Origin of the sequence: Tritonibacter aquimaris (assembly GCF_009617595.1) — a bacterium.
Lineage (GTDB): Bacteria > Pseudomonadota > Alphaproteobacteria > Rhodobacterales > Rhodobacteraceae > Epibacterium > Epibacterium aquimaris.
The window spans coordinates 1-57,671 of record NZ_WIXK01000007.1 but is presented as its reverse complement, the minus strand read 5'-3'; the positions used below and the strand labels follow the sequence as shown (position 1 = coordinate 57,671).

Here is a 57,671-nt window from a genome sequence, read left to right as displayed (position 1 = left end):
TATCTGCGTTTTGGTTTCACCAGCGATGGCGCGCGGTTTTTCAAACGCGATGTGGCCTATCTGCGGCTGGAAAAACCGCTCTAGATTTCTTCACCCTTTTTCAGCAGCTCTTCAATCAACTGTTGCTGCAGATTGTTGCTGTCCCCTCCGCCGTATTGCGCACCGCCGCCAGAGTAGAGCGTCCCATAGGTGCGCGCGACGTTGACCACCTGTCCGATTCCCGAAATCAACTGGTCTTTTTCAAGGGGCGAAAGCGGATGAATAAATGCGGCCCACAGGGTGCCATTTGCCACCGCATAGCGCGCATCCAAGGCGCTATCGAAATTTGCCTGCATCATGCGCATCAACTCTTCCGCAGACAGATCCGCCGCCGGACGAATGGGCACCATTGCGCGCATACGATCAGCCGATACATCTGTCACCACAAAAAGCTCAACCTCACCAATCCGCAGACGAAACGCTGGTCCAGAAGGCTGCATCTCAGGATCGAGCGCCGCTAAGATCCGCCCCAGCCGCTCATAGGTCATTGGGGGTTCAGCAATGATCTCAGCGTCTTTTTCAGGTTGAGGTCCCGCATCCTGCGCGTTCACGAACATCGGAAAAAACAGGAGCAATAGGACGCTCATACTTCCGAGCAAGCGGTAAAACGGGACAGGAAGGGCCTTTATCATTGCGCTATCTCCTCTTGAGCCCATTCAGACTAAGAGGCAAAACAAGGTTTGACGATGCACGGATTGGTGAGCGGCTTGAAACAGCGCCGCGCCCTGTTATGACAGGCGGCGCTGCTCAATTGCGGCCAATGCCGCAGCGATTGCCTCTTCGATCCCGAGTTCGCTGGTATCGATCAAAACCGCGTCATCGGCAGGCCTGAGCGGCGCTTCTGCACGGTTCATGTCACGTTCATCACGCGCTTTCACATCCATCAGCACTTCCTCGAGTGATTCAGCGAGCCCTTTCGCCGCCAATTCCTGAAAACGGCGTTTGGCGCGCACTTCGGCGCTTGCTGTGACAAACAGTTTTGCCTCTGCGCGGGGGCAAATCACTGTCCCGATGTCGCGACCATCCAACACCGCACCACCTGCACGACGGGCAAAAGCACGTTGGAAATCAACAAGCGCTGCGCGCACTTCAGCAATAACCGCCACCTTTGATGCGGCCTGCGCCACCTCAGGGCCGCGCAACGCCGGATCTTCCAGCTCCTCGGGCAGCAAGGTTTGCGCGGCTGCAATTGGCTGGTGACCTGCCATCATTTTGGCACCAACGGCACGGTACAACAGCCCTGTATCAAGATGTGCAAAGCCAAAATGCGCTGCCACAGCCCGAGAAATTGTGCCCTTACCAGCCGCTGCTGGTCCATCAATTGCCACGCAGAACACCCTACACCCCTCACGGTTCATGAATTTCTTATGGGCTACAGCCTGATGCAGGAGAAAACAACACAGATGCTGATCTAAGCACAGCACAAAATTAAAGGGCCCACAGGCCCCTCATGTTCGAAATAATAGGGATCAGAGGATTTTACGCGCGACGTCCACGGCGGCGGTAAAGCCCAAGCCCAATCAAAGAGCCAATCAAAAGCCCGCCTGATGCCGGAAGAGGTACAGCTGCAGACGGCACTTCTGTTCCAACAACGGTGGCGAAACCGGGGCCGTTCACATCATCGGTAGAGTCGATGTAAAACCCAAAAACATCGCCTGCGGTCACGGTGAGTGTGAACTCTCCGTTTTGAAATCCTGTACCACTGCCATCAGACAGCTGCGTGTTCGTTGCGCCAACAAAATATCCAAACGGATCAGCCGCCGGGCCGAATCTATCAAAGGTAAAGAACGACCAAGCGATATCAAAACTCTGGTCACTTGCTGCGGTGGCCGTATACGTGGTGCGACCCGCCACGCCATTGGCCACAACACCGTTTGCGCCCAACAAGGTCAGCGCGAATTCAGAGGGCTGATCAACAGCCTGGCTGCCAGATCCATTGCCCCCAGCCGCATCAAAGACAAATGTAGCCGCTGGCGCAGCAGTCGCAGCAGCCATGATCAAAGTTGCTGCCAAAATTGGTTTGATCATTGTTCAACACCTACTAACGCTTGCACGGTCTATTGTGACTTACACTAAGCAACCACACGTTGATGAATCAACGCCTACCTGTCCTACGCTGGAAGAATTAAAATATTAGATCACAAAATACACTCTTTCGGCCTATCAACTCGACAGCTCACAAATGTCCAAAAATCCGCCTCATGCCTGAGCTTAAAATCGAAATCACATTCAAAAATCAAATCTAGGTTGCGCTTGAATAGTAAGTTCAGCCATAATCAACCTAAGTTTTACGCGTATAGAGTTTTTAGTTGCCCAAAAGGTTCACAAACAACCGGTTGCTTGATTTTGCACAAGCTCAAAGCGCGCAAACCGCGTCAGAAGCTGCATTTATGCTGTTGAACACCGAACTGAACGCGCTTGGGGCAAAGGGCGCGGTGTACGGCATTCTTCCAACTCCACCGTGTGATGCAAAGACCGCTCGTGTTTCTGCACAACCAAATGTCAGTGGTGCCCTGACCCAGGCTCATACGTTTTTCAGCTATCCGGAAGAATACGCGCGGGCCTATATGGAAAATGGGCTGATCAAAGATGACCCATTTGCGAGGTTTTGCGCCACCAACGAAAAAGGCCTCATGGCCTGGCATGATCCCCGAGCTGAGCTTTATGCGACACAGGGATCCGTCAATATGCTGACAATGGCGGCCGATTTCGGGTTGGAATATGGTGCTAGCATCCCCCTACGAGACGGCACTGGAATGGCAGCTGGCGGCATTGGGGTGGCGCTGGACGTCAATAGCCAGCGCGATGCAGATGAGCTCTTGAATGCGCATCGGGGCGAAATCGAGCTGTCGGCCATGTTGTTTCATGCCCGTTTTCACGATCAACTGCGCCCGGAAAGTGCTGTTCGTCTCTCTGAGCGTGAACTTGAATGTCTGAAATGGGCAGCAGTTGGTCTGCTGACAAAGGAAATAGCGTTCCGGCTGTCGCTTTCGGAAAAAACTGTTGAGTTTCACCTGCGCAACGCAGCGAACAGACTGAATGCCCGCAACCGTACCCATGCGGTTGCGCGTGCCTTGGTCTATGGGTTCATCACGCTATAGCTGCGCTTCCCCCTAGATCGCACTCTTTTTGCCGCCTGAAACGACACAACCAAAACCGTTTGGCCCACTAGGGTATTCCCTAGCTAACCTCGAAATCTGTCACATGAAATAACAGGACCAGACGGGGCGACCTGTCGTTTTCCACAGTCCTGCACCCACTCTGCGGACTTTATCGCGTGACGGTTTGGTAGTGTGAGTGTTGCCATGCCGTCACGTGTCCCACCTTCAAAAATCGCTGCGCTGTGACAATCCCAGCATAAGGACCACAAAAAAACCGGCGCCAAAAGCACCGGTCTTTAGAGATATTCAGCGGCAATTTTACCAATAGCGGATACGCGTTAGATATTCGCGCGAATAAGCTGCGCACCAAGATCGGCCATCAAACGCTCAAAGATCGGGAAAGATGTGGCAATCGGGCTGCCATCATCGATCGAAACCGGTTTCTGCGCACCCATACCAAGTATCAAGAATGACATGGCAATTCTGTGGTCGAGGAAGCTTTCGCATGTTGCGCCACCTGGCACACCATCGGGGCCCAGACCTTCAACCGACCACCAGTCATCCCCCTCATCGACAGTAATACCATTGGCGCGCAGCCCACGCGCCATTGCATCGATGCGATCACTTTCCTTGACGCGCAGCTCTTTGACGCCTGCCATCATTGTGGTGCCTTTGGCATAAGACGCGACCACAGACAGGATGGGATATTCATCGATCATGGAGGCCGCGCGTTCAGGCGGAACCTCGATCCCCTGCATATTGGGTGAAAACTTCGCCCGCAGATCGGCGACGGGTTCGCCGCCCTCCTCGCGCTCGTTCTCATATGTCAGATCAGCGCCCATGTCGCGCAAAGTGGCAAAGAGGCCCGCGCGTGTTGGGTTCAATCCAATGCCCGGCACAAGCACATCTGAACCGGGTGTTACCAATGCGGCACAAACGGGGAAAGCGGCTGATGATGGGTCACGTGGGACAGCAATTACCTGTGGTTTCAGCTCGGGCTGACCCGTCAGGGTGATCACCCGGCCTTCTTCGGTGTCCTCAACCGTGATCTCGGCGCCAAATCCCGCCAACATACGTTCGCTGTGGTCTCTGGTTGCTTCTTTTTCAATCACAACGGTTTTGCCAGGCACGTTCAAGCCAGCCAGCAACACGGCAGATTTCACCTGCGCCGAGGGCACCGGCACTTCATAGCGCACGGGCACGGGATCCGAAGATCCTTTTAGCGTCATGGGCAAACGGCCACCGCTGCGGCCCAAGGTGGTGGTCCCAAACAAAGCCAAGGGATCGGTAACCCGCGCCATAGGACGTTTGTTGAGCGAGGCATCACCAGTGTAAGTCACTGAGATTGGCTGCGTTGCAGCGGCCCCCATGATCAAACGCACGCCGGTTCCAGAGTTGCCACAATCAATCACCTGATCCGGTTCTGCAAACCCGCCGACGCCAACCCCAACAACAGTCCATTCACCGTTGCCATGATCGGTGACCTCGGCCCCAAAGGCCCGCATAGCCTTGGCAGTATCAAGCACATCTTCGCCTTCAAGCAGGCCGCTGATATGCGTTTCACCAATGGCCATCGCTCCAAGAATAAGAGAGCGGTGGGAGATCGACTTGTCACCCGGCACTTCTGCCACACCGCTAAGCGGGCCCGCACGGCGGGAGGTCATGGGAATGGGCGTACCGTGTCCGGACATTTGGTCTTCCTCGTGATCTTTGCTTGCTTCGCTGTTACCGCATGACAGCGGCCTCGTCTACGCTTTGGCAGCACCGAGGCAGCAGATCATGCGTTCAACATTGGTTGCCGAAACGACCAGATCGTCGCGGCGGCACCCCTGCTCCTTCATAAGGAGCAAATTAGCCCAACCGACGGAATGTCAGATAGTGCGGCGTGCGGCCTTCGCGAAGCGCCTTTTGTTCATACCGGGTGGAGATCCAATCGCTCCAGGGTTTGCGCCAATCCTCAGGCCCTTCGGCCAGCCACTCAAACCCTGCCTGTGGCACTTCTTCCAGGGCTTGGCGCACATAGTCTGGAATATCCGTGGCCACGCGGAAGATCGCGCCGGGTTTCAGCACTTGCGCCAAAGGCTCAAGATGTTCTTGGGTAACAAAACGACGGCGGTGATGGCGCGCTTTGGGCCAGGGATCAGGATAAAGCAGAAAGGCGCGTGAAATCGATTGCGCGGGCAATACATCCATCAAATCGCGCGCATCCCCGGGATGCACTGCCACGTTATCGGTTGCAGCAGATCTGATTTTCCCCAGCAGCATCGCCACGCCATTGATATAGGGCTCTGCGCCGATAATACCGACATCCGGGTTTGAGCGGGCCTGATGAACCATATGTTCACCTCCGCCAAATCCCACTTCCAGCCAGACGTCACGATCACCAAACAGCTGCTGCAGATCCAGAGGTGTGCGGTCCGGGTTCTCTTCCCAGCTCACAGGGCCTGGGCTCAAGCTGGCAAGATCTTCGTCCAGGTAACGTTGCTGCGCCGGTTTAAGCTGTTTGCCCTTGATGCGTCCGTAAAAATTGCGCCACGGCGCACCGCTGGCGTGTTTATCAACAGCATTGGGCTTTTGGTCATCCGTCATCGGGTCGGTATCCATCGTGGCAAAGGCTTAAGATGGACGCCCAATTGCCGCATCTGTGGTCTCGGGTCAAGCACGCGCCGCTCAAACGCATCTGCGGACTTGCAGGTTCAACCTTCATCGGGGTCATATCCAAACCTGCAGGGAAGCCCCTGTTTAGGTGTATCGAGTGCGGTCATTGATCGGTCGTAGTAGACCCAAACCGTCTGCGAATCTGCGCTGTTGAAAGGCTTTCAGCGCCAATTGGGGCCTGTGTAGGGATGCGGCGAAACCCTATGGATCCCGGATGGGACGTCTGCTCGCGCATCCAAGGGCGCAATAACACCAGGAGTTCGCGCATCGCATCAATCAAATCCCCACGCCATCCACCGGGCAAGGCAATCTCCAACAACCGCCGCTGAGAGATGATCATACACGCTAGAACCCGCGGTTCATGGCCATCATCTAGCAAAATATGAACCTCACGCGGCAGCATGATATTGTCGATCTCACACAACAAAGCTTCCAAGAGGTCATTCTGCACTGGCTCAAGCGGCGAGGCCAATTCCTCGATCCGCTGCGCCAACTGGGACGTTTCAGGATTGGCTCCCGTGCCGCACAGTGACTGATCCAGTTTACGCGAAGCCATGCAATGCGTCTCGCAGTTAGAAGCCTCGTCTGACAAAATCGAGCAAGGCCATCGGTGTCGTTTTTAGCCCCAACATGGGACTGCCGCTCATAGCGGCCTCCTTCATAGCAGCCAAAGTTCGTGGCCGCCTGATCAGATGCGTCGCATACTCGGCGTCCTTAACGCAGTGTTCCTGCCGTGCTGTCGGAGACTTCGCTCAAGATACTCGCGCGCGACGAACGCGCGGGACGTTCCGGACGTTCACTGCGCCGCTCGCGCTTTACCCGGCGCGGAACAACCCGTCCTTCCAGCAAGGCATCCGGCTGTGGAGAGGTTTCTTTGCCACGATCACGCGCGGCCTGTCGCGCCAGCTCTGCGGCCTTGCTGGTGCTGCTATCTTTTGCAGCAGTGACCTCATCCCAGCGTACAAGAAGTTCAATAAGGCGCTCCACAAACGCGTCCGCGCCGCTGGCCTCCCACAAATCCATATCATCTCCTGCCGCAAGGGCATTGGACAATGAAATCGGAAACACAGCGCCAAAACTATCGGCCGTTTCACGCACAACCCGTTTCAGAACCCGCGCCTGATCACGGTCGTTTTGCAGCTTATCAAAATGCGTGATCAAAAGAGTTGATGGGCCGGTCAGGCTATCACGGATACTTTCCCAGGCCGCGGCCTCGGACTGACGCCAGGCTTGGGTCGCATGGGTACACCAGATCACCGCATCCACCTGCGGCATCAATGCCCGCCAGACATCAGGTGACATATTTGGATCAGAAATCCCCGGCATATCAATAAGATCGCACAGTTCCAAAGCTTCGGCAGGCAACGTTAAACGGATCAATGCCGTGCGATCCAGGGGAACCGTTTCAATGTTTTGCAATGGAATAAGCGTCTCTTCCCCTTCCATGCCAACAACAGTTGCAGATGCGGGACCATGGCTGATCCAAACAGGTGGCAATCTTGTTGCGGTCACCTTTACAGGCAACGGCTCCGCCCCAACAAGAAGATGCGTCAGCGTGCTTTTGCCTGCGCTGAACTCACCCATCAGGGCGATGCGGGGCTTGCGGCCAGAGATCATGTTCGCAGACATATCTGTTCCTGTTTATTAGCGTGCCGTCATTGCGATCCGGCGCATTTCTGTAGGGTTTCCAACGCAGCGCGGGATGCGGCTTGACGCTCCTGTGTCACCTGATCGGTGAAAGTTGCATGCAAATCGCCCCCGCGTGCATCGGAAATCTCAGCCAGGATATCGCGCTGTTCGTCAAAAAATCCTTGCAGCCGGGAAATAAATTCACTTCGCATTTGAGCGACCTGCACAGATTTCAACTGCTCCATGAAATCTTCGGTTTCTCCGGCGATCAATTTACGGAATCTATCGGCAAAAGAATCATAACCACGGGTACGGCGCCACCAACGGGCCCACCAGCCGTCATTGAAATCCAGCGCGATGGTCTGGCCCAGTGAAACAGGGGGCGCAACATCCGGAACCCGAGGCACTGCAAGCTGAACCCCTTCAACTGCGGCCCCAAACCTGCGATACAAAAGCTCTGCCACGTCGCGAACCGCAGCTTCATATTGTGCCTGTGCCACAGTCTTTGCTTTTGCTGACATGACAGAATGCGCAGAGCGCAGCAGCAGACGCAGCCCTGCGGGATCATATTCCCAAACGGTGTCTTCCCCCCTGCGCTCAAGGTGCTCAACCAAGGCATGCGTTGCCCGATCGATAAACGTTGCATGCGCGCGATCCGCACGTGTTTTGAAAGCCTCCAGCACCTCATCCAAAGCCTGTTCCAGCTGGTGCATGCGGGCAGAGACGAGCTCATCAAAACCTTTTTGCGAGCTGAGCTGATCAGCAGTACCAGTTGCGGCTGGGTCCGAGGCTTGAACACGAATGTTTTGTGCAGCAGCGCGCCCGCTGGCGACGGTCAAACCGGATTGCGCAATACGGGACAGCAGCGGCTTGCCCAGTTTGGTCGCAATACGTTCCCCCAGGGCCGCGTGCAGATCAGGCAAGCCAGAAAGCTGCCACACCATATCCTGTGCAGGCCCTTTTGCCATGTGCTGACGCCCAGATCGCACGCAGGCCTCAGCCCAGTTCAACAGGGACGCAGAGCTCGCAGGTGGCAATCGATCGAGCCGCCCCATCAGCGCAGCGTTTGCCCAAAGCGCACTACCAAAGAGGATTACAGCCTCATCCGGTCCTTGATGGGATGCTAAAGTTTCACGAATAGAGGCTTCGATTTCCGGCACCTGCTCAATCGGATTGGACAATTCATCAATGCGATTGACAAAAATCACCACATCGCGCGCCTCGAGGCTGGAAATCATCCGGATCAAGCCAAGGTCGACCGAATTCAAAGCCTGCCCGGCGGATAAGGTTACCACACAGATTCGGCTGTCGCGCACAGCTTGGATGGTGATTTGTTCCCGCATCATGAAGGTGTCGTTCACCCCCGGCGTATCGCGCAGGCACAACGGGTGCGGGATGATAGCGCTGTTCAGATGTAGATCCGCAGAACGCGTAATATCCGCATAACGACCTGATTTTAGGCCGTCCTCATCCTCAAAATCATCCCCGAGGCAGATGTAGTTCTCGATGAGGTTTTTATCAAAATAGTCATAGTCATGCGCCTGCCCCATCAATTGTTCAAACGCCGCGCCAAGCCGACGACATGAGCGCTCGCGCATCATGTCGATCTGCTGGCGAATTTTCTGCAACTCACTTTCGGCTCCTGCACGCCCCGCCATCTCTCCAATGCGGCCACCTTTGGTCAGCAGGCGGTCCCACTCTGCCTCTGTCATGAATTGGAAACGTGCGCGCGTGCTTTTGGGCATTGCGCTGTCTTGAGGCGACAGATGTAGGGAAGTGACAACCGACGTCCATGGGTTGACGTCGCAGGGCAACATATCCGACCAGCCCGTCATCGCATTCACCAGAGAGGTCTTGCCGGATTTCACCTGCCCCAACACAGTGATTGCCGGTTCAAATTCGTCCAGTTCGCGCTGCAATCGGGTAAGGCTACGAGAGGCACCAGAACCCGCATCCTGCTTAAGCGTCTCCAAAGCCTCGCGCAGGCGCAGACGCTCTGTATTGAGCTGCGACAATTGCGCAAACCCCAGGCTCAGATTGCTGGGTCGGGTTGATGCACGAATGTCCGCAGGTGCTGTTTCCGAGGCCTGTACAGGGGGGGGCGGTGATGATGGCGCCATATGTGTAAGACCATCAGTTTGCTGTGGAGCGTTCATCGGAGAAGTTGCCGTCATGCACAGCCTCCTTGATTTAAGGGAGATGCCTGTGGTGGCTCAGCAAGTTCTTTTTTCAATTGAAGCAAGAGTGTCACCGCATCCACCGCCGCATCTTCATTTTGCTCCAGCTGAAGCAGCATCAGCATTTCCTCTCCCTCCTGGCTGGCCTCCTGCGCCGCCAAGAGTTGGGGATCCTGAACTGGGCTCGCCAATAGCGTTTCCGCAAGGTCACGCACCGCAACCAGACACTGATCCAGCACCGCGGTCGTTTCAGGGGTCTCCCCTGACTGTTCCAGCATTTCTTCGGCTTGTTGCTGAAGCCGCCCAAGCGCTTGCTGCAATACGGGTTGCGCCTGATTTGATCCGTTTTGTGAACGGGTTACCCCACCTTCAACAACTTGCGGTTCAGCATCTTCGCAACGCAGGGGTTTGATCGCCTGTGGCTTTGTATGTGCAGGGGTGTTTGCAAAACCAATCTGCCACAGAAACGCCTCGGCCTGATCCTGCGTGGCCCGGCGGCCTTCGGCGATACGTCGACGCAAGTCTTCGCTAAGACGTTTGCCCCCACTACTGCGCCACAAGGATTGGTTGATCTCTCGATCACGAGCCTGCAATGCCTGTTCAGCAGCCAGCGGATACAAGCCAATGAATTGTTCTGAAACGGTTGGAGCCAAGCGTTTCAGTGTCTGAGGCAAGCTGGCACGCATCACCTGCTGATCCGCTTTGGTCAGCACCAAAAAACTGCTTCCCGATTTTTGCGCCCCATGATTGGCCCAGAGCTGTTCCTCTACTGGATCAAAATCAGCGCTACACCACAAAATCACATCGGCGAACTTCACCGCATGGCGCAATATGGTGCCCTGCTGTTCGACACCGCCCGCCAGGCGCACTTCGGTAAAACTCACTTCGCGCAACAAGGGGTGTGGCAGCTGTTGTCGGCCACATATCGCACCCCGCGGCGGTGGATGATCGGAAATGTGGCCCTGTTTAGCCTTGCCAAGACCGGTTTCTGTTTCAAACGACACCAGAGGATTGGGGCCGTAGACCAATTCCACCATCGGCAAGCCAGAACATCCGCCACCAACCCGCTGGCCAAGCAAGACATCAAGCATTGCCGATTTTCCGCTGTTCTTTGCGCCAAGTACCACCACCTGAATGGGACGCGTTAACCGGGCATGCAGTCGTTTCGCCTTGGCCTTAACTTCCGCGGGAAGCTCTGCTTGTGAAAGTACAGCATAAAGCTGCGCGTCCAACGTGAGCGCATCGGGTTCTGCAAAAACAGGTTGAGAATATGTCACGCTGAACTCTTGGATAAGGATTGAAACACGAGCTGGCCGCTTTGAACATGCGCAGAAGCAACAAGCGCCACTTTGCGCCGCGCCCGTGCGCGCGGCTTGGGCGCAACTTCGACGCCATGATTGGCAGCGGCCGGTGGTATGCGGATGATTGAAAATGACAGGTTATCCTGCTGTGGATCCCCGGCATCCAGAACCGCCTGCAGCAGTTTTTGGCTAAGTCCAGCAGCAGAAGAACCGATATCTTGTCCAATCAGATCCCCAATCTGCTTCGCCTCAAGGGCTTGAATGCCATCGCTTGCAGCCAGCACAATATCACCGGGTAAAAGAGCCACAGGCTTTGCTGGAATATCGACCTGATGGATTTTGCCGCCCGCTAACACGGATGTCACACAAGCACGATCCGGATGACGGCGCGCAGTTTCCGGCAACATGCGCCCACTTCTTACAAGTTGCTCCAAACGCGCAGCCACGGAATGATTTGCGTTCAATCGCTGTAATCGTTTGTTGCGGAAAAGATAAAGCGGAGAGTCACCCACGGACGCCCAATAAAGGCGCTGCCCAAACACAACAGGAGCCAGCAGCGTTGCCCCCATACCCCGCCGCGCCGGATCCTCTTTGGCGCAACGCGCAACTGCGGCATTTGCGGCAACCAACGCGCGTTCAAGGATCTGTGTGATCCGGTTTTCCATACGCTCGATGTCTGAACCAAAACGTTTTAGAGCAGAAAAGACTTCGGTGACCACAACTCGGCTGGCAAGATCGCCACCAGAATGCCCCCCCATTCCATCTGCCAAAACAACAAACCCCATAGGCAGGCCGGTTTGAAAATCAGCCGCAACCGTGTCTTCCTGGCGTTCACGTTTTCCCAAAGCGATTGCAGTCGCGTGATCATACCTCAGTGCCTGCTCTGGGGGAGGCGACAAGGATCGTATTGGCCGTACATTAGACAAAGTCAGTGCACTCCCCGGCCCCGCGCTCCCAGGAAAAATCAGCGCCGCACAATGGCACAAATCGCAGGCTGGTCTCGCCAATGCGGATCAAATCGCCAGAGGTCAGCGGCTCGGTCACCAGTACCGGCCGCCCATTGCGGCGCACCAGATTGGCCTTGCCCCCATGTCCGATAAAAAACTCTTTTTGTTCAGGGTCATATGCAACCGCAGCATGATGACTGCGCGAGATGCTTGTATCCCCAAAATCCAGCCGAATGGTCTGATCTTCGCCGCGCCCGATCAGGCTGACACCGGAGGAAAGCGTAAACCCCGCACCGCGCCCTGGCCCTTCCACCACAACCAGCCAACCCACCGGAAACTGACTCATTCCAGATCCCTGCGGCATTGCTTCTGTGGCAAAAGGATCGTCTTCAAGCTCTTCGGCATCAAAGCCAAGCAAGCGCGTTTTCACCCGGCTCTCTGTGAGTTTCTGATCCGCCAGCATATCGCTGCCAAAATCCATCAAAATATCGTCCTGTTCTGGACTGGCGTTGGCATCAGCTATGGTATTGGGCGCGACCGCTTCCTCGATAGAAGGGTCGGGAAACGCTACACTCAGATCCTGACGCGCAGCTGGTGGTTCAGCATGGCTGCCCCGCCGTGCTTCGGTCGGAACTTGTGCATAATCTTGTGACGGCTCATCGTTCACCAAACGTGTTTTGTTGCGACGCGTAAAAATGCGGTACTGCCGTTCTGAGGTTTCATCCTCAGGAGCACCATCTTCAGCCACAGGCGTCTGAGGCAGTTTCACCTCCGTTACACTTGCTTCTGGTGCAGGTCTTTCGACTTCAGTTCTTTCAACGTTCTGCGAGGCCAGAAACGTGTTCAAAACGTCCGAGGTATCCTGTTGCGCAGGCTCAACGCGATCCGCACCCAAAAGCTGTAGCGGGCCAGATTCTGCATTTTGCGGACTGCTGGGTTCTGCAAATTGTTCACCTGCAGGAGGTGTCTCCTCCGGTGCCAGTTCTGGGCTCAATCGACGCGCCGCGAGGATCGCTGCCAGCATGTCCTGGTCGGTTCGCGCGCCATTTGTTTCCGCAGGCTGTTCTGGTTCATGATCCCAGTGCTCACGCTTTTCACCAATGATGTCTTTGATAAACTTCATGCTGTTTTTCCGTTCTTATGCATACCGCCACGGGCGTGCCCACCATTTTGCTGTTTTGCGCCGTTGCCACCCCAGATCCGTGCAATCCGCTCACCCCAGTTGTCGGTTCTGGTGTCAGCAGTTTCCGCCAGAGACGCTGAGCGCAGATTCTGCGTGGCGGGTGGTGTGATTTGGTCAGAAGGCGCTGCTACGCTGGCTTCGCGACTTTTGCGCGCAGCCCGATCCTGCGCACTGAGCCAGCCGTCGACATCTTCGATAGGCTCACCAAATAGATCTACCATTTGGCGAGGGGGCGATGATTGTACCGGTTCTTCTTTGGCCTGATGCCGTTTGCGCGGCGGTTTTAGATCCTGATTTGTGCGAGCAACCAAATCCGCAAGCGCTTCTTGAATGCTGTCCCATTGCTGTGGGTCTTGTGCAGGCATTGGCTCAGTTGTGCTTTCAGCCTCGCTCGGTTTCAGCTCTTCCGGCAGGCTATCGCGCCATTCTGCTGCATTCTGAAACCGTGCTCCGGGGAGAATAGACATCGCCTTGTCGATTGAGGCCAAAAACCCGCGATCAAACCCATCAGCTGTCTCGCTTAACAATGCACAGGGATCCTGCTCTCCCCCTGTTACAGCTTTGAGCCGCGTGGTGGCCTGCGGCGGTGGAGTACCTGACACCAGGAAGTAAAATGTTGCGCCCAGCGCATATAGATCGCTTGATGCGCGTTGGCGCATATCGGTGTGATACAGCTCATGCGGGGAATACCCATCTTTGACAGACAAGAGCGCCCCAAGGGCAGTGTCATCCTCATTGCTCAGGCTGCAGGCCGCGCCAAAATCAATCAGAGTCAGGTGGCCCTCCTGATCGAGAAGGAAGTTATCCGGCGATACATCGCGGTGCAAAATGCCCTGTTCATGCAGATAGTGAAGACCACGCAGAGCCTGATCCAAAAGCTGCGACAAGGCCAATTGATCAAAACGTTCAGGCTGCCGGGCGCGCAGGTTCACAAGATCTTCGCCCTCGATAAAATCCATCGCGATATAGGCGGTGTTGTTTTCTTTAAACACCTGATGAACGGCGACCACATTCGGGTGCGACGCCTGCGCCAGCCATTGGGCCTCACGTAGGAAATGGCGCAAAACAGTTTTGAAGCATTTGGCCTGATAGGGCTCGGGCGTTGCCACCTTATTGCCTTCACGAAAACCAAACTCAGCTGGAAAACACTCCTTGATCACCACCTGACGGTCCAGACTGTCGCGCGCAAGATAGGTCAGGCCAAACCCACCAGCCAACAATTGCCGCTCGATCTGATACTGCCCCTGCAGCAGCGTGGCACCGCGTGACAAGGCACGCGCATGATCGCTTGCTGAACAGGTCGCCTCAGCGGTTTGGGTGCAGGTCTTGTGTTGCACTGGATGAACCCTTCATAATTTCGACAGCCAAGATCAACGTCGAGTCACGCCAAACTGCGCTTGCCTGGGTTCAGATGCTGGTAAAGACCTGCGGCACAAATGTGGCACAGGTCGGCCAATTGGGGCGCTCTCGCCACATTTGCATCAATGCGTTCGGCAAAAGCGTTATTTTTAAGGCCCTTATGAAGGCTTAATTTTGTCATTCACCTTTTGGTAAAAATTTTGGAAAATCAAATCAGTAACGCGCGCATGGAGATAACAAATCATATGTTCAACTGGCCTTTTGACCTTCTGCTCAACGCGCGGGGAAACGCTGTAGCACTACGCATGACAGGCCCACAAATCAGCAAGCCCTTCTTGCACCACGCACACATAGACCCTAGGTAAAACAGCGCAATGATCGCCTGTCTCGCTCCCACCGCTCCGCCAATTGGCCCCATTCTGTTTTTGGACGATATCGTTGATGGGCAGCTGCAGCTGTCTGCTTTGTTTATCGCCCCCAAAGGCCAAGACTTGCCCCCGATTGAGCTCGAAACTGGCCCTGTTTCGCTAGAAGAGCTCGCCGATTACCCAAATCATAAAATCTGGGTCGCGCGCTTTAGACGCCCTTCCAATCAGCCAAGCAGCTATAGCTGGGGCAACAATACCTATCAGCTCGCTGCCAATTTCACCGCTGATCTGAACATCGCCTATGTCTCCTGTAATGGCGAAGAACACGGTGACCTTGAGCGCGAAGATCTTGAGCGCAACACCATGTGGAAACGTCTCGCAGACCTCCACAAAGAACACCCTGTCTCACTGCTTTTGCATGGGGGTGATCAGATCTATGCGGACGAAGCCACCGATGGTCACCCGCTGAGTGAAGACTGGCCGGATGAGTTGCCAACAGACCCATCGCGCGAAGATCTCGATGATCTTTTCCTTCATTTGCGACAGAGGTTTTTTGAACGCTACGCCTTTCTCTATAGCGCACCGGATTTCGCCTATCTGGCCGCCCGTGTACCATCTGTGATGCAATGGGACGACCATGACATCTGTGATGGCTGGGGATCGCTTAGACGATCGCGCACCTATTCACCCGTAGGGCAAACCCTGTTTACCGCTGCCCGAGAGGCCTTTTTGACGTTCCAGGCGGCCGCGCGCGAAGGACATCTGCCGTCCCGTTTTGCAGACCCTCGTGGCCATCATATGGGTTGGCACATTCAGGTAGGAGATCTGCGTATTCTGACCCCCGATTTGCGCGGTCAACGGACCCGGAGGGAGATTATGGGGCCGTCTGGCTGGGCGATGATGGAATCCGCGGCCGATGCACCTTTTCATGGCCACACATTTATGATGTCCAGCGTGCCGCTTTTGGGGCCAAGGCTCTCCATTTTGGAAGCGATTATGGTCGCGATCCCATCGATGCAGAAATACGAAGACGACCTACGCGACCAATGGCAAAGCCGCGCCCACCGCGACAGTTGGCGGCGCATGCTTAATCTGGCGCTGCGCATGTGTGAACCACCCGGTCAGGATTTGACCATTTTGTCTGGGGAAATACACTTGGCGACACGTGCAACCCTGCGATTAAGCACGTCGGCAGAGCTGCACCAGCTTGTTGCCTCAGGCATCACACACCGCCCTCCCCCTGCCGCTTGGGCGCGAATGTTGGGTGCATTATCCTGGCTCGGAGAAGACCCGCTGCCGGATCATCCTGTCCGCATTCGCAAAATACCGGGGCAACAGTTTCGCTATGTTGCTGAGCGCAATTTTCTGACGTTGCACCGTGTGCGCGGACAATGGAGCAGCCGTTGGCATTTCGAATCAACTGGGCCGTCACCTGCGCTTGCGCTGTGATACGGAGGGGGAACAGCTGCTGTGTCTTTCCCCTTTGAACGGCCCCATGCTTAACCGGTGCCAAGCATAAAGCGGGAGCAAATCACACGAAACGCCAACATAGTTAACAGTTTCTTGATATCTTAACGACCGTCATCTTCTTGTCACGGAGCACACTGCATCTGCAGCGCGATAGACATTTCCCGTTTTCCGGCAGTGGAGTACAAAAAAGATGGCGTTTGGCAGTTTCTTTGGTTTGAATTTCCTTTTCGGCGACCGTGACGGCAATATGCTGATCGGTGGCAATGGTAGAGATTATGGCTTTGGCCGTGGCGGCGATGACCGCTTTTTCGGCAGTCGTGGCAATGATGTATTCTTTGGTGGCCGCGGGTTTGACACCGCGGTCTATTCAGGAAGCATCAACGACTACTCCATCTCCCGCTTTGGTTCGCGCATCACCAAGGTGCAATCTTTGAACAACTCCGTTGCAGACAGCGGCCGCGACACGCTGTTTTCAACCGAAGCGCTCTACTTTGAAGCTGACGACTACACATTCTTCCTGAATGGCACCAACAACGCTGTATTGGCCGCAGATGATGCGGTTGCTTCAGATGAAAACGGCGTAAGCTTTGCGGCGTCTGACCTGCTCAGCAATGATCAGGAATTTGATGGTGACGCAATTGAAGTCACTGATGTTGCGGCAACCTCTGCCTCCGGTGCAGCCGTTACCCTCATTGATGGTCTTGTTTCCTACAACCCAGGCAACCAATTCGATCATCTGCAGCTGGGTGAAACGGCAACAGATACATTCACTTATACAGTTGATGATGGCAAAGGTGGCAGCGACACCGCGACCGTAACGATCACCATTCATGGTGAAAACGACGCGCCTCGCATTGAACTGCCCGCAGCGCTTGACGTGCGGGAAAACACCACTGCCGTTGCAACCGTTGCGGCCACGGATGTCGATAGCGCAGACCTGAGCTATTCAATTTCCGGTACTGATGCCGCCTTGTTCACAATTGATGAGACCACCGGCGAGCTGAATTTCATTGCCGCGCCTGACTATGAAACACCCGCAGATCAGAACGGCGACAACAGCTATGACATCACCGTAACCGTCTCGGATGAAGATGGTGGCGTAAGCAGCCAGGACGTTGTCATCAATGTTCAGGACGTTGTTGAAATTCCGCCGATCACAGCTCGGATCAACGAAATCCACTATGACAACGCTGGTGGCGATCAGGGCGAGTTTGTCGAAATTCGTGTGAACGCAGGCGACGACATCTCACAGGCCACTGTTGAGCTCTACAACGGCTCAAATGGCGACACCTATGCCACAACAGCGCTGGCAGATCTGGAGATGACCACAGACGGTGAGTTTGACTACTACGTCTGGAACCGCCCAACCAACGGCATTCAGAACGGCGCCCCAGATGGGCTGGCGCTTTCAAACGGCGGCGACGTGATCGAGTTCCTGTCTTATGAAGGTACGCTCACCGCAAACAACGGCACCGCCGCTGGCCAGACCTCGACCGATATCGGTGTTGCGGAAAATGGTGGCACCGAAGTGGGTCATTCGCTTCAGCGTGAGCTGGATGGCAGCTGGCGCGCCGAAACCGAGGCCAACACCTCCGGCGCGGCCAACATTCAAGCCCCGATCGCAATCACCGATTTGCGCATCAATGAATTCCACTATGATAATGCGGGCGGCGATCAGGGCGAATTCGTTGAAATTCGTGTAAACGCTGGTGCGGATGCCTCGGGTGTTACTTTGGAACTGCTGAACGGCAGCTCCAGCCAACGCCGCGTCTATCGCGACATGGACCTCTCAGAAGCCACCGTCACCTCTGATGGTGAATTTGACTACTATGTGGTTGCAACGCCCGGCATTCAGAACGGCGGCCCTGATGGTCTGGCGCTGGGGCTTGACGGTGAACTGGTCGAATTTCTCTCCTATGAAGGCACATTCACAGCCGTTGATGGCCTGGCCGCCGGCGAAACTTCAACTGACATCGGTGTTTTTGAACCTACCAACACCGAGGTTGGAAACTCTCTGCAACGTGGTGCGGATGATGCTTGGTTTGCACCGTTTGCCAATACCGCCGGTGAAGCCAACATCAGCGGAACCAGCGCTGTCACTGACTTGCGCATCAACGAATTCCACTATGATAACGAAGGTGGCGATACTGGTGAGTTTGTCGAAATCCGCGTCAACGCAGGGGCAGACGCCTCAGGCATTGAGCTGGAGTTTGTAAACGGCAACAATGGTTCTGTTTACAACAGCTTCACCACCGCTGAGATGAATGCCACCACCGATGGTGAGTTCGACTACTATGTCATCGAACTTCCTGCAAATGGCCTGCAAAACGGCGGCCCTGATGGCCTCGCACTTGGTCTGGATGGTGAGCTGGTTGAATTTATTTCATATGAAGGCACATTCACCGCAACCGACGGGCTGGCGACTGGCGTAACCTCCACAGACGTTGGCGTTTCTGAAAGTAATTCCACCTCAATCGGCCACTCCCTCCAGCGTGATGCAGATGGCGTGTTCCAAGCAGCCGCGGCCAATACACTTGGTGGTGAAAATGGCTCTGGTGGCTCCGGCGATGGTGGCACCGGCGGCGGTGACCAGCCCGAGATCCAACTGATCAGCACAATTCAGGGCACGGGCCGCGAAAGCACCTTTGTTGGCGCACAAACCCGCGTCTCGGCGGTTGTGACCAAAATCGAAAGCAATGGTTTCTGGCTGCAAGAAGAAGACAGCGACGCGGACGACAATGCGCTGACATCTGAAGGCATCTTTGTCTTCTCTGGTGGTGGCGTTGCTGTGGAACTTGGTAACTTGGTTGAAGTCACCGGCACCGTTGATGAATTCTTTGGTCTGACCCAGATCGACACCGTGACCAATGTCAACGTTGTCAATCCAAATGCACCAACCCCAACTGCGGCCCAGATCATCCTGGATCCGACCACCGCGCAGAACTTTGAAGCGGTTGAAGGTATGCTGGTGTCTGTCACCTCTGGCGCACCAGATCCGCTGACGGTAATCACCAACTTCAACCTCGACCGCTTTGGTCAGATCGAGATCAGCGCAGGTGTGCAGTATCAGCCAACCCAGTTGTTTGATGCCCAAACCCAAGCGGATGAGATCGCAGATCTGGCACAGGCCAACGAAAACGCGCGCCTGCTGCTGGAAGACAGCAACAACGCTCAGAACCCAAGCGAATTTGCCTATCTGCCGGGGGGCCCCGGTGACAATGGCAACGGTATTCTGGATGCGGGCGACAACTTTGGCGAAGGGGGCTCTACCCTGCGTCTGGGTGCTGAGATCACCGCACCAGTGGAAGGCGTGCTCTCCTTCTCCTTTGGGGACTATCAGCTGCGCGTGACAGAAACCCTGCAAATCGACGAAGCTACCAACTCTGGTGCCCGTCAGGATGCGCCAGCAGATGTGGGCGGTGACATTCAGGTCGCGTCCATCAACGTGCTGAACTATTTCACCACGCTTGATCAGGGCAGCAATGGTACAGGCCCCAACGGCACGCTGGACCCACGTGGTGCAGATACTGCCGAGGAGCTTGTACGTCAGACCGAAGCGTTGGTGGAAATGTTCCAAGGCACCGGCGCGGAAGCCTTTGCGATCCAAGAGATCGAAAACAACGGCTTTGGCGAGGGTAGCGCCATTGCAACCCTCGTGGATGAGCTGAACAACGCTGAAGAATCAATTGGAACCTATGGCTTTGCCAACCCGACCGAAGGTCTGGACAGCGAATTCCTGGGCACCGATGCGATCACCACCGGCATCATCTACGACACCGCCAAACTGCGCCTGGTGCACAGCGAGTTCATCGTATTCGAAGAAGCCTCTGCCGCAACAACCTTTGATCTGGCCGAACCTCTGAATGCGGTATCATCCCGTGACGTAGGTGATTTCCAGCGTAACCGCCCCTCGGTTGCTGCCACGTTTGAAGACATCGAGACCGGTGAAACCTTTACCCTCGTCTCCTCTCACTTCAAATCCAAAGGCGACAGCAACCTGCAGGATGTGGTTGATCAGGCCCAGTCAGCAGTTGATGCAGGCAGCACCGAGGTGACGCAAGCCCAGATTGATGCGCTGATTGCGGATCCAAACTTTGATCAGGGTAACGGCCAGGGTTTCTGGAACCAGGTGCGTGCAGATGCTGCGGCTGAACTCGCAGACTGGCTTGAGAACGACTACAATGGCGGTGGTACTGAGAACTACCTACTTTTGGGTGACCTCAACGCCTACGCCAAGGAAGATCCGGTTCAGGTTCTGACAGATGACAAAGGTCTGACCGATCTGATCGACACCTTCATTGGCCAGGACAATGCCTACAGCTTTGTCTTTGATGGGCAGCGCGGTGCACTTGATCACGGTCTGGCGGATGATTCACTGGCGGCATTCGTGACCGGAGCAACCGAGTGGCATATCAACGCGGATGAACCGGATCTGTTGAACTACGACAATTCGTTCAACGATGATCGCTTCATCGCAGATGGCCCATTCGCGGCCTCTGACCACGATCCGCTGATCATTGGTCTGGACCTTGACGGCCCCGACGCGATCATCTGATCAAACGGCATCTAAAACCAAAACAGCCGCGGAGATTTCCGCGGCTGTTTTTTGTTCATCAAAGTAAGAAACGACACATAGTCCCGCCCGCTTCAAACACCCGCTCACTTGGAACGTCGTCTGCGCCGCGCGCCGAGGCCAGCCAGCGCACCAAACAGCAGCACGCCAGTTGCGGGCAGCGGAACAGCTGCCGGGCTATTGTAGAACGCAACAGAACGTGGGCGACGCGGGTATTCCCCTTGATCGCTAAAGGACAGGAAAGAAACGGTTTCGCCAGTGTCGAGGAAATCTCCGTCGCCGTTCAGGTCATACAGCGCAAAGATCTGATCATCGCCGTTAAATTCGTTGCTGGGCACCAAACCGTGATCACCATCAATGGCAAAATCAAAGATCGCGCCATTGGCAAATCCAACCGAATCCCAAACCGAGAATGCCTATGTTGCAACGTCGATTTGACCATTTTGGTTCAAATCGGTGTAGCGGATCAAACCATCGGTAAAGAGATCCTGTGCGAAGAGATCCCCACCCGTGGCCGAAAGCGCCAACGCAAATGGCGCATCACCTTGTGCAACAAATTCCACAACCTCAGTGGCTTCAACAACACCATTCCCATCGCGATCTTCAGCGCGATAGATACGTGGGTTCCCGCCAGCCGTATCGGTGATAAAGGCGACTTCGCCATCAAAGGTAATTTCGAAGGGTGAAGAAGACGCATCCAAAGCCGTGAGGTCAAGCCACACGGAACTTTCGCCCGCATCATTGGCATCGCCATCGCCGTTCAAATCCTGCGTGCGATAGACAAAATCCCCTGATGGATTGCCAAGTGTATCCGCCTCGACAACATAGACCGCACCGTCACTACCAACCGCAACACCATTGGTCGTATTAAGGGTTAGCCCATTTACATTATCCGCAGAAAACCAAACCGATGCCTCACCCGCATCCTGGGCATTGTCATTCCCGTTCAGGTCCCGCAACCGGTATACCGTGTCAGTGGCACCATCGCCAATATAGACATCACCACCTTGCGATTGGGCGAGCTGATACCCATTGTTGGTTGGAGCGATCATTCCGCTCGCGTTGTGTTCGTCAAAGAACACCCGTGTTTCACCAACATCATTGGCATCGCCGTCGCCGTTTAGATCAGCCGCATAAAGCACCTGGTCAGTGGTTTGATCGGAAAAGAGTACTTGAAACGTACTTGCGGATGCTTGCGCACCCAACGAAGCCGACGCAATCGTCAGGGCAATAGAGAGTTGTCTCACCAGATGACCTCCGTGAGTTACATATTCCTAGATTTTTGGGGATTCGCTGGCACTCGCTTGCAGGGCGCAGTTAATATTAACTTAGTAAAATAGTCAATAATTCATAAAAAATTTGCTAGCGAGCCCGGCGGCCACTCCACAACAAAAACATCCCGGCGCAAACGATCAAGCCTGAGCCAAGGAACATGGGTTGGGTAAAGGCTTCTCCGAACCAAAACACACCAAGACCAATCCCAAAAAGCAAACGTGAATAGCGAAAAGGGGCAACGGCAGAGACTTCGCCAGTGCGCATCGCATTCATCAGGCTCACATAAGAAAACGCCCCCACCAAGCTTGCCAGAATAAGTGCCAACATTGTCTCCAGCGACGGGACAACAAATTGAGGTGTTTCCCAAAGCGCGTAGAGCCCCCCCGCGAATAGGAGCGCGAGATAGCCGTACACACCAAGCACGGCGGTGCTCAGCGTTTTTGGGGCTGCACGACTGGCAAGATCACGTCCAGCAAAGCCCAGCATGCCCAACACAGCCAGGATCGCGCTCCAGGTAAAGCTCTCTGCCCCGGGCTGCAACACGATCAGCACACCAATAAATCCGATTACGATTGCGAAGATGCGCAAAATGCCCACCTTCTCTCCGAATACCAGTGCCGCTCCCGCAACCACCACCAAAGGTGTCGCTTGCAAAATGACCGTTGCTGCCGAAAGTGGCGCAAGCGCAATGGCCAGAACAAAAAACAAACGGCCAAAGATTTCAAACCCCATGCGGATCTGCATGGAGCGCACCCGAGTTTCAGGAACAAACAGTTTGTCACCCTGCACCGTTGCAAACGCCACAAACAATGCCATCCCCAAACAGCCAAACAGCACCAGAACCTGTGACACGGGCAGCTGGGCTGAGGCGACTTTTAGCAGGCTGTCCTCAACCGCGAACCCTGCCATGGCAACCACCATCCAGAGGCTGCCAATGAGATTGGCGCGCGCTGAGGCCCTGTGCGCGTTATCACAAACAGAAGAAGACATGAAAAAACCCAACAGATCAAAAATGGATCATATAGCGGAGTTAACGGAAAACAGCGGCGGCGCGCAATGCCGCTTCGCCATTAAGGAAATCACGGGATTGTGATCAATCGTCGCGCTGCAAACGCATCCGATACGAGAAACGATCAACCGGATAGAAGTTGATCGAGCCAACCAGAAGATTGCCAGCGTCATCAAGACCGCAACGTGTGAAATTAACCGTCATCGCTCCAGCCTCCAGCCCAACAGCTGCGGCCGCCTCTTGCGGCACTTGTGCTACGGTAATCTCTTGCTGGATCTCATTAACCCGTTCACCAAGGGCTTCGCTCAGGGTTTGGCAGATATCCCCCCCCGGCGGCACAGATTCGATTGCCTCGCGCAACGCCATCTCGACAAACATGATTGAATGACAAAGCGTTTCGCCGGTTTTTTGATCGCAGCGCACACCGGCAACCCGCACCCATTTGCTCGCTGGAGACAGATCAATGAAAGGGCAGGAAAACTCTCGGGTGTCGACAAGCTCCACAACATTGGCAACAAAGTGCGCTTCGCTCACCTCGCGCCAAATATCCGCAAATGAGCCCACTGAATGCACATATGATGCGCTTTCGCTGCGTTCGAGCACCCGGCTCCCAGAACCCTGGCGGCGCGCAATCAAACCGGAATTGGTGAGCAGGCGAAGTGCTTCACGTACTGTATGTCGACTGGTGGTAAACTCGGCGCAAAGCTCGGCTTCGGTTGGCAGGAAACTATCAACCGGGTAGTCGCCATTCTGAACACGTTCAGTCAGAGCATCGGCAACTTTCACGTATTGTGGACGCTTACCGTGCACTTTGGCCTGGGTCTTGTTCCGCTTGATCGCCAACTGCCCACTCATATTCCAACCTCCCGTGCCGCCGTTTGCCTGGCAACGCGTTTGACATTTTTGGGTAAACTCCAAGACGTTCTCAAACCCAGGGCTGAGAACCAGATTAAAGCCACGGAGCTGCTTGTGGCCACAAATGGCACAAGCCCTTGTGCCCAATCGCCGTTGCAGGATATAATATGGAGAAGCAATGAGGGACACAAATAAAAATTATGTTTGTGCCGCGATGCGATCCAAGGCTGATGTCTCTGCAAGTTTCACACCATCCACAAAGACACCTGCCAACCACCTATCGCCCAATATAGTTCGACTTGAAAGATCCGGATCCTGATATGCAACATTTGGAAGAGCAGATCGCGCATCTGACCCGCACCATCGATGATATGAGCGATATCGTGGCCAAACAGCAGCAAGACATTGAGCTGCTCACCAAACGCGTGCAAATGCTGATAGAACGCGAAGCAAATCGTGAAGCAGAAGGTGGCGGTGGTGTAATATTCGCAGATGAGCGCCCACCACACTACTGAGCGTGACCCAGCCGCCTGAAATCGGCCCTGCCACAAAAATCTGAGAGACCCGCGGGCAACCGTTTGGCTGGCACAAATTGGCAGGCGCAAATTTGAGCCGGGTATAGGGAAACCATACGCTATTGCTCAAAGTAATGTCGCGGTGCCAGTCCGTCTCACAGCGACAGCTGCGCTGACGGGAAGCCTTACATCCAGCCCCCCCCTGTTGTAAAACTTTTTTAACCCAGGTCTTAATCATTAATTGATCGTGCCTGCATGTCCTCTATCCTGCACGGCATATTCCGCAGAAGCGGCTGATTTAGCTCTCGGAGCTGCGAGCCTGACCACGAATATTGGTGGATCGGGCCGCCGGTAGAGCCGGGCGAATTGCCACAGTTCCATCGCAAAGATGGACAAAACAGTCATAAATACACTAACAGTCCGCCTGCGCCAGCTTGGCGGAGCTGACCAGAAACTGATGATCCTTGCATCATTTGCCTGGAAACGCCTTGAAAGCCAAACTCGCTTGGCATACTATTGCATACAGCAAGCTTGTACCGGCTTCGCCAGACCCGAATCTGCGACCCGGCGTACAAGCGTAATCGAACACAAAAGCGTCGAGAACATCATGAGCTTGTACACTGACTATTTGACTGAAATAGAAAATCGGAAAAGCCAGGGTCTCCACCCCAAGCCCATCGACGATGGTGCGCTTGTTGGTGAACTGATCTCCCAAATCAAAGATGTGGAAAATGAGCACCGTGCCGACTCGCTCAACTTCTTCATCTACAACACCCTGCCCGGCACCACGAGCGCAGCAGGCGTGAAGGCCCAGTTCCTTAAGGAAATCATTCTTGGCCAGAGCGATGTGGCCGAAATCACACCGACATTCGCGTTTGAGCTGCTGTCGCACATGAAGGGTGGCCCATCCGTACGCGTTCTGCTGGATCTGGCGCTGGGTGATGATGCAACGATTGCTGCAGATGCCGCAGAAGTACTGAAAACCCAGGTTTTCTTGTACGAAGCAGACACCGATCGCCTGGACGCGGCCTACAAGGCTGGCAATGCGGTCGCCAAAGACCTGCTGGAAAGCTACGCGAAGGCAGAGTTCTTCACAAAGCTTCCTGAAGTGGAAGAAGAGATCAAGGTTGTCACCTATATCGCCGGCATCGGTGATATTTCGACTGACCTGCTGTCGCCCGGTGCAGAAGCGCACTCACGCGCTGACCGTGAATTGCACGGCAAATGCATGTGCTCCCCAGAAGATCAGGTTGCCATTCAGGAGCTGCAAAAGCAGCACCCCGATGCGCGCGTTATGCTGATCGCGGAAAAAGGCACCATGGGTGTAGGTTCTTCGCGGATGTCTGGCGTGAACAACGTGGCGCTTTGGACTGGTAAGAAGGCGTCGCCTTATGTGCCGTTCATCAACATCGCCCCCGTCGTGGCAGGCACCAACGGCATTTCGCCGATCTTCCTGACCACAGTTGGCGTGACCGGCGGCATCGGCATCGACCTTGGCAACTGGGTCAAAAAGCTTGATGCGGATGGCAATGTTGTTGAAGACGCAGATGGCGAAGCAATTCTGGAAGAGACCTATTCCGTTGCCACCGGCACCGTGCTGACCATCAACAGCAAAACCAAAACGCTGCATGATGAAGCTGGCAATGTTGTAAAAGACATTTCTGCTGCATTTACCCCGCAGAAGGTTGAATTCATGAAAGCGGGCGGCTCTTACGCCGTGGTCTTCGGCAAGAAGCTGCAGACATTTGCCGCCGCCGCTCTGGGTCAGGAATTGAAATCCGCCTATGCGCCGTCAAAAGAGGTCTCGGTCGAAGGCCAAGGTCTGACCGCCGTTGAAAAGATCTTCAACCGCAACGCTCTGGGCACCACTCCCGGCGCAACGCTGCACGCAGGCTCAGACGTACGTGTCAAAGTAAACGTGGTTGGCTCCCAAGACACCACCGGCCCGATGACCGCGCAGGAACTGGAAGCCATGGCTGCCACCGTGATCTCCCCGTCGGTTGACGTGGGCTATCAGTCGGGCTGTCACACGGCCTCGGTTTGGGATCTGAAGGCACAAGCCAACATTCCAAAGCTGATGAAGTTCATGAATGATTTCGGCCTGATCACCGCGCGTGACCCCAAGGGCGAATATCACGCGATGACCGATGTGATCCACAAGGTTCTGAACGACATCACCGTGGATGACTGGGACGTCATCATCGGCGGCGACAGCCACACCCGTATGTCCAAAGGTGTCGCCTTTGGTGCGGACTCTGGCACCGTAGCCCTGGCACTGGCGACCGGTGAAGCATCGATGCCGGTTCCAGAATCGGTAAAGGTGACCTTCAAAGGTCAGATGGCGGATCACATGGATTTCCGCGATGTAGTGCATGCCACCCAGGCGCAGATGCTGGAACAGCACGGCGACAACGTGTTCCAGGGCCGCATCATTGAGGTGCACATCGGCACGCTGCTGGCAGACCAAGCCTTTACCTTCACTGACTGGACCGCTGAGATGAAGGCAAAAGCCTCCATCTGTATTTCCAACGATGACACGCTGATTGAATCGCTGGAACTCGCCAAAGGCCGTATCCAGATCATGATCGACAAAGGCATGGAGAACCGGACCAAGACGCTGCAGGGTCTGATCGCCAAAGCCGATGCGCGCATTGCCGACATCAAATCTGGCAAGACCACGGCTCTGAAGCCCGACGACAACGCCAAGTATTTCGCCGAAGTTGTGGTAGATCTTGAGCAGATCAATGAGCCGATGATCGCTGACCCTGACGTGAACAACGCAGATGTCTCCAAGCGCTACACCCATGACACCATTCGCCCGATTTCCTACTACAAGGCGGAAAAGAAGGTGGATCTGGGCTTTGTCGGTTCCTGCATGGTGCACAAAGGCGACATTAAAATCGTCGCACAGATGCTGAAGAACCTCGAAAAAGTCTCTGGCAAGGTTGAGTTCAAGGCCCCGCTGGTGGTTGCAGCGCCGACCTACAACATCATCGATGAGATGAAAGAGGAAGGCGATTGGGAGATCCTGCAGCGTTACTCTGGCTTCGAATTCGATGACTTCATGCCAAAGCAAAAAGCACGTACCGAGTATGAGAACATTCTCTACCTCGAGCGTCCGGGCTGTAACCTCTGCATGGGTAACCAGGAAAAAGCGGCAAAAGGTGACACCGTTCTGGCAACCTCAACCCGTCTGTTCCAGGGCCGTGTTGTGGGTGACCTTCCTGAAAAGAAAGGTGAATCCCTGCTTGCCTCAACCCCGGTTGTTGTGCTGTCAGCAATCCTTGGTCGCACCCCGACCGTCGAGGAATATAAAGCTGCAGTAGAAGGCATCGACCTGACCAAATTTGCCCCGCCGGTAGAAGTACCAGCAGGCAGCAAATCGGTTCACTTCTAAGCTTCAGCGACACGTATTAAAGAAGGGCGCAGGTGTGCATCACCTGCGCCCTTCTTATGTTTAGGAAAGCGTTACTCTAACGCGCTGGATGGGGGTTATTCGAGGTGGGATTTGACCCAGCTCGCGAGCTCTTCGACATCACAGGATGCCGCCTCACCCAGACCGCCGGTGAACGCCTGAAATGCGTCTACGTTGGCGCCGTTCACCCCCAGAACCACAGGCAAGCCCTGTTCAAGCGCCTCTGCAATCACCACCCGCATGCCGCGGCCGTCAGCCTCGTGCTTGCCGAATTTATTGACCAGCAGCACCTGCGGCTTGGGTTCTTGTTGCATTGAATCCAGCACCAGTCCCACCGCCTTTTCCAGCGCCTCTGGGTTTAGCCGACAACCGGTGGAGTTCGGACCAAGCGATTGCGAAATGCGAATGGTTTCGCCACCGGGCAGCACCCGTACATCCATATCACACAGTTCACTGTCGCAGATCTCAACATTGATCTGCACAATACCAGCGGTGATAATGCCCATTTCCTGCAGGCGTGCGGCCAGCGCAGTCAACGTGCGGTCGGTCGCACCACGTTCCGGGTTTTTGATGTAGGCGAGGTGCATATTGTGTCCTTGTCTCTTCGATATCGTGTCTGGGTTGCTAGCTGCAGGCTATCAACTGATCTGCTGAGGTGCCAGAGGGCGCGGCACAGCGCGCTCATAGCCCCAACGCACGGCGGCGTTCAGCCGCAAAACCCTGCACGATACGATCCGCAACAAATGCAAGGATGGCCATAGCCGCCCCCGCTGACAATCCCAACCCGACATCAGCCTGATTAAGTGCAAGATAGATAGACTGCCCCAAACCCGTGGTGCCAATAAGCGCAGCAATCACCAACATGGCAAAGGCATAAAGAATGGTCTGATTGAGCCCCAACAGGATAGAGGGCGCCGCGTAGGGCGCGCGCACATGCCAGAGCATCTGCCAACGTGTTGCACCAGAAGCAGTTGCTGCCTCAATCATTTCTGCAGGTGTCTCAACCAGCCCTTGCCGGGTGTATCGGATCATCGGCACCACCGCATAAGCAATGATCGCCAGAAAGGCCGAAAACTCACCGATCTGAAACACCATGAGGATTGGAATGAGAAAGACAAACAGCGGGATTGTCTGCAGCATGTCGCAGACCGGCTGCACCGCGCGCCAAAGAGGTGGCCATACAGCACAGCAAAGCCCGGTAAGCCCGCCAAACAAGACACAGGCCAGCACAGACACGCCCGACAAATAGAGCGACAGCAGCGCGCGCTCCCAAAGCCCCGCAAGCAGAAGCGAGGCCAAGAGTACCGCAACCAAAATCGCGAGACGTGGACCTTTTGCGCACCATGCAAGCGCAGCCGCAGCAGCGATCAAAAAGGGCCAAGGCAATTGCGAAACACCCGTCTCTAGAACGCCAGCGGCAATCAGCAGCATCAGTGCCGCCATCCGGCGACCAACCGTCACCAGCGAGACGGCTACAATCCCAGCCGCTGCAAACAGCCACAGGCTCATGCCGGGTGTCCAAGAAAACCCCCAGGTGAACGGCAACACGGCCTGATCAAAACCAATCCGTACTGGCAGCAACACAAAATAGAGCGCGTTGTTTTTAAACGACAGCAAAGCGTCAGCGTAGGTGGTGGTGAAACTGGTAAGCCCCGCGTCCAAACCATCCGCAATCGGCGCAAGTAGGGCTGCATCTGGTGCTTGCTTGAACGGCACAGCAACTGCAAGCACTGCTCCAATGACCAAAAGGATCCAAGAAAAGCGTGCATTAAATCGCGGCGCTCGTTCTTGCGCCCATGTTGCGCTCATCCGGTCAATCAGGATGGCAAAAACAACAATCACCATGCCCGCCATCAGGCTTTGCCCAAACCAGCCTTTGCGCATGGTCAGCAAAACTTCCCAGCCGATATCGTTAAAACCACCAATCACTGCCGCGATAATCACCATGGAAAGCGCGGCCATCAGACATTGGTTCACGCCAACCATGATCTGGCTCGCGGCGGCGGGCAGCTCCACCTGAAACAGCTGCTGACGCCGGGTTGCGCCTGACATCACCGCGGCCTCTTTGACCTCAGCTGGCACCCGCTGCAGCCCAAGCAACACGTTGCGCGCCATAGGCGGGGCTGCATAAATCGCTGAGGCCACAAGACCCACAACCGGGCCGAAGCCAAACAGCACCAACAACGGCGTCAGATAGGCAAATGTGGGCACGGTCTGCATAACATCAAGCGTAGCCTCAACAGCGGCGCGCAGGCGTGGGATCTCATTGGCCAATATGCCAACCGCAGCCCCGATGACCAACGCAAGCGGTACGGAAACCGCAACCAGAGCGAGCGTATTCATCCCCTCCTGCCAGTAGCCAGAGGCCAACACAAACCCCAATCCGCCCCCCGCCAGAGCGAGCATTTTCCAGCCCCCCGTGCGCCAGCCAAGCGCCAGGACGCAGCCAAAAACAAATGGCCAAGGCGTGAGTGACAACGCCGCCTTCACCCACTCCATCGGATAAGACATCAAATCCGCAAACATACGTGCAACGGGTTTGATCAGTGCTAAAAACGCCCCTGCCCCGGTGCCAACCCAATCACTCAGCGGCAATTGCCAGGCTTTCGGATAGCTGGTCAGCCACGGCGCAGACGGTTCAAGCAATAGACATATTGCCCCTGTCAAAACGACCAGCAGCGCCGCTTTGATACCTGTTGTCAGCTGTAAATTCATGAACGATCAACCTGCAGAGCCGCCGCGAGATCTGCAGGGTTCACAACACCAATGACTTTGCCATTGTCGTCGCGAACCGGCACGGATTCATACAGATCCATACAGCGCGCCAAAGCCGCATCCAGCGTCATATCCGCGCGCAAACCCGGATCATCCGCTCCGTATACACTTGGTGCAGCCATAACCGATCCAACCTTGGCGTGACGTCCTTTGGCAACCTCTTTGGAGAACTCTCGCACGTAGTCATCAACCGGATTGAGCACAATATCAGCAGGTGTCCCGATCTGAACAATCTTACCGTCGCGCATAATGGCGATCCGGTCGGCAAGTTTCAGCGCCTCGTTGATGTCATGGGTGATAAACACAATGGTGGTTTTGAGCTTTGCCTGAATTTGCAAAAACTCATCCTGCAATTGACGGCGGATCAAAGGATCCAGTGCCGAAAACGGCTCATCCAGAAACCAGACGGAACAATCTGCCACGAGGGAACGCGCAATACCCACACGTTGACGCTGCCCACCTGACAGCTCACGCGGGAAGCGATCTTCCCGCCCGTTCAACCCAACCAGATCAATGACATCGCGCGCCTTTTCCTCACGCGCTGTGCGCCGCACGCCCTGCACTCGCAGCGGATAAGCCACATTGTCCAGCACATTCATATGCGGAAACAGGCCAAAATGCTGAAACACCATGCCCAGCTTTTCACGCCGCAATTCAATCAGCCGTTTCGCATTGGCGGCAACGATATCCTCACCATCGATCAGGATCTGACCGTGCGTGGCATCCAAAAGCCGTGAAATACAGCGCACAAGTGTCGATTTACCCGATCCAGAAAGCCCCATAATGACAAAGAGCTCTCCCTCGCGGACCTCAAAATTGACATCCTGCACCGCAGGCACCAATCCCTGATCTACCAACGCCTGCGCAGCACCGTCTGAGGTACCCTTCTGCGACAGCGCTTGTTTCAGCGCCTGATCGGCATCGGCCCCAAACACCTGCCACAAGTTGCGGCAGGTGATTGCATTTTTTGTTCTACCGGTCACTCAGACGGGCCTCAGTTTAGCGCCGCATCAACAACCGGGCGCCATTTACCTTCGTTTTCGCTCATCCATGTGGCAACCACTTCTTCGACTTTGCCGCCATCCACGTCGATGGCCCCCATCATCGGCTGCTGATCTTCCACTGCGAGCGTGTAGTTGGACAGGATTTCATAGGCTGCGGGCCAGTTGTCCTGCAGCCCAGACCACCCCGCCTTGAAAATGCGCGAAGGTGAAAAGTCACAGTCGTTTACCGCATTTGGGTTAGGGCCCCAGGACGGATCGGTGAAACAGGCGTCTTCACCGGCGGGGAGGTCGACAAACTGAACATCATATGCAGACATCGCCCAATGGGGCTGCCAGAACGTGATAAGCAGCGGGCTTTTGCGTTCGGTTGCAGCTTTGAGTTCAACAATCAGCGCAGCTTCTGAACCCGCAGGCACCGCTTTAAACGGCAGCTCCAGACCGGTCATGCGATCTGCGCCGGGCGTCCCCCAATCCGCAGGGTAATCCACCAGACGACCCGCAGGCAGGGTTTCAGCGGTCGCAAACTGTGGTGCACAGGCTTTCAAAGCTTCCCATGCAGGCAGGCCGGGGCAGATTTCAGCAACATGGGCTGGGTACGCAATGCCTTCACGCGCCGCGAGTTCCAGATTGCCCAGCTCGACAACGGTGCCCTCGTCGACTTTTACCGCGTATTCATCAGACACGTTCGACGACCAGATCTCCAATGTCGCGTGGATATCGCCATCCGCGATTGCCTGGAACTGGTTCATCATACCTGCAGCAACATACTCTACCTCATAGCCCGCAGCCTTCAGCATTTCGCCTGCAATATGGGTGGTGACATGCTGGCCGGTCCATTCATTCACCGCCAGTTTGATTGGTTGATCCACCGCACCAAGGTCCGCCGCCGAGGCTCCTCCGGCCAAGGATAGAACCGCGAGGGTCGCTGCGAAACTGTAACGTGTCATGGTGAAACTCCCTAATTTTTGACAGTATGCCAACGCGCAAGCACACCATAAAAATGGGCTATCGCGTTTTGCTCTATATGTACGTCAAAAAAATACGACAATTCACAACCCGAAAGCGACCCTAAAAGCATCCCAAAAGAGAAATTCACGACCTATCTTTTGCGTGCGATCAACCTTACCGTGTCATAGGTCAGCGGCAGCTGGCCATTTCGCTCAAATCGCGCACGATATTCACGCTCAAACAGATGTAGTCGCGCAGGACTCCAAATTTGGCCGGACCTTGCATTTACGCCAGTATCACGCAGATGCCGCAAAAGCTGCAAAGCCGTTGAAAACTGCAAAACGATAGGGTCTTGTTTAAGCGCGATAATCTCAAAATCAGCAGGCATACACGCTGCAAGTTCATCGGCGTTCATATAGGCCGGTGCGGCGGCATCAGATCCCAGTGCGACCAATTGATGAAACTGGCACTGACCGAAGGTTGAGAGTGCCAGCCAGCCTCCGGGGCGCAGCGCGCGGGATAATCGCGCCAGAACTGCAGGCACCTCTTCCACCCACTGCAAAGTGGAAGAAGAGAGAACCAGATCCAGCCCCTCAGGCACGGATAGCTGTTCAATTGCACCGTCGCGAAACTCAGCATAATGACACAGCGGAGCAATTTTAGGCAGGATCTGCGCGCGACAGTCTGGCACCAGATCATTTGCAAAATAGCTGCCGATCTGAAACTTCGCGAGCACGGCATCGCTCAGATGTCCGGTGCCGCAGCCAAATTCAAACGCGCGATCAAAATGGTTTGGCGCACCCGCGTTTAACAGATCCAATACCAGATCTCTGGTGATCTGCTGCTGTACTGTTGCAGCGTGGTGATAGGTCGCCAACCCCCGACCAAAGCTGCTGCGCAGGCGAGCGTGGATGTCATGTTGCCGGGAATGATCTTTCATCGCCAGAAATCCTCCCAGCTGGCGAATGCGTCAAACGGCGCATGGGGTGTTTCGATGATTCTGGGCTCCTGCCCGGCCCAAGCGCGCAACAGATTGGCAATAGGAAAGATCTGATCCCGCTCAGCCAACCAGATGCGATCAAATCCCAACTCAGGTGCCGCGCCTCTGCATTCAACCGCAATCAGCTCTTGATGCAGCGCGCTCAGATCCATTGCGGTTTTAGGCTGCGCCCCTTCAAACACCCGCTCAAGAAAGGGCTGAACCCCCGCCTGATTAAGCCCATCAACGGTGCGTTTATAGGCACGTGGCGGAATGCCCAACTTGCGGTCCACTGGCGTAAGACTTCCACATAGGGCGGCTTTGCGCGAAAACGGATCATTCCGCCCCTGTTGCCAATGGCCATAGGCGGCAACCCCAAACGACCACGTCACAAGATCCACGGAATCATACTGCGAAAACTCAGGCAGCTCGCAATCAAGATCCCTGTAGTCGTCCACAAACAACACATCCCGATCACGCGGAAAGGTTTCAAACGGCGCGGAACCCACGGCCCAGCCGCCAAAAACCACAACAGCGCGATCGAACCCAGCCTGATGCAGCCAACGCATGCGCATCGTCTAAAGTTCCCGCGCCAGACGCAGCATGCCCGCGGTGATCTGGCTCAACTCATCGGGTGAGGTCACAAACGGTGGCATCGTATAAATGTTTTTGCCAAAGGGACGCAGAAATACCCCCATATCTTTGGCCCGCGCATGGGCGGCATCTGCGCTGACCTGATGCTTCATCTCGATCACTCCAATCCCGCCGAGAACACGCACATCCGCCACGTTTTCAAGATCTCGCGCCGAGGCCAGCTCAACGCGCATCTGCCGTTCGAGCCCTTTTACACAGGCCTGCCAATCCTGCCCGGTCAGCACATCCAAGGCAGCTTTTGCTGTAGCGCAGGCCAGCGGGTTGGCCATATAGGTTGGACCGTGCATGAAGATGCCGGGTTTGCCACCGCCAATACCTTCGGCCACGCGATCATTGGTCATGGTGCAGGCAAAAGAAATATGCCCACCGGTAAGACCCTTGCCCAAGCATATGATGTCGGGCTCAACCGTGCAAAGGTCAGTGGCAAACATCGCGCCCGTGCGGCCAAATCCGGTGGCGATCTCATCAAAGATCAGCAATATGCCCAGCTCATCACATATACGCCGCGCTGCGTTCAGGTAATCAGGATGATAAAAATACATCCCCCCCGTGCCCTGCACCACGGGCTCAAGGATCAAGGCGGCGATCTTGTTGTGCCCGGCCTCTAGCACCTGCTGCAGCTCTGCCAACCCATTCAGCGCAGCATCCTCGCTCCAGGGTTGATCTATCGTGATGGGTGGGCGGTCGACAAAATGCTGCACGCTGAGCGCGCCTTGAAACAGGTGGTGCATGCCGGTGTCCGGGTCGCACACGCTCATCGCTTTCCACGTGTCGCCATGATAGCCAGAGCGGATGGTGGCAAATTCACTGCGTCCCGAATGGCCAAGCGCATGCTGATATTGCACTGCCATTTTCATCGCCACTTCCACCGCAACAGAGCCGCTGTCGCAGTAAAAAACCCGGCTGAGCGCCTTGGGTGTGATTTCAAGCAGTTTACGCCCCAGATCCACCGCTGGATCATGGGTCAGGCCGCCAAACATCACATGCGGCATACGATCAATCTGATCATGCATCGCCTGGGTAATTTGGGGGTGCCGGTGCCCGTGCATCATGCACCACCACGATGACATCGCATCAATCACCCGCGTACCATCATCAAGGGTCAGGTAAACACCTTCCGCCTCTTTCACCACAAAGGTGGGGCCGGGTTTGGTGACATTGGTATAAGGATGCCACAGATGCTGCTGGTCAAATTCAAGTGTTGTCAGCTCTCGCACGTTGATGCCCCCATAGCCTGGCGGATCACATCAAGCTCCAAATTGTCAGCTACAGCATCACGCAATGCAGCGGCGGTTAGGTCAGGCAAGATCCGCAAACGGCCCAGATGCGTCGCGGCACCAAAGCTACATATAGTGTCTTCAACCTCGGGCTCCGCATCCCCGACAAAGATCACCCCAGCAACCACGACTCCTGCCCCACGCAAGGCGCGCAGTGACAACAGACTGTGATTGATGGTTCCCAAAGCCGTTCGCGCGCATAGCACCACCGGCGCTTGCCAGCGCGCAAACATATCAAGATAAAGCATCTGACGATTGAGCGGGACCAAAACACCCCCGGCCCCTTCGACAATCAAAGGGGTTTGTGTCTTTGGCAGAAAAAGTCGTGCGGAATCGATCTCAATCCCGTCCGCCGCGGCTGAAATATGCGGTGACGCAGGCAGTTTGAGCCGATAGGCTTCGGGCAACACCAGCTGGCCAGAGAGGCGCGCGACAAAAGCACTGTCGGTTTCGTCGTCCAGACCAGCCTGCACTGGCTTCCAGTAGGTCGCACCAAGTGCCGCAGTCAGACCGGCAGAAACAACCGTTTTACCAATCCCTGTATCTGTACCGGTAACAACAAGCGTATTCATGAATTCTCCTGGCGCAGTTGGGCGAGGTCTTCAAACATGGCGGTGATCACATCCGGCCTGGTGTTGAGCGTGATCGAAAGACGCAGGCGGGCGGTTCCTCGCGGCACCGTTGGGGGACGAATTGCGCGGATGTCGTATCCACGTTCCTGCAGGTTTGTGGCCAGTTTCATTGCCATGCGATCCGCCCCTAGGATCACCGGTAAGATCTGGCTCTGAAACCCTTTGAGCCCGCAAAGCCGCGCGGCCTCCCGATGCGCATGGTGCACGGTATCGCGCGCACGACGCAGGAGTGTTTCATTGTGTTGCAGCTCTTGCAAAGCCGCCCGCACCAGCGCTGCGTTCAACGGCGAGGGCGCAGTGGCATAAATGAAAGCCCGCGCTTTATTGATCAGAGTGTCAATCAACACCCGCGCGCCGCAGATCAATGCACCAGACGCACCCAATGCCTTGCCGCAGGTATGCAACGACACAACATTGCAATGATGGGCAATCTCAGCCGCGACGCCGCGCCCAGCCATCCCCATCACGCCGGTTGCATGCGCCTCATCCACCACAAGCACAGCATCCTGAGACTGCGCCAACGCAAAGAGATCCTCTATCGGCGCAAGATCACCATCCATGGAATATACACCTTCGACGGCAATCCAAACCCGGCCTGCGTCACCTTTGCTCCGCCACTCTGTGATGATCTCGGCCGCAGCTCCAACATCGTTGTGAGGAAACGACCGCGTCTCTGCCCGCCCCAACCGCATTCCATCATGGGTGCTTGCATGGATCAGCGCATCATAGAGCACCAGGTCCCCCTGTTGGGGCAGGCTCGAAAAGATCGCCAGATTGGCGTTAAAGCCGCCCCCCATAAACAGCGCAGCTTCACAGCCAAAAAACGTAGCCGCCTCCTGTTCTAGACGTTCATGCTCGGCAGCATTTCCCCGCAACAGCCTTGATCCCCCCGCCCCCACAGGCACGCCACGCGCCAGCGCATCTTGCGCAGCGGCGCGCAAGGCTTCACTTTGAGCCAGGCCCAAATAATCATTGGACGCAAAATCGTGACCTGCGCACGGCATCAATTGGCGGTAGCGATCACGCTCCCGCAAACGCTCCAGGGTCGCGGCGTGGCGTGCAAACGGATCACTCATCAATGGCTGCCGTCACAACCTGCTTCCATCGCGGTGATACCAAGACGGCCAAACAGACCCATGTCCTTGTCTTCTTCCGGATTATCAGCTGTCAGCAGCGTATCCCCAACAAAGATGGAATTTGCCCCGGCAAAGAAACACATAGCCTGCAACTCATCGCTCATCTCGGTGCGGCCTGCCGACAGGCGCACATGGGATTTCGGCATCAGGATCCGCGCCAACGCGATGGTGCGCACAAATTCAATCGGGTCGAGTTTGTCCACATTGGCCAGCGGGGTGTTTTCAATCGGAATGAGCATGTTCACCGGCACCGAATCCGGGTGCTCTTCCAATGTGGCCAGCGCCAGCAGCATGTCGATCCGGTCCAACTGCTGCTCACCCATGCCAACAATACCACCAGCACAGACTTTCATTCCCGACTCGCGCACCCGATTCAGCGTCTCAATACGGTCGGCAAATGTGCGCGTGGTGATGATTTCCTTATAGTAGCGTTCAGACGTGTCGATATTGTGGTTGTAGTAATCGAGCCCTGCATCACGCAGTCGAAACACCTGATTGTCATCAAGCATGCCAAGGGTCATGCAGGTTTCCATGCCAAGCTCTTTGACCCCATGGATCATCGCTTCGAGTGCAGGCATATCGCGGTCCTTCGGAGACCGCCAGGCCGCCCCCATGCAATAGCGGGTTGCGCCAGCCTCTTTGGCCCGCCGCGCTTCTGAAAGCACCTTTTCCACTTCGATCAATTTTGCCGCTGATAGCGTTGCACCGTTGCGCGCAGACTGAGAGCAATAGGCGCAATCCTCTGCACAGCCGCCGGTTTTGATCGACAACAGCTTCGACATTTGCACCTGATTGGGATCGTAATGGCTGCGGTGAACCGAATGGGCTTCAAACAACAGGTCCATGAAGGGCTGGTTATAGATTGCCTCTGCTTCTTCACGGGTCCAATCGGTCCGGATGGGCGCTGTATCCAGCATCGTTCTCTCCTGCGTTTGGTTTTATCTATAATAAATAAAGAGCCTGATCTTTTTCCGATTTTTTATAGATAAAAAATATCAGATCAACCCCAGTCTGACAAATTCACCAGACCAAGCTGGCAAAACCCGGCGCAACCCTCAGCGCTGCACTCTGCAATTTACTTAAGTTACAAGGAATTAGCGCGAGCAATCGCCTCCAGCTAAGACACTATCCAAAACGCCCGAAGTGCCGGGCTGAGCAAACCAAAACTACAGCTCTGCAGCACAACCCATCTTTTGATTAAAGCACCAACGTCAAAATCAGGATCGAATCATCAGCGACATGGCGCAGGTCGAAACTGGGAAAACTTGAACAACCCCACCAAAGGCCAAGATCAACCCAAAAAAACACAACGGGCGTAATGCATTGAAAATGTGCCATTTTTGATATTTCGACCTGCAAAACAAACGCCTCATTTCCCCATGCATCCTTACGCAGCACGGCAGCTTTGGCGCGCCCATTACGACCTTCAAAACTCAACTTCGGCGGTTTGCATTGCTCCGGATACCCGCTAACAATTGCGTAGATACTTCAATCTTTCGAGCGCTCCTATGCCCCCAATCCAGCCCCGCCGCACTGTTGTCACCTCAAGCCATTGGGGCGCAATGGAGGTCGAAACCGATGGCACGCGCCTGCTCTCTGCGCGGCCGTTTTCAGACGATCCCGCACCATCAGATATTGCCCATATCCTGCCGCAGGCGGTGCATCATAAATCACGCGTAACCCGACCTTCCTTCCGTCGCAGCTGGTTGGAAAAACGCGAACGCCAAGGCCGGGGTGATGGGGACTATGTCGCTCTGCCATGGGATGAAGCGCTTGACATCACCGCAGCGGAAATTGATCGCATCCGCAAGACCCACGGCAATGAAGCCATCTACGGTGGCTCCTACGGCTGGGCCTCAGCCGGGCGCTTTCACCATGCGCAAAGCCAGATCCATCGCTTTTTGAACAGCATTGGTGGGTATGTCAGCTCTTTTGGCAGCTACTCCACCGGCTGCGCGCAAGGGATCATGCCTCATGTGTTTGGCATTTCCTTCCTGCAATACACCTACAGCGCGCAGGACAGCTGGGAAACACTGGAGCGCAACACCGAAACTCTGGTGATGTTTGGTGGCATCAATGAGAAAAACAGCCAGGTGTCGATGGGGGGCATCACAGAGCATGAAACCGGCAGCTGGCTGCAGCGCTTTGTAGACAAGGGGATGCGCTGCATCAATATCGGGCCGCAACGCAGTGACGCGCCCGAAAGCTGTGAGTGGATCCCTTGCCGTCCCGGTTCTGACACCGCGCTGATGCTGGCGCTGGCCTATGTGCTCGAAGAGGAAGGTCGCACTGACTATGACTTTATCAACCGGTTCTGTATCGGGTTCGACCGGTTCCGCCCCTATCTGATTGGTGATCTGGATGGACAGCCCAAATCGCCCGAATGGGCCGAAGAGATCTGCGGCGTAGACGCTGAAGACATTCGCGAATTGGCCCGTCACATGGCCGAAACCCGCACCTTGATTACTGTGGCTTGGTCATTGCAGCGCGCCGAGTTTGGCGAGCAACCCTATTGGATGTCAGCGGTTCTTGCGGCCATGCTTGGCCAGATTGGTTTGCCCGGTGGTGGGGTTGGCTATGGCTACGGCGCCATCGGTGGTATCGGAAAATACATCGATGGCCCCAAAGGCCTTTCACTGCCGCAGGGTGAGAACCCGATCAAAACTTTCATTCCAGTGGCGCGGGTCGCGGACATGCTGCTGCAGCCTGGTGAGCCTTATGATTATAATGGCACTCGCAGCCCCTACCCGGATATTCGTCTGGTCTACTGGGCGGGTGGCAACCCGTTTCATCACCATCAGGATCTGAACCGCCTACACGCCGCCTGGCAACAGCCTGAGACGGTGATTGTGCACGAACCCTGGTGGACAGCAACCGCCCAGCGCGCTGACATCGTCTTCCCCGCAACCACCCCCTATGAACGCGAAGACATCGGCCGCAGTGATCTGGATGAATACCTTTTCCATATGCCAGCACTGGTCCCACCGCAGGGCAACGCGCGCGATGACTATGACATTTTTGCAGGCCTCGCCGCACGGCTTGGCGCGCAGGAAACCTTCACCGAAGGGCGCAGTTCTGCGCAATGGCTCGAAACGCTCTATGCAGATTTTTACAGCCGTGCGCAGCAATCCGGCCATTCCGTTCCTGACCTCAATGCGCTACGCGCCCAAAACTGGGTCAAACTGCCCACACGCAAAGCTGATGCTCCCCCCTCATTCCTAGCGCGCTTTCGCGCCGACCCGGAAAAGCGCCCACTTGCAACACCATCAGGGCGCATTGAAATCTTCAGTGAGACCATCGACAGCTTTGGCTACAATGACTGCCCAGGTCACCCGGTCTGGATCGCGCCTCGCGAATGGCCTGGGGCTGCCACGGAAGACAGCCCGTTGCATCTGATCTCGCCGCAACCCGGTGACAAATTGCATAGCCAGCTCGAAGCCGCGCTTGCAGATCAGCCCGGTGCGCGGCCAGAAACCGTGACGCTTCACCCCGAAGACGCCGCATCTCGCAACATCAAAACAGGTGATCTGGTGCGTCTATGGAATACGCGCGGGGCCTGCCGCGCACGTGCGCGCCTGTCGACGGATATTTTACGCGGTGTGGTCGCGCTTCCAACGGGTGCATGGTTCAGCCCGGCGGAAACTCCGATCGATATGGATGGCAATCCCAATGTGCTGACCCGCGACATTGGCACATCGCGCTTGGGCCAGGGCAGCTCAGCCCATTCTGCTCTGGTTAATATTGAAAAACTCGACGCAGATCATTGATGCGCCGACCCGCAGGCTCAATGTGGGCTTTTGAAATTATAGTCTTCCTTGACGGTTTCCATCACCGCAAAGGAATTGGTCTGGCGAATGCCGGGAAGATTGTTGATCTTTTCGCCCAAAACCATGCGGAAATGCGCCATGTCGCGGGTGCGCACCACCAATAGATAGTCAAACGAGCCCGCAATCAGCAGGCATGTCTCGATCTCATCCACCCGCGCCACAGCGCGGTTGAAACGGTCCAGGTAATTCTCGGCTGTGGCTTCAAGCGAAACCTGCACCACGGTTACATGCCCCGCCTCAAGCTGGGACAGATCCAATACCGCCTTATAGCCCCGGATATAACCTTTGCGTTCAAGCCGTTTCACCCGTTCAGAGCACGGGGTGTTTGATAGGTTCACCCGCGCTGCAAGCTCCACCATTGGCAGGCGTCCGTTGCTTTCCAGCTCCTCAAGAATTTTGAGATCGATTCTGTCCAACTCTCTGCTCATCAGAAAGAATTCCTAAATTTTGATGACAAAACATGAAATACTCATGATATTTTTGCCAATTTAACGCCATTTCCTAGCAAAAATCACTGACAATACTCAAGGGGGCCAAATCAACAAATTCAAAACATCTATTGGCCATCCGAGGGGACCTCTCCTCAATTCAACCTGACTAAGGAGGGAAGTATATGACTGTTAAACTGGTGGTTGGCCTGGATGGGGCTGACACGGGGGAACGGGCGTTGACCTTTGCTAAGGAACTTGCAGGACGCGTCGATGATTGCGAACTGATTGTTTCTTATGTGATCGAATGGTCGCCGTTTTCGTTCCAAACACCTGAAGAAAACGCAACACGCCACAAGCGCCGCGAAGAAGAGCTGGCAACAGCCACATCGCGGGTGATCGACCCAGCTGTAACCGCGCTCACAGACGCCGGGTTCAAGGCACAGGGGATTGTGCGTCACGGGGATGTGGCCGAAACACTGAACGCCATTACTGTGGAAAACAAAGCCTCACAGATCATCGTCGGCCGCGCGTCTGAAGGTGGTTTTGCAAAACGCATCTTTGGCAGCTCCACCCAGAACCTGGTGATGCACGCGGACGTACCGGTCACGGTCGTCGGATAAGGACAAAAACAATGAAAAAAATTCAGATGTCTGTGGCTACGGCCGCGACTGCCCTGTTTGTGGCAGCGCCGGCCCTCGCACAAGAGACAATGGGGATCGACGAAAAGGTCAACGCGGCATTCGCCAAAGCAACCGGACCTTTTGTTGCAACTATCTTTGCTCCAATCCCGGGAACCAGCTTTCCCTGGATCGTAATGTGGCTGGTGATTGCCGCCACCGTTTTCACCCTGTATTTCGGCTTTGTTCAGCTGCGTTACTTCCGTCACGCGATCCAGCTGGTCAAAGGTGACTACTCCAATCCCAATGACGCAGGCGAAGTCAGCCACTTCCAGGCTCTGGCCACCGCGCTGTCGGGCACTGTTGGCCTTGGTAACATCGCCGGTGTTGCGGTTGCCATTGGTATCGGTGGTCCGGGTGCAACCTTCTGGATGATCCTTGCTGGCCTTCTTGGCATGGCCTCCAAGTTCACCGAATGTACCCTGGGTGTGAAATTCCGCAATGAGTACGAAGATGGCACCGTCTCCGGTGGCCCGATGTATTACATTTCCAAAGGCTTCAAGGAACGTGGCCTGCCCGGTGGTAAGATCCTGGCGGTGCTGTTTTCGATCTTCTGTATCCTTGGCTCTCTTGGTGGCGGCAATATGTTCCAGGCCAATCAGGCCCATGCGCAGATTACTGGCATCGTTGGTGACTACCCCGGCTGGATCACCGGCATCGCCTTTGCTGCAATCGTCTTCATGGTGATTGTTGGCGGCATCAAATCCATCGCCAAGGTGACTGAAAAAGTCGTGCCTTTCATGGCCGTGATGTATGTGGGTGCGGCGATCGTAATCCTGCTTGCAAATGCAGACATGATCGGCTGGGCCTTTGGCCAGATCTTTGCCGGTGCCTTCACCAGCCTGGGCGTTGCTGGCGGTGTGGTTGGTGCGCTGATCCAGGGTTTCAAACGCGCGGCCTTCTCGAACGAAGCGGGCGTTGGTTCTGCGGCGATTGCGCACTCTGCGGTAAAAACCTCCGAGCCGATCACCGAAGGCTTTGTCTCCCTGCTGGAGCCGCTGATCGACACCGTTGTGATCTGCACCATGACCGCGCTGGTTATCATCATCTCGCAACAGCTGATCACTGACGCGGAAACCGGCTTCTATGTGATGAACGAAGCAGGCTCTGCCATTGCAACTGTTGATGGCAACTCTGGTGTGGCTCTGACCTCCGCCGCCTTTGGTTCCAGCATCAGCTGGTTCCCCTACATCCTGGCGATCGCGGTTGTTCTATTTGCGTTCTCCACCATGATTTCCTGGTCCTACTACGGCCTGAAAGCATGGACCTACCTGTTTGGCGAAGGCAAAACCACCGAGCTCGTGTTCAAACTGATCTTCTGCGTCTTCGTGGTCATCGGTGCATCCGCAAGCCTCGGCCCGGTCATCGACTTCTCGGATGCGGCGATCTTTGCCATGGCAGTGGTCAACATCTTCGCCCTCTACTTCCTGATGGGCTTTGTGCGCCAGGAGCTCGCCTCCTACAGCGCCCGCCTGAAAGATGGCACCATCAAGAAATTCGCCCGCAACTAAGCGCGTGTAAAACAATGTTCCAAGGCGGTCACCGCCTTGGAGCCCAAGACACGGCCGCTGCGCGGCAACGTCCAGCACCACCCGGTCTGGACATTTTTTATGCACAGGCCCAGGGTTTGAGGATCTGATCAAATCCGCCTACACGCATTTTCAAACAACGGAGTTCTGGTGATGAAGGTCTTTTACGCCCCTGAAACCGAAGCACATAGCCCCGGCTTTCGCCTCACCCACGGTCGTCCCGCCAGCAACGCCGAGCTCCCCGAACGCGCGCAACGCCTGCTGAACGGGATCAAACAGCTCGGTCTACCCGTGAGCTCCCCACCTGAGGCCCCACGCAGCGCTTTGGAGAAAGTGCATACCAAAGAATTTCTCGCGTTTCTGGAAACCGCCTGGGAGGAATGGCAAAAACTGCCAAACGCCAGCATTGAGGTGATCCCAAACCTGTGCCCACAAAAGACAGAGGCGCGTTACCCACAAAGCATCATCGCCCGCGCAGGTTGGCATTTCGGGGATGTTTCTGCGCCCATCGGTGAACACTCCTGGCAGGCCACCCGCCGTGCCGCCGATTGCGCCGTGGCCGCCGCCAATGCAGTGCTTGAAGGTGACAAAGCGGCCTATGCGCTGACGCGGCCACCGGGACACCACAGCAACGCGGATGCTGCCGCAGGCCACTGCCTGATGAATATTGCCGCCATCGCTGTGGAACAGCTGCGCAATACACACGCCCGCGTCGCCACCCTAGATATCGATGTACACCACGGCAACGGCACCCAATCGATCTTTTATGAACGCCCGGATGTGCTCACTGTGTCGGTGCATGCTGAAACCGATAACTACTATCCGTTTTACACCGGATATGCCGATGAACTTGGGCGCGGCGCAGGCTCCGGTTTCAACCAAAACTTCCCCCTGCCACGCAGCACAACAGACGCCCGCTGGCTTGAGACGATCGCACAAGGCCTAGAGCGCATCAAAGAATTTGAACCCGGCGCACTGATGGTATCGCTTGGCTTGGATGCCCATGAAAACGACCCACTTGAAGGTATGCAGATCAGCTGGGAGGGTTTTCGTAAGGCCGGAGCAATGATTGCCGCTGCAGGCTATCCAACGGTCTTGATTCAGGAAGGCGGCTATCTGTCAGAAGATCTGACGACCTCGCTTGTTGCCTTCTTTGAAGGCTACCTCGGCCGTTGACGATTGCGGGGCGCAACTCTTCCTGCGCCCCTGCCCCACCACAGGTTTCTGAAACGATTGTGCAATTGGTGCTAGGGCAACAGCGCCAGACGTTTCAAAAACAGCGCTTTCACAGTATCTGCTGCCACTTTCATGCAGACATTCACGGGTTTGCGCCCGCTGTCAGGCGCCGCAACGGTGGCCCCAATTTCTTCGCCCTCGCAGATCACTTTCATCGCAAGGCTGCGGGTTTCGAAATGCTCGGGATGGGTACAGGCAATCACCGCAGCCGGGTCATGCAATGAACAGCCCTCAAGCCCGGCAACCTTCAGATAGAACGCCAAATAGAAATGTGACATGTCCTGCAACATGCCCCCAAGTTCAGGAGAATTGGCCGCAATCTGAGTAAAGTCTTCTGGCGTGCAAAGAATACGATGGGTCACATCCAGCCCCACCAGCGTGACCTTTTCACCTGCGGTCATCACCACATCCGCCGCATGCGGATCGTGATAGATATTGGCCTCGGCAAATTTGGTAATATTGCCGCCCTCTTCCAGCGATCCCCCCATGATCACGATGGATTTGACGTTGTGCACAAACTCCGCATCCCGCTCCATCGCCACCGCGATATTTGTCAGCGGCCCGATCGGGCAGACGACCAGTTCGCCTTTGTGCTCGCGCGCCATGCGAATAAGGAAATCCGCGGCGTCCTCATCCACTGCCTTCCCAGCTGGTGTGGCCGCAGGAATATCACCAAACCCCTCATCACCATGCACTTCAGACGATGGCGGAAATGGTGGCAGTTTGAGCGGCGCTTTGGCCCCGGCAGCCACAGGCACCTCAGCAAGATCCGCAGCCTCCAGCAGGCGCAAGGCGTTCCGGGTCGCGATCTCGGTTGTCACATTGCCAAAAATCGTTGTCAGCCCCAGCAATTCAATGTCAGCGGCAGCAGCCGCGTAAAAGATCGCCATCGCATCATCAATGCCCGGGTCCGTGTCGATAATCAGCTTGGTCACATCGCTCATTGGGGTGCTCGCTCTTGTTTGATTGCGGCAGTCTCACGCAATTTTGCAACCACTTCAACCTGAGATCCAAAAACAACAAAAGCGCCCCAAATGGAGCGCTTTTGCAAGAAAACATCTGATCGCGATCAGGTGTTAAACAGGAAGTGCATCACATCGCCATCCTGAACGATGTAGCTTTTGCCTTCTGCGCGCATTTTGCCCGCGTCCTTGGCCCCTGCTTCACCATTGCCAGAGATATAATCATCATAGGCAATGGTCTCAGCCCGGATGAAACCTTTTTCAAAATCGCCGTGGATCACGCCAGCGGCCTGCGGTGCAGCGGTGCCGGTCTTGATGGTCCAGGCGCGCGCTTCTTTAGGGCCAACGGTGAAATAGGTTTCCAGTTTCAACAGCTCATAGCCCGCGCGGATCAGTCGATCGAGACCCGCTTCAGCCAGTCCCATTTCTTCCAGGAACATGGTGGCTTCATCGGCTTCCAGTTGACTGATCTCTTCCTCGATCTGAGCAGAGATAATCACATGCGAGTTGCCCTGGCTTGCTGCCATCTCTGCAACACGTGCGGAATGGTCATTGCCTTCCACGCTTTCGCTCTCGCCCACGTTGCAGACATACAGAACGGGCTTTGTGGTCAGCAGCTGCAGGGTTTTCCACGCCTTCACATCATCGGCGTCAACTTCCACCAGACGTGCAGGTTTGCCATCTTCCAGCATCGCCTGCGCTTCTGCCAGCAGACGATCCTGTTGCAGGGCTTCTTTGTCGTTGCCTTTAAGCTTGCGCACCAGATTGGCACGGCGCTTTTCGATGCTTTCCAGATCCGCGAGCATCAGCTCGGTCTCGATCGTGTCCGCATCGGCAACCGGGTCTACCCGATCTTCCACATGGGTCACGTCATCATCTTCAAAGCAGCGCAGCACATGGGCAATTGCGTCTACTTCGCGAATGTTGGCCAGAAACTGGTTGCCAAGGCCTTCGCCTTTGGATGCGCCTTTGACCAGACCCGCGATATCAACAAAGGTCATGCGGGTTGGAATGATCTGAGCCGAGCCTGCAATCGCAGCCAGCTTATCAAGCCGAAGGTCCGGCACCGCCACATCACCCACATTGGGCTCGATGGTGCAAAACGGAAAATTTGCCGCCTGCGCCGAGGCGGTTTTGGTCAATGCGTTGAACAGTGTTGACTTGCCCACATTCGGCAGACCAACGATTCCCATTTTAAAGCCCATATCGGCCTCCTGAATGCCACTTGGATAGGGCTTCTAGGCAGCATTGCCCCCATACGCAAGCGTGTGAAAGGTGGAAATGGGGCCAGAAAGACGCGATTTGGTTAGATTCTTCACCTGATCGTTATCCCCCCTTTTTATTAAGGCGAATCCAATTATATGCTGGCCACTCAATAAAAACTCCACGAGGGCGTATATGAAATCTCTGTTGATGGGTGCTGTTTTCGCCGCCGCAATTGCGGGCTCAGCCCAAGCACAATCCCTGGTCTTTGGTGCAGGGTATTCTGACTTTTCCGAAACCGGATCCGAGGACGGTTTCATTGCGGCCGTCGAACTCCACGGCAAAGCCTTCTTGGAACGTGGCAATTTTTCTGCTGGCTGGGGTGGTGTCGCTTCCATTCAGGAAACCGGTGACGCCTTTATTGGTGCTGGCCTCGTGGGGAAATTTCAGCTGCAAAACCGTTGGTTTGTAGAAACCAGTGTGATGCCTGGCGCCTATTTCGACAATGAAGAAGGCAATGATCTGGGCTCCACCTTCGAAATCCGCAGCCTTCTGGGCGTTGGGCGCGAGCTCAGAAATGGTTCCGCTGTTTCCGTGTCTATTTCGCATAAGTCCAATGCGTCGACCGCCGAACGCAACCCTGGCGTAAACAGCTTTATGCTGCGCTGGCACAAGCCGCTGTAGTTTACAGTAGACACATCACATGGGCGGTCGGGATTGATTTCTTGGCCAACATTCGGCACATCAGTGCAGAACAAGGAACAAAGGCCCGCCCATGACCCGTATCGACGCCAAATTCGCCGCCCTGAAAGCAGAGGGCAAAAAAGCATTTGTCACCTATGTGATGGCAGGCGATCCCGATTTCGATACATCTCTTGAAATTGTCAAAGGCCTGCCCGCCGCTGGCGTTGACATTATCGAGCTTGGCCTGCCCTTCACCGATCCTATGGCAGATGGCGCGACCATTCAGCTTGCTGGGCAGCGCGCGCTTGGAGCGGGCATGACGCTTGAACGCACGCTCGAGCTGGCGCGTGAATTCCGCAAAGACGACAACACAACCCCAATCGTTTTGATGGGTTACTACAACCCGATCTACAACCGCGGCGTCGACACCTTTCTCAAAGATGCCAAAGACGCTGGCATCGATGGCCTGATCGTAGTGGACCTGCCACCGGAAGAAGACGATGAACTCTGCATCCCGGCACAGGCTGCGGGTCTGAACTTTATTCGCCTCGCAACCCCCACAACCGACGACGCCCGCTTGCCGCGCGTGATGCAAAACACCTCGGGCTTTGTCTATTACGTGTCGATCACCGGTATCACTGGCGCAGCAGAAGCCCAGGCGAGCGATGTCGCTCCTGAAGTGACCCGCATCAAAGCGGCGGTTAACTTGCCGGTGATTGTTGGCTTTGGCATCAAAACACCTGAAAACGCCGAATCCATCGCCAAAATCGCAGATGGTGCCGTGGTCGGCAGCGCGATTGTGAGCCAGATCGCCGACGGAAAACCCGTCAAAGACGTGCTTGAATTCGTGGCGGATCTCGCCGCAGGTGCCCACCGCGGCTAATCCAAACTGAGTATTCAAACAAAACCGCGTCTGCATTGTCAGGCGCGGTTTTTTTGTGTTTGGCCCGCCAAACCTATCCTTTGGGATAGGGTTCCCTCCAGACCTTAACCTTTCGCGTTTGGCGAAATACCAAAGCGGGACACAACTTCCATTAAAATTGTCTCATACTGGCTGCACAAACACTCAGGAGATGAACAATGGACAAGGTTTGGATCAGCGCACTTATCGGAGCCCTCACTGGCGGCCTGCTTTCGACGTCTTGTGTTTTGTTCCTCGCCGCTCCGCTTTGGAGCCTCCTGGTCATCTATCCAGTGGTCGGAGCCATCACAACTGGAGCGATTTATGCAGTCTGGCATCACCTCGAAGCTGAGATGGATAAAAGCCGTGCATTGGCAGAAAACATGTACCACGCTGATCATCTGATCCAATAAATCACCAGAGCGGTACAGCGCGCGCAAAATGCGCCGAGGAAATATACCTAAGTATGAATAGAGTTTTAACAGAGTTGTAGTTAGCTTTTCGTTGATAAAGTTCTCAACCTGTCTTTAATAAATCCGGGTTCACCACACACCCATTGGCGCGTAGAGGTTTAAACATGGCATTTATTGGACTGGTTTGCGGGATGGTAGTCGGCGCTATTGCGGCATCATTTGGTGTGTTTTTCCTGGGCATACCGCTGTGGCTGGGGCTGCTGACCTACTCCTTCGCCGGGGCTGCCACTATGCTGCTGTCCATTGCGGCCATGTACGCGCGTCACGACGATGATGACTCTGGTCACATGCCACGCTCTGAGCGCCGCACAGGCTACATGGCGCAGGAACGTCGCGAGGTCGCTTAATACACCGCACGTTCAAAGCAGCAGATCTGCGATATTTTCACGATCCTTTAAAACAAGCGTTGACGTATAATTAGAGCTGTTGGACCATAGTTGGGCAAATGTCACTTTGAGTGAGTATCGCCATGCTGTCCCGCCGTCGCTTTATTTCGTCTACTGCCGCCGCCGTTTCTGTGCCTATGCTTCCTTCTTTTGTTGAAGCAAAAACAGAAACTGGTTTTGACCCCATCCCCCAGGTTGTAAAAATCAAAAAGCAGTTTGAACCGGGGCAAATTCTGGTGCTGCCACGCTCCTTTTATTTGTATTACGTGACAGAACCGCGCCGCGCTGTGCGCTATGGCGTTGGCGTTGGGCGCGCGGGCTTAGAATTTACCGGCAGTGCCGAAATCGCCCGCAAACGGGAATGGCCAAGCTGGCGTCCAACCCCTGATATGATCAACCGCGACCCGCGCGCCTATGCGAAATTTGTCGACAACGATTATATCCAACCTGGTGGCCCCCAAAACCCACTGGGGGCGCGCGCGCTTTATCTCTACCAGAACGGCGTCGACACCTATTTCCGTATCCATGGCACCAACCGCCCAGAGACCATTGGCAGCGCTGTCTCAAACGGCTGCATCCGCCTGACCAATGAACATGTTGCCGATCTCTACGATCGGGTTCCTGTGGGCACGATCGTCACAGTTCTCTAATTTGATACCTGGCACGATTTCATCCCAAGATCACCAAGAAGGTCTCTTTTCCTCGCTTGTTCCATCTGCTAGATCACACGAATGGTCAGGCCCCTTAGCTCAACTGGATAGAGCAGCTGACTTCTAATCAGCAGGCTGAGGGTTCGAGTCCTTCAGGGGTCGCCATTTCATAAATTTGTCATTATAGCATATCAGTGCCAGTTTTGGGCATAAGCGTGCCAACTGGCTGTCAAGAGGTTTCTCTCAGGTCGCCAGAACAAAGCGCCTCACTCTTAGCAACTTATTGATTTTGGGCTAATTCCCGAAACGACACGAGCAACATCCTGGCGCAGGTAAATTCCCCCATAGCTCCGAGCGTTTGGAGTGAACGGCATGAGCCCGGCCATTTTCAAGCCTCGGCTTAATGAGTTGCGGTGTAATCCTGTTTCCTCGGATAGCAACGTGATTGTCGCGAACAGCGATCGAAACGCAGCGATGTCCTTCTATGTCATGTGATAGGCCGCTTTCCCCGTCTTGGGATTTTCGATCAATGTTGCGGGCGTGTGACCGTCTTGGATGAAGGCGAGAAAGGCTCCTTTTTTACGCAAACCGATGCTACGGGCAAAGGCCGCAGCGGTCGGAGGCTCGACATTGGTCCTCCTTTGATCAATCACGGCCACCATAGACTCGGGCACCACCAGCGACCGATAGCCCCGTTGTTCGGGCCGGTCCTCCTCCACTGGAAGGCCCATGCAGACAAGACCATGATCCACGATCTGTCGCCCAATATGCTTGCACAGTCTTGCTGCGGCAAAGACCGTGTGGCCCTTGAACCAAGTCCCGTCTTTCCCCGTCCGCAAACGTCTGTCGAGCCACAGATCATGGGCTGTGACATTGAAGGCTGTTTCCTCTGCTTGCGCCGCGCCAAGTGTTGCTTGTAAATCTAAAAACCGCGCCTGAAAGTCCCATCGCCTCAAGGGCGTATCTTCTTCCCAAAGTGGAACAAGTGGCCGGTTGTGCATGATACAGACCTTGGCGTCTTTAAGCTGCCAGTCTCCTCGATATGTAATAGCTGTCAGAGGCGCGACAGACTGCGCTGCGATGTCCGCTCTCAGGCAATCCGGGCACCCCCGCACCACGGGACTTCGCAAGGCGCGCGACGGGACTAGCTCTCCGCGAAAATGCATACGAATGTCACCTGCAGGCCGCCCAGTCCAAGAAACGAGTTCGTTCAGCTGTTCCGCTCGAAGACCAGCAACCTCAGCCAACGTCTGGAGCGCGACCTCTTCGAAGTTCAACACCCGCTTGAAGGAGAAACCCATGTCTTTTGAAAACTCAACAACACCGAGGCCACTTGCTGCGAGGCGAAGAAACCTGAGCACCACATGGAAAGCAGACATCCAGCACACGACAGGTTGCGAGGCATCGAGGCAGAAACAAAAAAGCGCAGGCCGTAGCCTGCGCTTCGATGTGGTGCAGTCGAATGCTTGTTAACGGCTCGACCACGGATTTTGAACAAAGCCTACGATGCATATTTCGAAACAGCGCACAACCGCAATCTGACATTGCATCCGAGAATCCGGGATGCAATCCTGAGTAATATTCTTTTGGAGATTGCGATGCGCTTGGGGCTGGATATTGGCACAAATTCCATTGGCTGGTGGCTCTATGCCACCCATGAGGGCGAAATTTGCGGTGTGATCGATGGCGGGGTGCGGATTTTCTCGGACGGGCGCGATCCGAAAACCAAAGCCTCGCTGGCGGTAGACCGGCGTGCGGCGCGGGCGCAACGAAGGCGCCGCGACCGGTTCCTGCGCCGCAAGGCAGCGCTGATGAAGCGGATGGCCGAGACCGGGTTGATGCCAGTTGATCCGGCGGAGGCCAAAGCGCTGGAGCAATTGGACCCCTACGCCCTGCGCGCACTTGGGCTGGACCAGGAATTGCCGCTGGCTCATTTCGGCCGGGCGCTGTTTCATCTGAACCAACGGCGCGGGTTCAAATCCAACCGCAAGACCGACCGAGGCGACAATGAAAGCGGCAAGATCAAGGATGCCACCGCCCGGTTGGATCAGGCGATGATGGCCAAGGACGCCCGCACCTATGGCGAGTTTCTGCATCTGCGCCGGGCCGCCGCACCGGATCCGAAACAGGTGCCGACGGTGCGGGCGCGGCTGTCGGTCGCAAGGCGCGACACAGACGCAAAGGAAGAGGCGGGCTATGATTTCTACCCCGACCGGCGCCATCTGTCGGAGGAATACGACAAGCTGTGGGCCGCACAGGCGGGGTATCACCCTGATGTGCTGACGGATGAGCTGCGGGATGAGATCGCGCTGATCATCTTTCACCAGCGACCACTGAAGACACCTGAGGTTGGCCTGTGCCTGTTCTCGGACGAGAAGCGCATCCCTGCGGCACATCCGTTGAACCAGCGCCGCATTCTGGTGGAAACCGTCAATGCGCTGCGGGTCGCGGCCAAGGGCGAGGCCGCACGCGGACTGACCCGCGAGGAGCGCGACCAGATTTTGCATGCGCTGGACAATAAAAAGCACACCAAATCTCTAGCGGGCATGGTGATGAAGCTGAAAGCGCTTGGCAAAACGATCAAGCTGCGCCCAGAACAATCTTTCACGCTGGAAACCGCCATACGCGACGCCATCGCCTGCGATCCGGTGCGCGCCAGTCTCTCACACCCGGACCGGTTCGGTTCGCGCTGGTCAACACTGGACGCCGATACCCAGTGGCAAGTGATCGAGCGCATCCGGGCGGTGCAAAGCGATGCCGAACATAATGCGCTGTCGGACTGGCTGGTGAGCGAACATGCGCTGGACCGCGATCATGCCGAAACGGCTGCGAACGCCCCGCTGCCTGAAGGTTACGGGCGGCTGGGCCTGACCGCGACCAAGCGGATTCTGGCCGCGCTGGAAGCGGAGGTGATCCCCTATAGTGAGGCGGTGGCACGCTGCGGCTGGCACCATTCGGACCGCCGCACAGGTGAGGTGCTGGAACAGTTACCCTATTACGGTGAAATCCTGGACCGCCATGTGATCCCCGGCAGCTATGACGAAAAAGATGACGACATCACCCGCTATGGCCGCATCACCAACCCCACGGTGCATATCGGACTGAACCAACTGCGCCGTCTGGTGAACCGGATCATCACCGTCTACGGCAAACCCGATGAAATCGTGGTGGAGCTTGCACGCGACTTGAAACTGTCGGAAGAGCAGAAGAAGGAAGTCAACAAGACCATCAAGAAAAACACCGACGCCGCCGCGCAGCGCAGCAAGAAACTCGACGAAATGGGTATCCCCGATACTGGCGCCAACCGCATGGTGCTGCGCCTGTGGGAGAGCCTGAGTGACGATGCCATGTTGCGCAAATGCCCCTATTCCGGCCAGCAGATCAGCGCGCAGATGCTGTTTGACGGCTCTTGCGACGTGGACCACATCCTGCCCTATTCGCGCACTCTGGACGATGGCTTTGCCAACCGCACCCTGTGCTTGAAAGAATTCAACCGACAGAAATCCAACAAGACCCCGTGGGAGGCCTGGGGCGGCACCCCGCAATGGGACAAGATCTCTGCCAATCTGAAGAACCTGCCCGAAAACCGTGCCTGGCGCTTTGCACCCGATGCCATGGAGCGGTTCGAGGGCGAGAATGATTTCGCCGCCCGGGCCTTGAAGGATACGCAATACTTGGCCCGGATCGCCCGGACATATCTGGAGGCGCTGTATGATGGCCAGGATGGCAAAAGCCATGTCTGGGTGGTGCCGGGACGGCTGACAGAAATGCTGCGGCGCCATTGGGGATTGAACGGGATCACCGCGCTGAGTGACAACGGCAAGAAGACGGTAAAGGCCAAGAACCGCACCGACCACCGCCATCATGCGATTGATGCGGCCGTGATCGCGGCAACAGACCGCGCGCTGATCCAGCGGATCAGCAAAATGGCGGGCAGCGATGAGTTGGAGGGTGCCGAAGACGTGGCGCGCGCGGTGCCGCCGCCCTGGGTCGAGTTCCGCGACGACATTGCCGCGCAGCTTCAGCGCATCATTGTCAGCCACCGGGCCGACCACGGGAGGATTGACCCGGCAGCGCGCAAATCCGGCCGCGACAGCAGCAGCGGCCAGTTGCACAACGATACCGCCTATGGCCTGACGAGCGATGGCACCGTGGTTACCCGCAAGCCTTTGATGTCACTGAAACCCGGCGATATTGCCATCACGAATCGTGGCGCCAATATCCGCGACGCCGACCTGCAACGACATCTGGCGCGGGTTACACGCGGGTTAGAAGGCAAGGACTTTGAACAGGCGCTGGCTAAATTTGCCGATGCGCGCAAATTGCCAGATCACTCCGACAATCCCTATTTCGGCATCCGCCGGGTGCGGATGGAAGAAGCGCTGAAGGTGATTTCCATCAAGGATAAGAATGGTCGCGCTTACAAAGGCTACAAACCTGATAGCAATGCGCGCTACGAAATCTGGAAGCTGCCGGATGGAACTGTCTCCCATCACGTCGTGGCGACCTTTGACGCACACAACGATACAACGTCCAAACCGCACCCGGCCGCTAAACGCCTGCACCGGTTTCATAAGGGCGATCTGGTGCGTCTGGAGCAAAGCAAGTTTGGTCCGGTTGTCGCGACAGTGGAAAAATTCAATGTCAATGGCGGCATCGAGCTGGTCCCCCATAACGAGGCCAATGCCTCGGACCGCTACCGTAAATCGAAAGAAGACCTTTATATCCGCCTGAGCGCCGCCACTTTGATCAAGTCCGGTGGCCGCCGGGTCTATGTCGATGAAATGGGCCGGGTTCGGGACCCCGGCGTGGCGCAGGATTTGCGCGCATAGGTTGTGTCATAATGGCCACTCCCGGTGCCTGTCGGTGGGGCATCGGGTGATTTTAACCAATTCTCATCACCTGCGGCCCTGAATGAACACCGTTTTCAAAACGGGAACCCGCATGGATCAGATCATCGACATTGCCACCGACGGCCGCCACCTCTCGCGCGAACGCGGCTTTCTGAAGGTCTCGGAACAGGGCGCCGAAATCGGCCGGACGCCTCTGGATCAGGTCGCAGGCGTCATGGTGCATGCCCATGGGACCACCTGGTCGACCTCGCTGCTGACCGAACTGGCGGAGCGTGGCGCACCGGTTGTTTTGTGCGCCGCCAACCATGCGCCGAAGTCAGTGCTTATGCCGCTGGAAGGCCACCACCTGCAGGGTGCCCGTATGCGGGCGCAATGGCACGCCAAGACACCCATGATCAAACAGGCGTGGAAACAGGTCATTAGCGCCAAGGTCAAGATGCAGGCCGCCGCGCTCGACGCCTTTGGTCAGGACGCCGCGCCCCTGCATATGATGCGGCGCCGGATCACCTCGGGCGACGGCAGCAACATCGAGGCCCAGGCCGCGCGTTACTACTGGCCGCGCATGATGGGGCCTGATTTCCGCCGCGACATCGGCGCAGGTGATGAAAACGCGCTGCTGAACTATGGCTATACCGTGTTACGTGCTGCCTGCGCCCGTGCCGTGGTCGCGGCCGGTTTGCACCCGACCATTGGCCTGTTTCACAGCAACCGGGGCAATGCATTTGCTCTGGCCGATGATTTGTTGGAGCCGTTCCGCCCCCTGGTCGATTGCGCGGTGTGCGGGATCGTCGCGTCTCGCGGTTCAGATGTCGATCCCCAGGCCAAGCAGGCCTTGGCCAGGCTGATCGCTACAGATTTGCCGCTGCAGGGCGGCACGACACCTGTGTCGGTCGCGTTGATAAAGCTCGCTACATCGCTCGGGCAGAGCTTCGAGAGCGGCAAGCTGGCCCTCGCTTTGCCGGTCCCGCCGACGTCGGATATGCTGACGGGTTTGGGTACATGAGCGTGACCTTCAAGCAACTGTCAGGATATCGGTTGATGTGGATTCTTGTGATGTTCGATTTGCCCACCGACACGAAACTGCAGCGCAAAAAAGCGGCGGCATTTCGCAACTTCCTGCTGGATGAGGGGTTCGAACGCAGTCAGTTTTCGGTCTATGCTCGTTTTGTCAATGGCAAAGAAGCCTTCGCAACGCGCGTCAACCGGATCGAACGCCATTTACCCGCGTCAGGTGACGTGCAGATCCTCAACTTCACTGACCGGCAATATCGTGATATTATTCACTTCTCGGATCAGGGGCGCCATGCGGCCCGGGAAAATCCGCAGCAACTTGTGATGTTCTGAAGTGATTCATGTTGAAAACTGACAATAGATCTCGAACAAAACCCACTCTTTTCAGAGAGTTGATCCGAGATCTATTGTAGCCGTTCAAAATCCGAGGTCCAGCCGCAACCGGATTCTTGGTGCGCATGGGGCGCGCCATATTGTAGCCGTTCAAAATCCGAGGTCCAGCCGCAACCACGTCAGACGCTTGCGGGGTGTAGCCGGTATTGTAGCCGTTCAAAATCCGAGGTCCAGCCGCAACGCGTCACCACCTCATCGGTAATGCCGGGCATTGTAGCCGTTCAAAATCCGAGGTCCAGCCGCAACGACGGGATAGCGCTGTGCGGCGTTGATTGATTGTAGCCGTTCAAAATCCGAGGTCCAGCCGCAACCCCGCAACATCTTCTTTGACCATGACGCGATTGTAGCCGTTCAAAATCCGAGGTCCAGCCGCAACTAACTTCCTGATCCGCGTGTACGAGGGATATTGTAGCCGTTCAAAATCCGAGGTCCAGCCGCAACAAGCCCATTAGGCAGGAGATGTTCGTGCAATTGTAGCCGTTCAAAATCCGAGGTCCAGCCGCAACCTACGATTATCCCAGTAAGCACTAGCCCACTATTGTAGCCGTTCAAAATCCGAGGTCCAGCCGCAACAGTATATTGCACAATCTCATTGTCTATTGCATTGTAGCCGTTCAAAATCCGAGGTCCAGCCGCAACTGTGGCTGAATTGAACAAGCGACATGGGTTATTGTAGCCGTTCAAAATCCGAGGTCCAGCCGCAACTAGGTAACTGTAGCCTTGGCAGACGTCCAAATTGTAGCCGTTCAAAATCCGAGGTCCAGCCGCAACCTGTCAGCGCGCCTGCAGCCTGCATTGCAATTGTAGCCGTTCAAAATCCGAGGTCCAGCCGCAACTATAATATGGGACGATTTTTCTAACATGCATTGTAGCCGTTCAAAATCCGAGGTCCAGCCGCAACATGGGTTCTCCCATTTCGAAGCCTAGGCCGATTGTAGCCGTTCAAAATCCGAGGTCCAGCCGCAACTTAGTCGGACGCGCAAGTGCGCTTGTGTTATTGTAGCCGTTCAAAATCCGAGGTCCAGCCGCAACCTCTGATCAGATCATGAAGGAAATGCAGCGAATGGCGGCTATTGCGGGTCGCAGTATAATACCTACAGCCACCTCTGCCTTCCGCCGTGTTTCCCATGAATGCCGCCAGATCAGTTCTGACTTGATGGTTTTGAAGAAGGTTTC

The 57,671-nt window shown here is 55.6% G+C and carries 50 protein-coding genes, 1 tRNA gene and 1 CRISPR repeat array (1 of these 52 running past the window's edge); of the genes, 20 read left to right on the top strand and 31 right to left on the bottom strand.

From position 1 onward, the window contains the following. Positions 1-84, top strand: the final stretch of a protein-coding gene (locus tag GG681_RS13635; protein ID WP_153548577.1) for a GNAT family N-acetyltransferase. Its footprint begins 321 nt before the window's first position; only the last 84 of its 405 coding nucleotides appear in the window; its start codon lies off the left edge, out of view; it ends in the stop codon at positions 82-84. Here the strand turns inward: GG681_RS13635 and GG681_RS13630 are convergent. The 3 genes from GG681_RS13630 to GG681_RS13620 all read right to left on the bottom strand — a co-directional run bounded on the left by GG681_RS13630 (position 81) and on the right by GG681_RS13620 (position 2,067). Next, positions 81-671, bottom strand: coding sequence for a type III secretion system chaperone (locus GG681_RS13630; protein WP_408057672.1), 591 nt, complete (start codon positions 669-671; stop codon positions 81-83). The genes GG681_RS13635 and GG681_RS13630 overlap by 4 nt on opposite strands. Positions 672-767: 96 nt before the next feature. Next, positions 768-1,397: a (d)CMP kinase gene (locus GG681_RS13625; protein WP_153548576.1), complete on the bottom strand. Its 630-nt coding sequence runs from the start codon at positions 1,395-1,397 to the stop codon at positions 768-770. A gap of 121 nt (positions 1,398-1,518) precedes the next feature. After that, positions 1,519-2,067 (bottom strand): VPLPA-CTERM sorting domain-containing protein, encoded by a 549-nt coding sequence (locus GG681_RS13620; protein ID WP_153548575.1) that lies wholly within the window; start codon positions 2,065-2,067, stop codon positions 1,519-1,521. Between the two features lie 362 nt (positions 2,068-2,429). Here GG681_RS13620 and GG681_RS13615 point away from each other — a divergent pair, with 362 nt between their 5' ends. Then, positions 2,430-3,140, top strand: coding sequence for a helix-turn-helix transcriptional regulator (locus GG681_RS13615; RefSeq protein ID WP_153548574.1), 711 nt, complete (start codon positions 2,430-2,432; stop codon positions 3,138-3,140). 338 nt (positions 3,141-3,478) lie between these two features. Here the strand turns inward: GG681_RS13615 and aroA are convergent, their stop codons facing one another. The 9 genes from aroA to GG681_RS13570 form a co-directional block, all read right to left on the bottom strand. After that, complete coding sequence (gene aroA / locus GG681_RS13610; protein ID WP_153548573.1) at positions 3,479-4,831, bottom strand: 3-phosphoshikimate 1-carboxyvinyltransferase; 1,353 nt, start codon at positions 4,829-4,831, stop codon at positions 3,479-3,481. Between the two features lie 160 nt (positions 4,832-4,991). Further along, entirely contained in the window at positions 4,992-5,729 is a 738-nt protein-coding gene (trmB, locus tag GG681_RS13605) for a tRNA (guanine(46)-N(7))-methyltransferase TrmB (RefSeq protein ID WP_194287183.1), read from the bottom strand. 172 nt (positions 5,730-5,901) lie between these two features. After that, positions 5,902-6,354 carry a hypothetical protein gene (locus GG681_RS13600; RefSeq protein ID WP_153548571.1) on the bottom strand — a complete coding sequence of 151 codons (453 nt, stop codon included), beginning with the start codon at positions 6,352-6,354 and terminating at the stop codon, positions 5,902-5,904. Positions 6,355-6,512: 158 nt separating this feature from the next. Further along, positions 6,513-7,427, bottom strand: coding sequence for a dynamin family protein (locus tag GG681_RS13595; RefSeq protein ID WP_153548570.1), 915 nt, complete (start codon positions 7,425-7,427; stop codon positions 6,513-6,515). Between the two features lie 26 nt (positions 7,428-7,453). After that, positions 7,454-9,601 carry a dynamin family protein gene (locus GG681_RS13590; protein ID WP_235899964.1) on the bottom strand — a complete coding sequence of 716 codons (2,148 nt, stop codon included), beginning with the start codon at positions 9,599-9,601 and terminating at the stop codon, positions 7,454-7,456. After that, positions 9,598-10,881 carry a hypothetical protein gene (locus GG681_RS13585; protein ID WP_153548569.1) on the bottom strand — a complete coding sequence of 428 codons (1,284 nt, stop codon included), beginning with the start codon at positions 10,879-10,881 and terminating at the stop codon, positions 9,598-9,600. Before GG681_RS13585 ends, GG681_RS13590 begins: the two co-directional genes overlap by 4 nt. Beyond that, positions 10,878-11,750 carry a PP2C family protein-serine/threonine phosphatase gene (locus GG681_RS13580; RefSeq protein WP_235899963.1) on the bottom strand — a complete coding sequence of 291 codons (873 nt, stop codon included), beginning with the start codon at positions 11,748-11,750 and terminating at the stop codon, positions 10,878-10,880. Before GG681_RS13580 ends, GG681_RS13585 begins: the two co-directional genes overlap by 4 nt. Before the next feature lie 73 nt (positions 11,751-11,823). Beyond that, positions 11,824-12,975 carry an FHA domain-containing protein gene (locus GG681_RS17925; RefSeq protein ID WP_235899961.1) on the bottom strand — a complete coding sequence of 384 codons (1,152 nt, stop codon included), beginning with the start codon at positions 12,973-12,975 and terminating at the stop codon, positions 11,824-11,826. After that, the gene (locus GG681_RS13570; RefSeq protein ID WP_153548568.1) at positions 12,972-14,372 is read right to left on the bottom strand and encodes a serine/threonine protein kinase; all 1,401 of its coding nucleotides are present in this window, start codon (positions 14,370-14,372) and stop codon (positions 12,972-12,974) included. The genes GG681_RS17925 and GG681_RS13570 overlap by 4 nt, the downstream gene beginning before the upstream one ends. 396 nt (positions 14,373-14,768) lie before the next feature. Here GG681_RS13570 and GG681_RS13565 point away from each other — a divergent pair, with 396 nt between their 5' ends. Both GG681_RS13565 and GG681_RS13560 read left to right on the top strand, forming a co-directional pair. Beyond that, positions 14,769-16,211 carry an alkaline phosphatase D family protein gene (locus tag GG681_RS13565; protein WP_153548567.1) on the top strand — a complete coding sequence of 481 codons (1,443 nt, stop codon included), beginning with the start codon at positions 14,769-14,771 and terminating at the stop codon, positions 16,209-16,211. A gap of 211 nt (positions 16,212-16,422) precedes the next feature. Further along, positions 16,423-20,787, top strand: coding sequence for an ExeM/NucH family extracellular endonuclease (locus GG681_RS13560; RefSeq protein WP_153548566.1), 4,365 nt, complete (start codon positions 16,423-16,425; stop codon positions 20,785-20,787). Positions 20,788-20,891: 104 nt separating this feature from the next. Here GG681_RS13560 and GG681_RS13555 read toward each other — a convergent pair whose 3' ends face one another. The 3 genes from GG681_RS13555 to GG681_RS13545 form a co-directional block, all read right to left on the bottom strand. Beyond that, on the bottom strand, positions 20,892-21,143 hold the full coding sequence (locus GG681_RS13555) for a VPLPA-CTERM sorting domain-containing protein (RefSeq protein WP_194287182.1): 252 nt from the start codon (positions 21,141-21,143) through the stop codon (positions 20,892-20,894). A 78-nt stretch (positions 21,144-21,221) separates the two neighbouring features. Next, a complete protein-coding gene (locus tag GG681_RS13550) occupies positions 21,222-22,052 on the bottom strand; it encodes a hypothetical protein (RefSeq protein ID WP_153548564.1) in 831 nt (276 codons plus the stop codon). Between the two features lie 115 nt (positions 22,053-22,167). Continuing rightward, positions 22,168-22,989, bottom strand: a complete 822-nt coding sequence (locus tag GG681_RS13545) for a DMT family transporter (protein ID WP_235899959.1) — start codon at positions 22,987-22,989, stop codon at positions 22,168-22,170. On the opposite strand from GG681_RS13545, the gene GG681_RS17715 reads away from it, so the two are divergent. Then, positions 22,988-23,173: a hypothetical protein gene (locus tag GG681_RS17715; protein ID WP_194287188.1), complete on the top strand. Its 186-nt coding sequence runs from the start codon at positions 22,988-22,990 to the stop codon at positions 23,171-23,173. The genes GG681_RS13545 and GG681_RS17715 overlap by 2 nt on opposite strands. Here GG681_RS17715 and GG681_RS13540 read toward each other — a convergent pair whose 3' ends face one another. Then, on the bottom strand, positions 23,174-23,944 hold the full coding sequence (locus tag GG681_RS13540) for a GntR family transcriptional regulator (protein WP_153548562.1): 771 nt from the start codon (positions 23,942-23,944) through the stop codon (positions 23,174-23,176). A gap of 320 nt (positions 23,945-24,264) precedes the next feature. On the opposite strand from GG681_RS13540, the gene GG681_RS13535 reads away from it, so the two are divergent. Both GG681_RS13535 and GG681_RS13530 read left to right on the top strand, forming a co-directional pair. Continuing rightward, positions 24,265-24,459, top strand: a complete 195-nt coding sequence (locus GG681_RS13535; protein WP_153548561.1) for a SlyX family protein — start codon at positions 24,265-24,267, stop codon at positions 24,457-24,459. A gap of 607 nt (positions 24,460-25,066) precedes the next feature. Continuing rightward, complete coding sequence (locus GG681_RS13530) at positions 25,067-27,856, top strand: bifunctional aconitate hydratase 2/2-methylisocitrate dehydratase (RefSeq protein WP_153548560.1); 2,790 nt, start codon at positions 25,067-25,069, stop codon at positions 27,854-27,856. Between the two features lie 95 nt (positions 27,857-27,951). On the opposite strand, the gene GG681_RS13525 is transcribed toward GG681_RS13530, so the two are convergent. From GG681_RS13525 to GG681_RS13475, 11 genes are all read right to left on the bottom strand, one after another. After that, on the bottom strand, positions 27,952-28,461 hold the full coding sequence (locus GG681_RS13525) for a DUF2478 domain-containing protein (RefSeq protein WP_153548559.1): 510 nt from the start codon (positions 28,459-28,461) through the stop codon (positions 27,952-27,954). A 94-nt stretch (positions 28,462-28,555) separates the two neighbouring features. Further along, positions 28,556-30,589 carry an ABC transporter permease gene (locus GG681_RS13520; RefSeq protein WP_153548558.1) on the bottom strand — a complete coding sequence of 678 codons (2,034 nt, stop codon included), beginning with the start codon at positions 30,587-30,589 and terminating at the stop codon, positions 28,556-28,558. Further along, a complete protein-coding gene (locus tag GG681_RS13515; RefSeq protein ID WP_328593387.1) occupies positions 30,586-31,632 on the bottom strand; it encodes a quaternary amine ABC transporter ATP-binding protein in 1,047 nt (348 codons plus the stop codon). Before GG681_RS13515 ends, GG681_RS13520 begins: the two co-directional genes overlap by 4 nt. A gap of 11 nt (positions 31,633-31,643) precedes the next feature. Further along, on the bottom strand, positions 31,644-32,600 hold the full coding sequence (locus GG681_RS13510; RefSeq protein ID WP_153548557.1) for an ABC transporter substrate-binding protein: 957 nt from the start codon (positions 32,598-32,600) through the stop codon (positions 31,644-31,646). A 152-nt stretch (positions 32,601-32,752) separates the two neighbouring features. Continuing rightward, positions 32,753-33,541: a methyltransferase gene (locus GG681_RS13505; protein WP_153548556.1), complete on the bottom strand. Its 789-nt coding sequence runs from the start codon at positions 33,539-33,541 to the stop codon at positions 32,753-32,755. Beyond that, positions 33,538-34,155, bottom strand: a complete 618-nt coding sequence (locus GG681_RS13500; RefSeq protein WP_153548555.1) for a pimeloyl-ACP methyl esterase BioG family protein — start codon at positions 34,153-34,155, stop codon at positions 33,538-33,540. Before GG681_RS13500 ends, GG681_RS13505 begins: the two co-directional genes overlap by 4 nt. Positions 34,156-34,158: 3 nt before the next feature. Next, positions 34,159-35,442, bottom strand: coding sequence for an adenosylmethionine--8-amino-7-oxononanoate transaminase (bioA, locus tag GG681_RS13495; protein WP_153548658.1), 1,284 nt, complete (start codon positions 35,440-35,442; stop codon positions 34,159-34,161). Continuing rightward, positions 35,439-36,083, bottom strand: a complete 645-nt coding sequence (gene bioD / locus GG681_RS13490) for a dethiobiotin synthase (RefSeq protein WP_153548554.1) — start codon at positions 36,081-36,083, stop codon at positions 35,439-35,441. Before bioD ends, bioA begins: the two co-directional genes overlap by 4 nt. Further along, on the bottom strand, positions 36,080-37,219 hold the full coding sequence (locus GG681_RS13485) for an 8-amino-7-oxononanoate synthase (RefSeq protein ID WP_153548553.1): 1,140 nt from the start codon (positions 37,217-37,219) through the stop codon (positions 36,080-36,082). Before GG681_RS13485 ends, bioD begins: the two co-directional genes overlap by 4 nt. Next, positions 37,219-38,196 (bottom strand): biotin synthase BioB, encoded by a 978-nt coding sequence (bioB, locus tag GG681_RS13480; RefSeq protein ID WP_153548552.1) that lies wholly within the window; start codon positions 38,194-38,196, stop codon positions 37,219-37,221. Before bioB ends, GG681_RS13485 begins: the two co-directional genes overlap by 1 nt. Before the next feature lie 280 nt (positions 38,197-38,476). Further along, a complete protein-coding gene (locus GG681_RS13475; protein ID WP_153548551.1) occupies positions 38,477-38,716 on the bottom strand; it encodes a hypothetical protein in 240 nt (79 codons plus the stop codon). A gap of 71 nt (positions 38,717-38,787) precedes the next feature. On the opposite strand from GG681_RS13475, the gene GG681_RS13470 reads away from it, so the two are divergent. Continuing rightward, positions 38,788-41,046: a molybdopterin-dependent oxidoreductase gene (locus GG681_RS13470; protein WP_153548550.1), complete on the top strand. Its 2,259-nt coding sequence runs from the start codon at positions 38,788-38,790 to the stop codon at positions 41,044-41,046. A 17-nt stretch (positions 41,047-41,063) separates the two neighbouring features. Here GG681_RS13470 and GG681_RS13465 read toward each other — a convergent pair whose 3' ends face one another. Further along, complete coding sequence (locus tag GG681_RS13465) at positions 41,064-41,534, bottom strand: Lrp/AsnC ligand binding domain-containing protein (protein ID WP_153548549.1); 471 nt, start codon at positions 41,532-41,534, stop codon at positions 41,064-41,066. Positions 41,535-41,719: 185 nt separating this feature from the next. Here GG681_RS13465 and GG681_RS13460 point away from each other — a divergent pair, with 185 nt between their 5' ends. From GG681_RS13460 to GG681_RS13450, 3 genes are all read left to right on the top strand, one after another. Then, positions 41,720-42,157 carry a universal stress protein gene (locus tag GG681_RS13460; RefSeq protein ID WP_153548548.1) on the top strand — a complete coding sequence of 146 codons (438 nt, stop codon included), beginning with the start codon at positions 41,720-41,722 and terminating at the stop codon, positions 42,155-42,157. Positions 42,158-42,168: 11 nt separating this feature from the next. Then, positions 42,169-43,725 (top strand): alanine/glycine:cation symporter family protein, encoded by a 1,557-nt coding sequence (locus tag GG681_RS13455; protein ID WP_153548547.1) that lies wholly within the window; start codon positions 42,169-42,171, stop codon positions 43,723-43,725. Between the two features lie 171 nt (positions 43,726-43,896). Then, on the top strand, positions 43,897-44,919 hold the full coding sequence (locus GG681_RS13450) for a histone deacetylase family protein (RefSeq protein WP_153548546.1): 1,023 nt from the start codon (positions 43,897-43,899) through the stop codon (positions 44,917-44,919). Positions 44,920-44,990: 71 nt separating this feature from the next. Here the strand turns inward: GG681_RS13450 and GG681_RS13445 are convergent, their stop codons facing one another. Both GG681_RS13445 and ychF read right to left on the bottom strand, forming a co-directional pair. Further along, a complete protein-coding gene (locus tag GG681_RS13445; protein ID WP_153548545.1) occupies positions 44,991-45,923 on the bottom strand; it encodes a nucleoside hydrolase in 933 nt (310 codons plus the stop codon). A 125-nt stretch (positions 45,924-46,048) separates the two neighbouring features. After that, positions 46,049-47,146, bottom strand: a complete 1,098-nt coding sequence (gene ychF / locus GG681_RS13440) for a redox-regulated ATPase YchF (protein ID WP_153548544.1) — start codon at positions 47,144-47,146, stop codon at positions 46,049-46,051. Between the two features lie 193 nt (positions 47,147-47,339). Between ychF and GG681_RS13435 the strand changes: the two genes are divergently transcribed. From GG681_RS13435 to GG681_RS13410, 6 genes are all read left to right on the top strand, one after another. After that, positions 47,340-47,828 carry an acyloxyacyl hydrolase gene (locus tag GG681_RS13435; protein ID WP_153548543.1) on the top strand — a complete coding sequence of 163 codons (489 nt, stop codon included), beginning with the start codon at positions 47,340-47,342 and terminating at the stop codon, positions 47,826-47,828. A gap of 91 nt (positions 47,829-47,919) precedes the next feature. Continuing rightward, the gene (gene trpA, locus GG681_RS13430) at positions 47,920-48,711 is read left to right on the top strand and encodes a tryptophan synthase subunit alpha (RefSeq protein ID WP_153548542.1); all 792 of its coding nucleotides are present in this window, start codon (positions 47,920-47,922) and stop codon (positions 48,709-48,711) included. 197 nt (positions 48,712-48,908) lie between these two features. Further along, positions 48,909-49,142, top strand: coding sequence for a hypothetical protein (locus tag GG681_RS13425; RefSeq protein ID WP_153548541.1), 234 nt, complete (start codon positions 48,909-48,911; stop codon positions 49,140-49,142). Between the two features lie 164 nt (positions 49,143-49,306). Beyond that, on the top strand, positions 49,307-49,549 hold the full coding sequence (locus tag GG681_RS13420; protein WP_153548540.1) for a hypothetical protein: 243 nt from the start codon (positions 49,307-49,309) through the stop codon (positions 49,547-49,549). Between the two features lie 122 nt (positions 49,550-49,671). Then, positions 49,672-50,238, top strand: a complete 567-nt coding sequence (locus GG681_RS13415) for a L,D-transpeptidase (protein ID WP_153548539.1) — start codon at positions 49,672-49,674, stop codon at positions 50,236-50,238. 88 nt (positions 50,239-50,326) lie between these two features. After that, a tRNA-Arg gene (locus GG681_RS13410) sits at positions 50,327-50,403 on the top strand. Between the two features lie 317 nt (positions 50,404-50,720). On the opposite strand, the gene GG681_RS13405 is transcribed toward GG681_RS13410, so the two are convergent. Then, positions 50,721-51,617 (bottom strand): TniQ family protein, encoded by an 897-nt coding sequence (locus GG681_RS13405; RefSeq protein ID WP_153548538.1) that lies wholly within the window; start codon positions 51,615-51,617, stop codon positions 50,721-50,723. Between the two features lie 219 nt (positions 51,618-51,836). Between GG681_RS13405 and cas9 the strand changes: the two genes are divergently transcribed. The 3 genes from cas9 to cas2 all read left to right on the top strand — a co-directional run bounded on the left by cas9 (position 51,837) and on the right by cas2 (position 56,435). Continuing rightward, positions 51,837-55,070, top strand: a complete 3,234-nt coding sequence (gene cas9, locus GG681_RS13400; RefSeq protein ID WP_153548537.1) for a type II CRISPR RNA-guided endonuclease Cas9 — start codon at positions 51,837-51,839, stop codon at positions 55,068-55,070. Between the two features lie 112 nt (positions 55,071-55,182). Then, positions 55,183-56,094 (top strand): type II CRISPR-associated endonuclease Cas1, encoded by a 912-nt coding sequence (cas1, locus tag GG681_RS13395; protein ID WP_153548536.1) that lies wholly within the window; start codon positions 55,183-55,185, stop codon positions 56,092-56,094. Further along, positions 56,091-56,435: a CRISPR-associated endonuclease Cas2 gene (cas2, locus tag GG681_RS13390; RefSeq protein ID WP_235899957.1), complete on the top strand. Its 345-nt coding sequence runs from the start codon at positions 56,091-56,093 to the stop codon at positions 56,433-56,435. The genes cas1 and cas2 overlap by 4 nt, the downstream gene beginning before the upstream one ends. 73 nt (positions 56,436-56,508) lie before the next feature. After that, positions 56,509-57,527: a CRISPR direct-repeat array (repeat unit 36 nt; unit sequence ATTGTAGCCGTTCAAAATCCGAGGTCCAGCCGCAAC). Positions 57,528-57,671 lie beyond the last annotated feature (144 nt).

Bases quoted from the DNA above. Each gene is read 5' to 3' on its own strand.
- GG681_RS13620 (WP_153548575.1), bottom strand. From the start codon at position 2,067: ATGATCAAACCAATTTTGGCAGCAACTTTGATCATGGCTGCTGCGACT.
- trmB (WP_194287183.1), bottom strand. From the start codon at position 5,729: ATGACGGATGACCAAAAGCCCAATGCTGTTGATAAACACGCCAGCGGT.
- GG681_RS13485 (WP_153548553.1), bottom strand. From the start codon at position 37,219: ATGAGTGATCCGTTTGCACGCCACGCCGCGACCCTGGAGCGTTTGCGG.
- GG681_RS13510 (WP_153548557.1), bottom strand. From the start codon at position 32,600: ATGACACGTTACAGTTTCGCAGCGACCCTCGCGGTTCTATCCTTGGCC.
- cas1 (WP_153548536.1), top strand. From the start codon at position 55,183: ATGGATCAGATCATCGACATTGCCACCGACGGCCGCCACCTCTCGCGC.
- GG681_RS13535 (WP_153548561.1), top strand. From the start codon at position 24,265: ATGCAACATTTGGAAGAGCAGATCGCGCATCTGACCCGCACCATCGAT.
- GG681_RS13425 (WP_153548541.1), top strand. From the start codon at position 48,909: ATGGACAAGGTTTGGATCAGCGCACTTATCGGAGCCCTCACTGGCGGC.
- GG681_RS13445 (WP_153548545.1), bottom strand. From the start codon at position 45,923: ATGAGCGATGTGACCAAGCTGATTATCGACACGGACCCGGGCATTGAT.
- trpA (WP_153548542.1), top strand. From the start codon at position 47,920: ATGACCCGTATCGACGCCAAATTCGCCGCCCTGAAAGCAGAGGGCAAA.
- GG681_RS13590 (WP_235899964.1), bottom strand. From the start codon at position 9,601: ATGACGGCAACTTCTCCGATGAACGCTCCACAGCAAACTGATGGTCTT.
- ychF (WP_153548544.1), bottom strand. From the start codon at position 47,146: ATGGGCTTTAAAATGGGAATCGTTGGTCTGCCGAATGTGGGCAAGTCA.
- GG681_RS13420 (WP_153548540.1), top strand. From the start codon at position 49,307: ATGGCATTTATTGGACTGGTTTGCGGGATGGTAGTCGGCGCTATTGCG.
- GG681_RS17925 (WP_235899961.1), bottom strand. From the start codon at position 12,975: ATGAAGTTTATCAAAGACATCATTGGTGAAAAGCGTGAGCACTGGGAT.
- GG681_RS13405 (WP_153548538.1), bottom strand. From the start codon at position 51,617: ATGTCTGCTTTCCATGTGGTGCTCAGGTTTCTTCGCCTCGCAGCAAGT.
- GG681_RS13500 (WP_153548555.1), bottom strand. From the start codon at position 34,155: ATGCGCATGCGTTGGCTGCATCAGGCTGGGTTCGATCGCGCTGTTGTG.
- GG681_RS13465 (WP_153548549.1), bottom strand. From the start codon at position 41,534: ATGAGCAGAGAGTTGGACAGAATCGATCTCAAAATTCTTGAGGAGCTG.
- GG681_RS13525 (WP_153548559.1), bottom strand. From the start codon at position 28,461: ATGCACCTCGCCTACATCAAAAACCCGGAACGTGGTGCGACCGACCGC.
- GG681_RS13560 (WP_153548566.1), top strand. From the start codon at position 16,423: ATGGCGTTTGGCAGTTTCTTTGGTTTGAATTTCCTTTTCGGCGACCGT.
- GG681_RS13530 (WP_153548560.1), top strand. From the start codon at position 25,067: ATGAGCTTGTACACTGACTATTTGACTGAAATAGAAAATCGGAAAAGC.
- GG681_RS13600 (WP_153548571.1), bottom strand. From the start codon at position 6,354: ATGGCTTCGCGTAAACTGGATCAGTCACTGTGCGGCACGGGAGCCAAT.
- GG681_RS13435 (WP_153548543.1), top strand. From the start codon at position 47,340: ATGAAATCTCTGTTGATGGGTGCTGTTTTCGCCGCCGCAATTGCGGGC.
- aroA (WP_153548573.1), bottom strand. From the start codon at position 4,831: ATGTCCGGACACGGTACGCCCATTCCCATGACCTCCCGCCGTGCGGGC.
- GG681_RS13630 (WP_408057672.1), bottom strand. From the start codon at position 671: ATGATAAAGGCCCTTCCTGTCCCGTTTTACCGCTTGCTCGGAAGTATG.
- cas2 (WP_235899957.1), top strand. From the start codon at position 56,091: ATGAGCGTGACCTTCAAGCAACTGTCAGGATATCGGTTGATGTGGATT.
- GG681_RS13415 (WP_153548539.1), top strand. From the start codon at position 49,672: ATGCTGTCCCGCCGTCGCTTTATTTCGTCTACTGCCGCCGCCGTTTCT.
- GG681_RS13455 (WP_153548547.1), top strand. From the start codon at position 42,169: ATGAAAAAAATTCAGATGTCTGTGGCTACGGCCGCGACTGCCCTGTTT.
- GG681_RS13450 (WP_153548546.1), top strand. From the start codon at position 43,897: ATGAAGGTCTTTTACGCCCCTGAAACCGAAGCACATAGCCCCGGCTTT.
- GG681_RS13545 (WP_235899959.1), bottom strand. From the start codon at position 22,989: ATGGCAGGGTTCGCGGTTGAGGACAGCCTGCTAAAAGTCGCCTCAGCC.
- GG681_RS13470 (WP_153548550.1), top strand. From the start codon at position 38,788: ATGCCCCCAATCCAGCCCCGCCGCACTGTTGTCACCTCAAGCCATTGG.
- GG681_RS13505 (WP_153548556.1), bottom strand. From the start codon at position 33,541: ATGAAAGATCATTCCCGGCAACATGACATCCACGCTCGCCTGCGCAGC.
- GG681_RS17715 (WP_194287188.1), top strand. From the start codon at position 22,988: ATGGCAACCACCATCCAGAGGCTGCCAATGAGATTGGCGCGCGCTGAG.
- GG681_RS13615 (WP_153548574.1), top strand. From the start codon at position 2,430: ATGCTGTTGAACACCGAACTGAACGCGCTTGGGGCAAAGGGCGCGGTG.
- bioD (WP_153548554.1), bottom strand. From the start codon at position 36,083: ATGAATACGCTTGTTGTTACCGGTACAGATACAGGGATTGGTAAAACG.
- bioB (WP_153548552.1), bottom strand. From the start codon at position 38,196: ATGCTGGATACAGCGCCCATCCGGACCGATTGGACCCGTGAAGAAGCA.
- GG681_RS13460 (WP_153548548.1), top strand. From the start codon at position 41,720: ATGACTGTTAAACTGGTGGTTGGCCTGGATGGGGCTGACACGGGGGAA.
- cas9 (WP_153548537.1), top strand. From the start codon at position 51,837: ATGCGCTTGGGGCTGGATATTGGCACAAATTCCATTGGCTGGTGGCTC.
- GG681_RS13625 (WP_153548576.1), bottom strand. From the start codon at position 1,397: ATGAACCGTGAGGGGTGTAGGGTGTTCTGCGTGGCAATTGATGGACCA.
- GG681_RS13520 (WP_153548558.1), bottom strand. From the start codon at position 30,589: ATGAATTTACAGCTGACAACAGGTATCAAAGCGGCGCTGCTGGTCGTT.
- GG681_RS13565 (WP_153548567.1), top strand. From the start codon at position 14,769: ATGATCGCCTGTCTCGCTCCCACCGCTCCGCCAATTGGCCCCATTCTG.
- GG681_RS13595 (WP_153548570.1), bottom strand. From the start codon at position 7,427: ATGTCTGCGAACATGATCTCTGGCCGCAAGCCCCGCATCGCCCTGATG.
- GG681_RS13540 (WP_153548562.1), bottom strand. From the start codon at position 23,944: ATGAGTGGGCAGTTGGCGATCAAGCGGAACAAGACCCAGGCCAAAGTG.